The 57207-nt window shown below is 44.6% G+C and carries 54 protein-coding genes, 3 tRNA genes and 1 rRNA gene; 7 read left to right on the top strand and 51 right to left on the bottom strand.

Annotated elements, in window-relative coordinates; all coding sequences use genetic code 11:
* The 16 genes from ACY2VW_RS04935 to ACY2VW_RS05010 all read right to left on the bottom strand — a co-directional run.
* The coding region (locus tag ACY2VW_RS04935; RefSeq protein ID WP_461877269.1) for a hypothetical protein at window positions 1-561 on the bottom strand (561 nt) is incomplete at its 3' end.
* A gap of 5 nt (window positions 562-566) precedes the next feature.
* Complete coding sequence (locus ACY2VW_RS04940) at window positions 567-995, bottom strand: hypothetical protein (RefSeq protein ID WP_461877270.1); 429 nt, start codon at window positions 993-995, stop codon at window positions 567-569.
* Window positions 996-1194: 199 nt separating this feature from the next.
* Window positions 1195-1392, bottom strand: a complete 198-nt coding sequence (locus ACY2VW_RS04945) for a hypothetical protein (protein WP_461877271.1) — start codon at window positions 1390-1392, stop codon at window positions 1195-1197.
* Between the two features lie 22 nt (window positions 1393-1414).
* Window positions 1415-1858: a hypothetical protein gene (locus tag ACY2VW_RS04950; protein WP_461877272.1), complete on the bottom strand. Its 444-nt coding sequence runs from the start codon at window positions 1856-1858 to the stop codon at window positions 1415-1417.
* 579 nt (window positions 1859-2437) lie between these two features.
* Window positions 2438-2809 carry a hypothetical protein gene (locus ACY2VW_RS04955; protein WP_173829884.1) on the bottom strand — a complete coding sequence of 124 codons (372 nt, stop codon included), beginning with the start codon at window positions 2807-2809 and terminating at the stop codon, window positions 2438-2440.
* 21 nt (window positions 2810-2830) lie between these two features.
* Window positions 2831-3424 carry a hypothetical protein gene (locus tag ACY2VW_RS04960; RefSeq protein WP_461877273.1) on the bottom strand — a complete coding sequence of 198 codons (594 nt, stop codon included), beginning with the start codon at window positions 3422-3424 and terminating at the stop codon, window positions 2831-2833.
* Window positions 3425-3436: 12 nt separating this feature from the next.
* Window positions 3437-4516 carry a hypothetical protein gene (locus ACY2VW_RS04965; RefSeq protein ID WP_461877274.1) on the bottom strand — a complete coding sequence of 360 codons (1080 nt, stop codon included), beginning with the start codon at window positions 4514-4516 and terminating at the stop codon, window positions 3437-3439.
* A gap of 122 nt (window positions 4517-4638) precedes the next feature.
* A complete protein-coding gene (locus ACY2VW_RS04970; RefSeq protein WP_461877275.1) occupies window positions 4639-5730 on the bottom strand; it encodes a hypothetical protein in 1092 nt (363 codons plus the stop codon).
* Window positions 5731-5769: 39 nt separating this feature from the next.
* Window positions 5770-6918 (bottom strand): protein phosphatase 2C domain-containing protein, encoded by a 1149-nt coding sequence (locus ACY2VW_RS04975; RefSeq protein ID WP_461877276.1) that lies wholly within the window; start codon window positions 6916-6918, stop codon window positions 5770-5772.
* Window positions 6919-7027: 109 nt separating this feature from the next.
* A complete protein-coding gene (locus tag ACY2VW_RS04980; protein ID WP_461877277.1) occupies window positions 7028-7834 on the bottom strand; it encodes a vWA domain-containing protein in 807 nt (268 codons plus the stop codon).
* A 103-nt stretch (window positions 7835-7937) separates the two neighbouring features.
* Window positions 7938-8309: a hypothetical protein gene (locus ACY2VW_RS04985; RefSeq protein WP_461877278.1), complete on the bottom strand. Its 372-nt coding sequence runs from the start codon at window positions 8307-8309 to the stop codon at window positions 7938-7940.
* Window positions 8306-8716, bottom strand: a complete 411-nt coding sequence (locus tag ACY2VW_RS04990) for a hypothetical protein (RefSeq protein ID WP_461877279.1) — start codon at window positions 8714-8716, stop codon at window positions 8306-8308. The genes ACY2VW_RS04985 and ACY2VW_RS04990 overlap by 4 nt, the downstream gene beginning before the upstream one ends.
* Window positions 8717-8812: 96 nt before the next feature.
* The gene (locus ACY2VW_RS04995; protein ID WP_461877280.1) at window positions 8813-10138 is read right to left on the bottom strand and encodes a type IV secretory system conjugative DNA transfer family protein; all 1326 of its coding nucleotides are present in this window, start codon (window positions 10136-10138) and stop codon (window positions 8813-8815) included.
* Between the two features lie 33 nt (window positions 10139-10171).
* The gene (locus ACY2VW_RS05000; protein WP_173829892.1) at window positions 10172-10384 is read right to left on the bottom strand and encodes a hypothetical protein; all 213 of its coding nucleotides are present in this window, start codon (window positions 10382-10384) and stop codon (window positions 10172-10174) included.
* A gap of 32 nt (window positions 10385-10416) precedes the next feature.
* Window positions 10417-11703 (bottom strand): hypothetical protein, encoded by a 1287-nt coding sequence (locus ACY2VW_RS05005; protein ID WP_461877281.1) that lies wholly within the window; start codon window positions 11701-11703, stop codon window positions 10417-10419.
* Between the two features lie 6 nt (window positions 11704-11709).
* Window positions 11710-12726 (bottom strand): transglutaminase domain-containing protein, encoded by a 1017-nt coding sequence (locus ACY2VW_RS05010; RefSeq protein WP_461877282.1) that lies wholly within the window; start codon window positions 12724-12726, stop codon window positions 11710-11712.
* 193 nt (window positions 12727-12919) lie between these two features.
* Here ACY2VW_RS05010 and ACY2VW_RS05015 point away from each other — a divergent pair, with 193 nt between their 5' ends.
* Window positions 12920-13282, top strand: coding sequence for a helix-turn-helix domain-containing protein (locus ACY2VW_RS05015; protein WP_461877284.1), 363 nt, complete (start codon window positions 12920-12922; stop codon window positions 13280-13282).
* A gap of 154 nt (window positions 13283-13436) precedes the next feature.
* On the opposite strand, the gene ACY2VW_RS05020 is transcribed toward ACY2VW_RS05015, so the two are convergent.
* From ACY2VW_RS05020 to ACY2VW_RS05110, 19 genes are all read right to left on the bottom strand, one after another.
* On the bottom strand, window positions 13437-15236 hold the full coding sequence (locus tag ACY2VW_RS05020) for a tetratricopeptide repeat protein (protein WP_461877285.1): 1800 nt from the start codon (window positions 15234-15236) through the stop codon (window positions 13437-13439).
* A 29-nt stretch (window positions 15237-15265) separates the two neighbouring features.
* A complete protein-coding gene (locus ACY2VW_RS05025; protein WP_461877286.1) occupies window positions 15266-16831 on the bottom strand; it encodes an Hsp70 family protein in 1566 nt (521 codons plus the stop codon).
* 87 nt (window positions 16832-16918) lie between these two features.
* A complete protein-coding gene (locus tag ACY2VW_RS05030; RefSeq protein WP_461877287.1) occupies window positions 16919-18517 on the bottom strand; it encodes an Ig-like domain-containing protein in 1599 nt (532 codons plus the stop codon).
* A 16-nt stretch (window positions 18518-18533) separates the two neighbouring features.
* The gene (locus ACY2VW_RS05035) at window positions 18534-19046 is read right to left on the bottom strand and encodes a hypothetical protein (RefSeq protein WP_461877288.1); all 513 of its coding nucleotides are present in this window, start codon (window positions 19044-19046) and stop codon (window positions 18534-18536) included.
* 24 nt (window positions 19047-19070) lie between these two features.
* The gene (locus ACY2VW_RS05040; protein WP_461877289.1) at window positions 19071-22322 is read right to left on the bottom strand and encodes an ATP-binding protein; all 3252 of its coding nucleotides are present in this window, start codon (window positions 22320-22322) and stop codon (window positions 19071-19073) included.
* A gap of 434 nt (window positions 22323-22756) precedes the next feature.
* Window positions 22757-23473, bottom strand: a complete 717-nt coding sequence (locus ACY2VW_RS05045; RefSeq protein WP_461877290.1) for a LytR/AlgR family response regulator transcription factor — start codon at window positions 23471-23473, stop codon at window positions 22757-22759.
* A gap of 44 nt (window positions 23474-23517) precedes the next feature.
* A complete protein-coding gene (locus ACY2VW_RS05050; protein WP_461877291.1) occupies window positions 23518-24804 on the bottom strand; it encodes a hypothetical protein in 1287 nt (428 codons plus the stop codon).
* Window positions 24801-25562, bottom strand: coding sequence for a GHKL domain-containing protein (locus tag ACY2VW_RS05055; RefSeq protein ID WP_461877292.1), 762 nt, complete (start codon window positions 25560-25562; stop codon window positions 24801-24803). Before ACY2VW_RS05055 ends, ACY2VW_RS05050 begins: the two co-directional genes overlap by 4 nt.
* Window positions 25563-25666: 104 nt before the next feature.
* Window positions 25667-27076, bottom strand: a complete 1410-nt coding sequence (locus ACY2VW_RS05060; protein WP_461877293.1) for a Sapep family Mn(2+)-dependent dipeptidase — start codon at window positions 27074-27076, stop codon at window positions 25667-25669.
* A 107-nt stretch (window positions 27077-27183) separates the two neighbouring features.
* Window positions 27184-28746: an ABC transporter substrate-binding protein gene (locus ACY2VW_RS05065; RefSeq protein ID WP_461877294.1), complete on the bottom strand. Its 1563-nt coding sequence runs from the start codon at window positions 28744-28746 to the stop codon at window positions 27184-27186.
* A gap of 71 nt (window positions 28747-28817) precedes the next feature.
* Entirely contained in the window at window positions 28818-29585 is a 768-nt protein-coding gene (locus ACY2VW_RS05070) for an ABC transporter ATP-binding protein (protein ID WP_461877295.1), read from the bottom strand.
* Window positions 29578-30414: an ABC transporter ATP-binding protein gene (locus tag ACY2VW_RS05075; RefSeq protein WP_461877296.1), complete on the bottom strand. Its 837-nt coding sequence runs from the start codon at window positions 30412-30414 to the stop codon at window positions 29578-29580. Before ACY2VW_RS05075 ends, ACY2VW_RS05070 begins: the two co-directional genes overlap by 8 nt.
* 37 nt (window positions 30415-30451) lie before the next feature.
* Window positions 30452-31258: a nickel transporter permease gene (gene nikC / locus ACY2VW_RS05080; RefSeq protein ID WP_461877297.1), complete on the bottom strand. Its 807-nt coding sequence runs from the start codon at window positions 31256-31258 to the stop codon at window positions 30452-30454.
* The gene (locus tag ACY2VW_RS05085) at window positions 31255-32196 is read right to left on the bottom strand and encodes an ABC transporter permease (RefSeq protein WP_461877298.1); all 942 of its coding nucleotides are present in this window, start codon (window positions 32194-32196) and stop codon (window positions 31255-31257) included. Before ACY2VW_RS05085 ends, nikC begins: the two co-directional genes overlap by 4 nt.
* 10 nt (window positions 32197-32206) lie before the next feature.
* Window positions 32207-34675 carry a methyltransferase domain-containing protein gene (locus ACY2VW_RS05090; RefSeq protein WP_461877299.1) on the bottom strand — a complete coding sequence of 823 codons (2469 nt, stop codon included), beginning with the start codon at window positions 34673-34675 and terminating at the stop codon, window positions 32207-32209.
* Window positions 34676-34844: 169 nt separating this feature from the next.
* Window positions 34845-36119 (bottom strand): transglutaminase domain-containing protein, encoded by a 1275-nt coding sequence (locus tag ACY2VW_RS05095; protein WP_461877300.1) that lies wholly within the window; start codon window positions 36117-36119, stop codon window positions 34845-34847.
* On the bottom strand, window positions 36016-36807 hold the full coding sequence (locus ACY2VW_RS05100) for an N-acetylmuramoyl-L-alanine amidase (protein ID WP_330410121.1): 792 nt from the start codon (window positions 36805-36807) through the stop codon (window positions 36016-36018). The genes ACY2VW_RS05095 and ACY2VW_RS05100 overlap by 104 nt, the downstream gene beginning before the upstream one ends.
* Before the next feature lie 82 nt (window positions 36808-36889).
* Window positions 36890-37906 carry a hypothetical protein gene (locus tag ACY2VW_RS05105; RefSeq protein ID WP_461877301.1) on the bottom strand — a complete coding sequence of 339 codons (1017 nt, stop codon included), beginning with the start codon at window positions 37904-37906 and terminating at the stop codon, window positions 36890-36892.
* Between the two features lie 60 nt (window positions 37907-37966).
* A complete protein-coding gene (locus ACY2VW_RS05110) occupies window positions 37967-39667 on the bottom strand; it encodes a glycosyl hydrolase family 18 protein (protein ID WP_461877302.1) in 1701 nt (566 codons plus the stop codon).
* 576 nt (window positions 39668-40243) lie between these two features.
* Between ACY2VW_RS05110 and ACY2VW_RS05115 the strand changes: the two genes are divergently transcribed.
* A complete protein-coding gene (locus ACY2VW_RS05115; RefSeq protein ID WP_461877303.1) occupies window positions 40244-40993 on the top strand; it encodes an adaptor protein MecA in 750 nt (249 codons plus the stop codon).
* Window positions 40994-41062: 69 nt separating this feature from the next.
* Here the strand turns inward: ACY2VW_RS05115 and ACY2VW_RS05120 are convergent, their stop codons facing one another.
* Window positions 41063-41233 (bottom strand): DUF362 domain-containing protein, encoded by a 171-nt coding sequence (locus ACY2VW_RS05120; RefSeq protein WP_022461616.1) that lies wholly within the window; start codon window positions 41231-41233, stop codon window positions 41063-41065.
* A 206-nt stretch (window positions 41234-41439) separates the two neighbouring features.
* Between ACY2VW_RS05120 and ACY2VW_RS05125 the strand changes: the two genes are divergently transcribed.
* Window positions 41440-41643, top strand: coding sequence for a DUF1858 domain-containing protein (locus ACY2VW_RS05125; RefSeq protein ID WP_022461615.1), 204 nt, complete (start codon window positions 41440-41442; stop codon window positions 41641-41643).
* A gap of 64 nt (window positions 41644-41707) precedes the next feature.
* Here ACY2VW_RS05125 and ACY2VW_RS05130 read toward each other — a convergent pair whose 3' ends face one another.
* The 10 genes from ACY2VW_RS05130 to srtB form a co-directional block, all read right to left on the bottom strand.
* On the bottom strand, window positions 41708-42304 hold the full coding sequence (locus tag ACY2VW_RS05130; RefSeq protein WP_055266134.1) for a MerR family transcriptional regulator: 597 nt from the start codon (window positions 42302-42304) through the stop codon (window positions 41708-41710).
* A 157-nt stretch (window positions 42305-42461) separates the two neighbouring features.
* Entirely contained in the window at window positions 42462-43796 is a 1335-nt protein-coding gene (gene dnaB / locus ACY2VW_RS05135) for a replicative DNA helicase (RefSeq protein WP_022461614.1), read from the bottom strand.
* Window positions 43797-43800: 4 nt separating this feature from the next.
* Entirely contained in the window at window positions 43801-44247 is a 447-nt protein-coding gene (gene rplI, locus ACY2VW_RS05140; protein WP_022461613.1) for a 50S ribosomal protein L9, read from the bottom strand.
* Window position 44248: 1 nt separating this feature from the next.
* Window positions 44249-46294, bottom strand: a complete 2046-nt coding sequence (locus tag ACY2VW_RS05145; RefSeq protein WP_055228105.1) for a DHH family phosphoesterase — start codon at window positions 46292-46294, stop codon at window positions 44249-44251.
* A gap of 189 nt (window positions 46295-46483) precedes the next feature.
* Window positions 46484-46732, bottom strand: coding sequence for a 30S ribosomal protein S18 (gene rpsR / locus ACY2VW_RS05150; protein ID WP_022461611.1), 249 nt, complete (start codon window positions 46730-46732; stop codon window positions 46484-46486).
* Window positions 46733-46752: 20 nt separating this feature from the next.
* Window positions 46753-47214, bottom strand: coding sequence for a single-stranded DNA-binding protein (locus ACY2VW_RS05155; protein ID WP_055220137.1), 462 nt, complete (start codon window positions 47212-47214; stop codon window positions 46753-46755).
* A gap of 11 nt (window positions 47215-47225) precedes the next feature.
* Window positions 47226-47513 (bottom strand): 30S ribosomal protein S6, encoded by a 288-nt coding sequence (rpsF, locus tag ACY2VW_RS05160; protein ID WP_022461610.1) that lies wholly within the window; start codon window positions 47511-47513, stop codon window positions 47226-47228.
* Window positions 47514-47660: 147 nt separating this feature from the next.
* A complete protein-coding gene (locus ACY2VW_RS05165) occupies window positions 47661-47852 on the bottom strand; it encodes a DUF951 domain-containing protein (protein WP_173841273.1) in 192 nt (63 codons plus the stop codon).
* Window positions 47853-47884: 32 nt separating this feature from the next.
* On the bottom strand, window positions 47885-48619 hold the full coding sequence (locus ACY2VW_RS05170) for an NAD-dependent protein deacylase (protein WP_461877304.1): 735 nt from the start codon (window positions 48617-48619) through the stop codon (window positions 47885-47887).
* 26 nt (window positions 48620-48645) lie between these two features.
* Window positions 48646-49497: a class B sortase gene (gene srtB, locus ACY2VW_RS05175; RefSeq protein ID WP_347055632.1), complete on the bottom strand. Its 852-nt coding sequence runs from the start codon at window positions 49495-49497 to the stop codon at window positions 48646-48648.
* Between the two features lie 206 nt (window positions 49498-49703).
* Here srtB and ACY2VW_RS05180 point away from each other — a divergent pair, with 206 nt between their 5' ends.
* Window positions 49704-50768, top strand: coding sequence for a PTS transporter subunit IIC (locus tag ACY2VW_RS05180; RefSeq protein WP_117509767.1), 1065 nt, complete (start codon window positions 49704-49706; stop codon window positions 50766-50768).
* Between the two features lie 87 nt (window positions 50769-50855).
* Here ACY2VW_RS05180 and ACY2VW_RS05185 read toward each other — a convergent pair whose 3' ends face one another.
* On the bottom strand, window positions 50856-52739 hold the full coding sequence (locus tag ACY2VW_RS05185) for a serine hydrolase domain-containing protein (protein WP_158568372.1): 1884 nt from the start codon (window positions 52737-52739) through the stop codon (window positions 50856-50858).
* 212 nt (window positions 52740-52951) lie between these two features.
* Between ACY2VW_RS05185 and ACY2VW_RS05190 the strand changes: the two genes are divergently transcribed.
* Window positions 52952-53023, top strand: a tRNA-Glu gene (locus ACY2VW_RS05190).
* 3 nt (window positions 53024-53026) lie between these two features.
* Window positions 53027-53098: transfer RNA gene (locus tag ACY2VW_RS05195), tRNA-Cys, on the top strand.
* A 115-nt stretch (window positions 53099-53213) separates the two neighbouring features.
* Here ACY2VW_RS05195 and ACY2VW_RS05200 read toward each other — a convergent pair.
* Window positions 53214-55409 carry an alpha-galactosidase gene (locus tag ACY2VW_RS05200; RefSeq protein WP_461877306.1) on the bottom strand — a complete coding sequence of 732 codons (2196 nt, stop codon included), beginning with the start codon at window positions 55407-55409 and terminating at the stop codon, window positions 53214-53216.
* Between the two features lie 101 nt (window positions 55410-55510).
* Here ACY2VW_RS05200 and ACY2VW_RS05205 point away from each other — a divergent pair, with 101 nt between their 5' ends.
* A complete protein-coding gene (locus ACY2VW_RS05205; RefSeq protein WP_173829910.1) occupies window positions 55511-56368 on the top strand; it encodes an AraC family transcriptional regulator in 858 nt (285 codons plus the stop codon).
* Window positions 56369-56499: 131 nt separating this feature from the next.
* On the opposite strand, the gene ACY2VW_RS05210 is transcribed toward ACY2VW_RS05205, so the two are convergent.
* From ACY2VW_RS05210 to ACY2VW_RS05220, 3 genes are all read right to left on the bottom strand, one after another.
* Window positions 56500-56703: a hypothetical protein gene (locus ACY2VW_RS05210; RefSeq protein ID WP_444271244.1), complete on the bottom strand. Its 204-nt coding sequence runs from the start codon at window positions 56701-56703 to the stop codon at window positions 56500-56502.
* A gap of 164 nt (window positions 56704-56867) precedes the next feature.
* Window positions 56868-56939: transfer RNA gene (locus ACY2VW_RS05215), tRNA-Asn, on the bottom strand.
* Window positions 56940-57115: 176 nt separating this feature from the next.
* A 23S ribosomal RNA gene (locus ACY2VW_RS05220) occupies window positions 57116-57207 on the bottom strand; the annotation flags it as partial.

Raw genomic sequence — 57207 nt, forward strand, 5'->3', positions numbered from 1 at the left:
AAACATCGTTGATTCTGCATAATCCTGGAATATCGTTTCATAATATTTAGCAATTTCCTTACTTTTAATAACAGTTGATGTTCCATCAAATATCTTTCCCACTATATCATTGATAGAACCAATAACTCCTGTCTTTCCTACAAGCTCATTTGCAATCTCCATCGCATTCCATGTGATGTCTTCCGTATCTTTAAGATGATCAAATCTACTCTGTTCGGAAACCTGTTCAACAACATTTCCTGTCTGCATACTGATTAAGCAGCTGAGTATTTCCGCGTATCGTTTTTTATCCGGGTATTCCTCAATCATTTTCGAAGAAATATCCAACGCCCACGTAAATGCATGATCCGCATTAATTTTATGCATCATCTTCCAATAGGCAATTCCCTCATCCGAACATAAACATTTTTCAAATAACGATTCATTCTCTGTATAGTTTTGAGCAATGCTTTCTATTTGGCTTTCACTGTAATAAACTTCTTCATCCGACGCCTTAACATTCTGCAGCGTCATTCCTGCTGTCATACTGATGATCAACATTGCAGCCAGTATTCTCTTCATACCCTTTACTCCTCCGCCAGTGCGTTGATTGCGTCTGTAAATTCTTTTTCAAGTAACTGGTTAATGGCCTCTTCCTTATAAATTACCGTTTCTCCATTCTCAACAGTAACCCTGGCCGTAATCTCAGTTTTACAGGTTTTAAATTTCTTTTGCTGCAAAGCTTCCTGAACAAATTCTTCCGGATCCTCTGATTCATTCGCTTCCAGATATAAACTCTTGTAATCCGGGAATTCTACACTTAACTGCACCGTTCCCTCGGTTTCCGTATCCATTTCGGTTTCACCAGTTTCTACTGTGATGCATTCTTCATTGAGTTTCCGCAAATCCTTCGGTGCTGATTCACTCAATGTTTCTGTAGTGCTTTCACTTTTTCCGCATCCCCAAAGCATGCTTGCACACAACAGCATTATAAAAATACGTTTTATCTTTTTCATAACTCTCTCTCTTCCTTCTAAAACTACTTTCAGGCAATTATCTATTGCAAAAGAAATTTATCTTACTGCAAAGACATCCCTGGATTGGTAAAATCAAATCCAGGGATGTACACATAACATATCTTCTGCTAATTTGTAGGAAGCCCTGATTTATCAATTATTATGGGGCTTGACAACTCCCAAATGGAGCATCATTTTCTTATCTATAATGGAAACAACCGTTTCTATCGCTCGGATTATTATATCCGCCGTAAGCACCACGGCAATATACTCTACCATAGCGATCCGTATCATTCCAGTCTGCATAGACACAATCAGAACAGTTGCCTTCAAAAGTTCCTTCCGGAATCTCAATAGTAATAGTCTGGGTGCTCGTGCTCTTCATTTCTTCTTTCATCTTATTATCTCCTTTGCAAAAACTATTTTTCAAAATCCGCCACACACATGACCGGATCTTCAGCAACAATCAAATTGCTTCCTTCTAAATAGCAACGATATGATATGATTTTTTTATCCGGCAGCACAACAATCGGAAAGAACAACTCTTTCTTTGATTGTGGCATTGCCTCTAATATCTTTTTAATATATACTTTATCTCCTTTAGACAGCGATGATACCCCGTAAAAATGAGTATGAAACAGACCATAAAACTCAATCCCGCTTTTACTCCATTCCACGAGACAATCATTAAGCATTACAACATTCGGTGTATAATGGCATCTTCTAAAATCGTCCTCTTTTCCGTCATCAAACACAATCTTTGTGACAATTCCATTCTGTCCGCCTAACATACCACCAGTCTCAGGCATGTGATCAGGAACATTCTCGAGTATTTTTGTATAAACTGACTTGACCATTTTCATTTCTATATCCTCCCCACAGAACCACTCTTACAACTAATAGGTCAACGAAAAGTGTACAGTTAATGCAGAAATCAAACGTCGGGCAGAAACCTCCTCCGAATAATCACTCTCATTACCAAGGTATCCCGGCTATTGAAAAACTATCGGATATTTTTCTATATGATACCGGAGAATTAAGTGCTTATTATCTATATCTCCGTGAATAAACTTTTCCCAATAAAAATTTTGATTTTTTCTATGCTGTGCCTGTCCATTTCTATAAAATCCGCTAAATTCCCGCTAAAATGCGGGGATTTTTGATATGCAGTACTCATGTCTGAGGACTTAGTAAATAATTAGTTTAGATTTTTCTCGTTTATAAACGAACAAACTATCACCAGCGCAACTCCCGTTACAACACTTTTTACTTCTCCTTGAATCATAATCTACCTCTGTTCTAAATAAGTTGCTGTTGCAAAAAATGCTGTCGCCTTACTATAATTTAATGACAATTCTGCATATTGTTTTGATTCAATCCACATTGAAATCATCTGAGTATATTCTGTATAAGCAATATCCACTGTACTGGATTTTTCTCATTTAATGAATTAAATAAGCAATCACAAAATACAATAATGCAGACACCAACGCTTTTCCAGAAAGATCTTCACCTTTTTTCCAAAGTTTTGAAAACAACGTGGCCACAAAAACAATGATCCATCCACTGGAAAATATTTGCATCCAATAAGCTACTTGTGCGTAAGTGTCCCGACCCGCAGTTACAAATTCCCCATTTCCAACAAACCAAGCTAATGCGACGTAAATCAAGCCAATATTTCTACATTTGGATGATATCGTCTTCATCTGCCCATTCCATCTGCTTTCATCATTTATAAAACAAATTAACATGTTTGATATGATTGCAATAAAATTAAGTGCTATTCCTGTTCTTAGTGCTATATTATAAAACATACTTTTTCCCTTTTAAGCTTCTTATTTTTTTCTTATTAACTTAGTAACTATTTCTTGAACTTTATCCAAAACGTACCAAAGGTTGTTTGATATTATGGAAATAAACTTCCGAATTCCTGCTACTATCACCTGGATATTAACAGCAACGCAATTCCATATTTGTTTTATTCCTTCTTTTACATGAATATTAGTGCTTATTCTGCCTGGTAACTCCTGTAGTCCCACACTAAAATATACAAAATTTGGTACTATACATGAAAAGAATGTAGAAGCTGCTACTTTTTGTATCACTAAAAGATTTTTTTTCGCATGTACTGCTATTATTATGCCGTTTTCTTTATAAAGTCTTTGCAAATTTTGGAAAATTCTCTTCTGGTTTATCTGACCAAATTCTTTTATCTGCAGAACTCGAAGCAGAAAAAGGACTGCCGCAGCTATCAGCAAAAAAGAAACTATATTTATACCTTTATTAATAGCAACTCTTCTTTCATTCTCAAGAAACCTTTTTCTTCTTATTGCTATCGTCTGGTTTATTACCTTTCTCTGGTCATATACAATCTGGTTATCTGGTATTTCTATCTTTTTTTCATTATTGCTTTTTTCATGTTTCATCATAATATAATTTGTTTAACCTTCTGCACGATTTATTCTGCACCACTCACATTCTCCCTTGTAATTCGAAGGCATATAGTGCCCACATTCACATTTTTTTAAAGATTGGAAATATTCTGTAAGCGCATTATAAAATTCCATGGCATCTGGTCGAACGGTTGGATCCTTGGCTCCTCCAATAAAAGCGCGTTCAAATAACTTCCGCAATTCTTGAGAAAGCATTTTGTATTTTGGTGCATACTCTGGTGCTTTTTTGAAAAGGAAATGACGTGCAAACACGAATTCTCCTTTTTCTGCCGCATGAAATTGATCAATATCGATTGACGATACATTTTTCGATGGATGCTGTGAAATCGCTTCCATGTTAGCCATAGATGCAAACGGTGAACTTCCATTCATCAAAAGTGCAAAAATGTGATAAGCCATTGCATAAAAATCCGTATATTTATTAAAAATAGGATTATCCGCATCTTGATCAACATTTTCTAAATCCGTTTTTTCTTTTTTCAATCTTCCGGCAATTTCAGGTGCTATAAGTTCTCGTACTCCCACTGTACAAGGACAAAGAACTCTTTTATTTCTATAAATAGTCACAAGCTGACAAGTGTCAACATCTATTAATTTTACCGTACCATTAGCCGGAAATACGATAATATTACTGTAATCCCCAATGATCACCTCTCTTTTTAACTCATGTATTCTGTTTGTCAGAACGCATAAATTTCTTGCTATCCAAACTTTTTCCGGATAGCTAAGGTCTTTTGCTGTATAAATCTCTTTTATATTCTTAAAATTCGCCTGTTCATCCATCAAACACCCTGCAAATCCCGAAGATTTCTGATTGTTTTTCTGAAGATACAAACATTTTTTAGGAACAACCACCTGATCGCAAAAACTTTTATTTAACTCATTTCTTTCAATCATGTTCTCCCATTCAAGAATTTTTGCTTCTCGCCCTCTTGTACGATATTCTTCTTTAAAAATTTTTGCACATAATTCCGGATGCTTCTCAACAGTATATAACTTACTTTCGCCACCTTTTAAATCAGTTTCTTCAATCAAATACTCTTTTCCATCTGCATCGTAAACAATCATTTCCATTTCTCCTCAAAAATTAAGCTGCTGCTTTTCTATTCATTGATTTTATAACAGTTCCAGAAAACACCTAAAAACAGTGCTGCGAAAACTCTCGCATTTTCTGGAACTGTTATCGTTAATTATTTTAAATTCTCAATGCGGCACCACTCACATTCCCCTGTATACGTTGAAGGCATATAGTGTCCATAATGGCCACAATGGCATTCCTCTAAAGATTCAAGGTACTCCGTCAATGCATCATAAAATTCTTTTGCTTCTGGACGCACTTTCGGATTTTTCGCTCCCTCAATAAAAGCGCGTTCAAATAACTTCCGCAATTCTTGAGAAAGCATTTTGTATTTTGGTGCATACTCCGGTGCTTTTTTAAAAAGTAAATGACGTGCAAACACGAATTCTCCTTTTTCTGCTGCATGAAATTGATCTATATCGATTGACGATACATTTTTCGATGGATGCTGTGAAATCTCTTCCATGTTAGCCATAGATGCAAATGGGGAACTTCCATTCATCAAAAGTGCAAAAATGTGATAAGCCATTGCATACAAATCCGTATATTTATTAAAAACCGGATTATCCGCATCTTGATCAACATTTTCCAAATCTGCTTTTTCCTTTTTCAATCTTCTGGCAATTTCAGGTGCCATAAATTCGGGCACACCTACTGTACAAGGACAAAGAATTCTTTTATTACTGCGGTGGATCGTCAGCTGAAAACTATCCACATCAATAAATTTAGCCGTACTGGTTTGAGGAAATATAACAATATTATCTGCATTGTAATCTCCGATTGTTATTCCCCGCTGCGCCGAGTGTACTCTGTTTGTCAAAATACACAAATTCCGTGCAGCCCATACTTTTTGCGCATAACTAAGATCGTTTTCCACATAAACATCTTTTAATACTTTAAAGGACGTTTGTTTTTCCATTAAATATCCCAAAAATGTTTGAATGTTCTGACCACTTTTCTGTGAATATAAACACTTTCGAGGAATAACAACCTGATCACTAAAATTCTTATCGAGTTCATTTGCTTCAAACATATATTCCCATTCAAGAATTTTGGCTTCTCTTCCTATTGTACGCTTTTCTTCTTTAAAAATTTTGGCATACAACTCTGGATGATTAGCAACAGAATATAATTTACCTTCTCCCCCGCCCAAATTGCTTTCGTTAAGGGAATAGCTTCTGCCATTTATATCATAAGCAATCATTTCATTGTCCTTTCCTTATAAATATCAGCTTCTGTATCTTTACAATTTTTTTTTCAAAAAATCGTACAATCCACTTTCTGTTTTATTTTTATGTGCTTTATTGCTATGTGTTTTCTCCTGTCCTTGCTTTTTCTCCCCCTCCGTTGATTGGGTATGGCTCTGCGTTTTTTGCTCCTCAGAAGAATCCGATTTCGTTCTTTTCTCTTCTTTAGGAATCTCTTCTTGCTTCGGAGTACCAGTATACTTTTTGAAAAGTTCCGTTATCTGTTTTTCTGTCCAATCCGGATTTTTTTCACGAATGTATTTATAAAATACGCTATTTCGGATTTCTTCAGATGGATAAATAGAAATTTCTTTCCACTTAAGAGCATAAAAGTCAATTTCCGGCTCTTCCCATTTAATTTCTTCCCTGGTTAAACCAGAACTCGTATTAACCAGTACCGCGACACTTAAATCATCTGTCATGTCTTTGCATTCATCAGACTGCAAATATTGAATCGCTTCCTTTTTACACTTTTCTGTTGTTTCTTGCTCCTTAGATTTTCCCAACCCTAATGCATATGTAATAAACAGATTAGCAAACGGCACATTTACCTGAAATTTATAATCATGCAGTAAAAAAGGAACTACATTGTTATATACTCCATCTGTCATACATAATGCTGCAACCGGAGTGAATTTTGCTTTTCCCACTTCAAAAATGCGATTTGATGGCATTGCATAAACACGTCCCTCATCATCATTTTGTTGCTCTGTTACTAAATGATATTCTCCCTGATCATCCAATGCAATAATTCCAGAATCACCTGCGTTTCCATAGTACAACAATTTGCTACTCATAACTGCAACCGAAAGAGTTGTCTGATATTCTCGCTCATTTCCTTCATCATTTTTTTCTACGTATCTTTCAATCGCATTTGCAGCGCCATGCATTGCCGCACGAATAACGCTGAAATATGTCTGATCATCTGAAACAAATGGTGGAAATTGCTCTTTTATTAACTTTGCAACGGTCTCCACTGCGATTTTGGAGGCTGTTTCCGCATGCTTACAGCTTCCAACGCCATCAGCCACTACTGCAATTTTCCATGATGAAGAAATAGCTGCAATCAAACTGGAATCATGGCAAGGCATATGCTTTTTAATATGATCCTTTCCCACAAGTGAAAAGCAATAACTTGATAACATAACTTTCCTCCCATATATAATTTCACCATCGGGGAGCAAATGACTGCTTTGCTCCCCGACACTTTTTTTAAATAATTATACTTTTATTTTGTTATCAAACAATAAATTCTTAGTTCCACGTATCTTTTTCTACATCCTGTGTGACGTAACGTTTTCCGGTGGATGTTTTCTTTACATCCTGTGTTGTTTTCAGCTGATCCGGCACTTGAATCTGTGCAGTCGTTCCTGGAGCCGAACTGGAAAATGCCACGATAGATGCATTAATAAAGTCTTTGACTGCCGGTAATCCATACGCACAATCATCTACTTTATAAAGCTTTGCATTTGAACTCAGCTGTTTGGCATCTGAAGTTGTTCCACCTGGCAGCAGAATAACATGAAGGGCTACTTTGTTCGTATCCACATATTTTTCACATAATTCTTTTGCTTCAGCAACTACACTGCTGTTGTACTTCGGGTCTGTCGAATATCCATCCGTAATAATAAAGATCTGCGGACGTTTGCACCGAATTCCCTTCGTCTTATAGGAGCTTTTTATTGCACGTACCGCATTCAATGACTGTTTCACTACATTATGAAAAGCCGTCACACCCACTTTATTCAGCGTAATTCCACCATGATACTCTGATAATGGCGCCCAATCTTTTTCTGTAGTAACATCATCCGAAAATGTCATGACACAGAAGTCTGTCGTCTTCTTGTATTCCCCTTTCAAACCCGGATCCTGTCCAATCTGATTAAGCATATCCTCAGCTAACTTCAGATTTGTTTTCTGTTGTCCCTCTTCCTTGAAGTCCATGGAAGTGCTGACATCAACAGCAACAATCATTGGCTGATGAATCAACTGTGGTGTTTCAAGTTTGTAAACTTTCTGAGTTACTGGCATTTCTGCATAAGCATTTTTTTCTGAAGACATTTTTTCTTCCTCCTTGTTTATCCTTAAAGTAATTTGTGGGTTCCTATTATATATATCTGAATATCCAGCTTTTCCCCGAAAGAATTTTTATTTTTTTTCTAAATCATGCCCAGACATCTGCATCGTCCGCAACACATTGATTTTCGTTGGATATTTTTCCTACAGGCTGGCTTATCCAAGGATTCCAAAAATCCTGCGACTGCACCCCAATTGGGCAAGGCCCACTTCTATGTTTCATTGATGCATTAATAAACTCTTTGACCACTGATAATTCATATGTGCAATCGTCTACTTTATAAATCTTTACCTTTGAACTCAACTGTTTGACACCCGAAGCAGTTCCACCTGGCAATAGAATAACATCAAGAGCTACTTTGTTGGTATCTACATATCTTTCACACAATTCTTTTACTTCTGCGACTTCACTGCTATTGTACTTCGGATCCGTGTCTCTATCGGTAATAATAAAAATCAACGGACATTTGCATAGAATTCCTTGCATCGTATAGATTTTTTTATGGTACGTACCGCATTCAATGACTTTTTCACCACATCATGAAACTCTGTCTTATTCCGTGTAGTTCCACCATGATACTCTGATAAGGGCAGCCAACCTTCCATGCCATCATCATCTGAAAATGCCATAACACAGAGGTCAATCGTCTTCTTGTCTTCCTCTTTCAATTCTGAATCCTGTCCAATCTGATTGATCACATCCTGTATTAACTTCAAGTTTGTTTTCTGCTGCCCCGCCTCCATGGTGTTCATAGAATTATTGACATCAACAGCAATGACAACTGGCTGGTGCATCAACTGCGGAATCTTAAGCTTGTAACCTTTCTGAATCAGCATTTCTTCTTCAGTATTTTTTTCCGAAGACATTTTTCCTCTCTCCTTTCTTTTGTCTTAAAGTAATTCCGGGCTTCTATTTTATATATCATAATAAATACGCTTTTCCCGAAAAAACTTTATATTCTTTTAATACTGCCCACTATACTTTTCAAAATAAAACCGAAATGGTTGTTCAAACGGTAAACCTACGATTGCTTCTCCCACCTTCAGGCTGTTCAAGTCCCAGTCTTCTACTGTGTTTCCCATTCTTCTTTCTTCTTCCCATTCTCCATTCATTTTCTGATATTGCTCCAATACCATATTTTTTCCGTACAAATTAGATATGTAATTTCTTGTTGTTACATCATTGGCTCGAAATGCAATAATGCTTGAAAAACCAGCTGCCAGATTTTTTCCTCTGCTTATTCCGTAAGTCTCATATAACTGCTCTATACTCTGCAGTCCTGCAAAAATCTTCACGCCTAAACTACGCCCAAAATTCACCCCATCTTCTATGTGTTGTAAATTAGGTATTAGTTTGAATTCATCGCAGAACATATAAACATTTTCTCTGTTTTTCGTCTGCCCCAGAGCTTCCTTTAATGCAAGATCAAACATTATCTTGTATACCGGTGTCAAAACATTTCCAATAGAAAGATCATATTCAATAAATAAAGTTCTTCCACCTTTCTGACGTACAAAGTTTCGAAGTGAAAATCCACCTTTTTCATTAAAAACACCTATAAAAATGTCTCGAACAACGGAATACATTTCCGCTAAAACTCCTTGGGATTGCTGGTTGTTTCCCTTGATATAGCTTAAAACAGATCTCATATCGGGATACCCCTCTAAAAGCTCACATAATTTTTCTCCTGATGACGAATCCAGGTATTCTTTAAAGCGATCATTATAAAAAATTTTTCTCACAAATTCTTTACTGTCTGCTCCCAAACGTACAATGGTAACTAATATTGCTGCCAGAAGATCTCGTGCTGCATTTGGGAAAAATATATTGTTACTCTTTTTCACTCGTTCTTCAAAAAAAGCTTTACATATTTCCTGTACATTGAGAATTACCTGCTTGTCTTCCCATCCATCTGCAACGATCTCCTTAAATATATTCCATCGTTCCGATTCTTCATAATATTGACTGGAATTTCCAATAACGTAATCTCTGGATGAATCAAAAAATCTGGAATAAAAATCTCCTTTTGTATCAAAAATAATCATAACATCGTCATCTGTCATTTTATCTTTTAACTGTCGGATCATATGATAAAAAAGTGTACTTTTTCCACATCCAGTTCCTCCAACCAGGAGCATTTGTTTGCTAAGCAAGTCTTCATCAAGACCTATCATGGCAGATTTTCCATTCATTTCTCCTTTTAATACCACGGTGGAATTAACTGGCATCCGCGGCGCCGCATTTCTTGAAACAACCGATCCTTCTAAAATGCTTTTTCCTACACTCATATCAAGATCCTTTCCTGCAATACCATTTTGGTATTATCGTTCCTCGCCAACTTCCTCATCTAATGAACGCTCAAGTTCCGGTGCTTCTCCTTTATTTTCACCATTACTTTCATTATTATCTTCATTATCACTTGCATTGTTGCCGGTCACTTGTTCTCTCTTTTCATCTGCTTGCTCCTGGCTCACAGAATCAGTTCTAAGACTCTCAATGAACGCGGCTCTTTTTTCAGCATTACTTTTTGCCATTTTTTATAAATATCCTTTCATTCAAATTTTTATCACTCATCATTTAAGATCAGATGCGCCAGTTCCCCTCTCGCAGCTGTCAATACATAGGCTTCACCATATCCCATTCTCATGATTTTTTCTGGCTTAACCACGTATTCACGTCGCTCGTTTATGTTAACTGTGTTATTCTGATATGGGCTGGCAAACAAGGAAAATGGTGTTCTCTTACTAGAACCTTTCGCTCTGGAATAAGAGGTTTCATATTTATCATATTGCCCAAAGATTTCAGCCCACTTCGTCGCACTGTTTCCAGAAGCATGAGACATCACAACCGCAATCTGGCAACGCCCCATAAGTGCATTAAAAGCTTTTTCGTCACCGCCTACCATAGAATAAAAATCATCTGCAGCAATTAATGTACATATTCTGTCTGTTGGTGCCTTTAAGTAATTGGCAAATGCTTCATTTGCATTTAAGGATATAGAATCTACAATTAATGTATATCGGATTCCCTTTGAAAGAGCCAGTTTTAACTGAAATACCAGCGTATTGAGCAGTAATTTATTCATTGCCGACACTATATCAATACAAATGATTTCCGCATTATTCAGTGCACTGATGATATTGATTGGTTGCTGACCATTTCCCGGAATATATCGTAAATCACCCATTTCCATTTTTAAACTCGCCATATAAGTATCTAATTTTTCAATTTCGCTTTGACCTTTCATTAATTTTGACTTGATTTGTTGTTCTTCTATATCGTTAATGCCACCCTGCATGCGTAAATTTTCCACTTTTTCAAACATCTGTGCATGAGGACACGTTGAAAACATATTGAATGACAGGTTTTTGCCGCTCTTTTTCAAGTACTCCCCAATTCCTTCAATATAATAACGGGCTTTCCATCCCATATCGTATGACTCGGAAGCGGTTTCCATAATTTGATTTGCAATTTCCAACTCATTTAAAGAAAACAACGGCTCAAAGCATGATGTATCATTATTTACTTCTACAAATTTATCATTTCCGCCAAAAACATTTCTTATTTGATCCTCTAATTCATAATTTCCTTCATGTAATATTACAACAGGAAAATTATTTTTCACCGCACAGATCGCTTGAGCTGCCATGGCCTTTACACGCATTTTATTTTCACCGCCGGAAATTACTGCATTGTATACACCACGATCAGGTGTAAAAAAAGCATCAATAAAACATGGCTGATATTCTATTATTCCTCGATTCCATGCATTTATCCGATCTGTACTTGTCATCATTAAAGATCGCAGGAAACCGGAAATGCCTTTATCCGCCCGCTGTAATTCATCGCTCAACGCTCTTCACCACCTGTCACTAATTTTATAGAAATATATATTCTGCAGTTGATTTGAAACTGTTTGAATCATATAGTCTGATGTGGCATACTTTCGCACCGCTTCCTGCACTATATTATCTACCTTACTATCTATATCGTCAGGAAGACCATTTTCCCCATTAATTCTAAAATATAAAACAGATATCTTATTCTGCAGTTTTTCATCTAAAAATTTTTTTAATGAATTAGGTCCGGGAATCAAACAGCTCTGTCTATAAAAGTAGGATTGTTCTACTGCGTCGCATCTGATACTGTTATCATAATCATGATCCTTTTGCATCCATTCATCTGGAACCATAAAATAATCGTACCTGTTATATCTGCTCGTCCTGCTAGGTTCAAGATCCCAGGTAACATCTATGTGACTATATTGCCCATTAAACTTTACCATGTTCCACGTATGAGGATATATCATCTTTAACCTTTTACTTAAAGCCGTTCCATTTACAACATACACATTTTTTGCCCCCACATAATCGCATAACACTTTAAATGCCTTCGCTATTCCTTCGCAAACTGCCTTTTTATTTTCAAAAATCCCACCTATTGTAAATGCTTCCGGATGCATCTCTGGATTTTGCAGCGCTTCATAATCATACAAAATATTTCGAATAAGATAATTATGAACCTTTCTGTAAATATCTGATTCCGAATCGCCTGATTGAATTTTCATCCACTCCAGGCTATCCGCAATCCAATTTTCCATAATATTTTTCTTTTTGTTTCGCACTTCTATCGGCATTGTATAACGGATATAGTAAATAAGTTCTTCTGGGGTTATGACATATTCCATTCTTTGAAAATCCACATAAAATATTTCAGCATGCTCATATTTGAGTACCATAATGATCTTGTCCAGAACTTTCGCATCAAATAATCCCGGGAGCCGAATTGAATCATTTCCTTTTAATATTCCGTAATATATCTTGTTATAATACTCTTTTTCATCAAAAGATAAATTATCGTAGTGATCTATTATCATTTTCCCCCACACCACCAAAGTTTTTATTGTTTATTTTTTCTTATTTCCATTTCGTATTTCTTTTCAATTCATCTATTTTTCACAAAAATTTTATCATATTACATCAATAAATGCAATATATATTATTAGTTGGTTGTTCTATGTTTTTTATCCATTTATAATATAAAAATTATATTTACTACGGAGGTTCCTCATGCAGCCGGAAATTAACTATACAATGGTCGGACAACGCATTCGCACTGCTCGCCTTCAAAAAAAACTCAGTCAGGCAGATCTCGGAAGTCTGGTCGGCTGTTCGAATAACCATATTAGTCACATTGAAACCGCACAGACAAAAGTTTCTCTTTCCATGCTTACCAAGCTGGCGCTTGCTTTGGATCAGGATCTTGATTATTTTCTTCTTGATACCCAATATGCCAAGCGTGATCGCCTGATTGATGAAGAAATTGCTGAAAAACTCAGCCGCTGTAATACATCTACCTTGTTAACCGTAAATCAAATGCTGGATCTGCTTTTAAAACAGCAGGAGCTGAATGATCTCGAAAGAAAATTATAGTTGCTAAAATCAACCACACTTCCAATAATAAATTAGGCGGATTAAAATAATCCGCCTAATTTATTATTTGTACTCACTCTTTTTCTTATACCAGACACTATCTCAATTCGCTCTTGCTTATTTCAATATTATCCATTCACCCATTAGACCTTTTTTAAAAATCTAACCATTTTACAAGTACAAAAAACAATTTAAAAAGAATGCCCAGAAGTTTAATAAATGCTTGGAATCCCCAAATGGCAGCTTGTGCAGTTGCATCTCCTACACGATTAATGATCTTTTCTGCGGTTCCCATTTCACCGGTAACATATGTTTTATTAATTTGCCAATATGGTCTAAAACTAAAATAAATTAAAACCCCCATAACTGCATATAATACAATGCCAAACGCCAAAAACATATCTGCCGCAAATCCCATCACAGTAAAAATAGTTCCATATAAAGCTAATAACTTAATAGATGGCATATTCCAGTCATTCCATTCTTTTCGTCCATAATATTTAGCTCTTTCCAACTGATTCTGCGTATGCTCATCTTCAAAAATCTCTACAGCTTTTGACCGCAATGCTAGACATTTTTCATAAGACGTTTTATCCGCAATAAAGGAAGAATTTTGTGCTGCGTCATAATAATAACACGTGTTCGAATACGCATCCAAGTCATATGCAACTCCTTGTTTAAACTCTTCATCCTCTGGATGTGCAGTTATATAAGAGTCTATCTCCTGAAAAGCAAGATCCTCATCCCCTTTTCTCAAATGTAAATAAATTTGTTCTGAATGCCCAATAGATTTATCTGGCGCCAGTTCAAGCAACGCATTAACCCTTTGCTGTGCCTCTTCAAAATTTTTTGTTCCAATAGTCGCAATTCTTGCTCCCAGCCAATGTAAATTAAGATCACTTGCAAAAACTGCAAGTCCTTTATCTACTATATCTAATGCTTTATCATAAATACCATTTTCAAAATAACAATGCACCAGAAGGTCATATGCAGAAACATCGTTGACTTTTCCCTCTATAGCTTCTTCTGCAAATTTTGTTGCTAATTGCAAATTTCCCTTACGATAATATGCTTTTGCCCGTTCAAGCAACGAAAGTAATTTTTCTTCTGCCACATCTCTAATCTTTCCGGCCTTATAGGCAAGTTCCAGCGCCTGATCATATTGTTGTCTCTTAATTGCTTTTGTTAAAAATCTATAAGCATCCTCTATCAGCTTTAAAACTTTATCAATTAAAAGCAATTGTTCCTTATCATTTGTTGCCCCCTGACGCTGTGTCCAAATCTTTTGAATTCCTTTCAGATATGTTCGAATTGTTTTTTCGTCCCATGCTCTATCTATTTCTAATTCTTTATAGAGATCTTCCGAAATATCCATTTTTTTCGCAGATCCAAAAACAGGCATTTTATTTTCAAATGATCCCGTGGATTTTTTTGCAGTATTTTGTGTAGTCTGCGTTTTTTCTTTCGTTCCGTTAGGATCTGATGCTCGTTCACTTGTTTTCGTACTACTTGCTTCTGCCGTATTCTTATTTTCTTCAAAATCCAACTCCACTCTCGCAGTACTTTCCATATTAGAATTGTTGGAAGCATTCTGCACCGGTACTACATCAGGATTTTCAGCCGGCATTTTCTGATTTTTACTTTCTGAATTCCTATATAACAATAAATAGGTAATACCAGGCATTCCTATTAGACGTATTAATGCCATTAATATACTGGTATGATTTATCATACTATAAATAAAATCAACAACAGCTATTACACAGATAAGATAGAATCCTTCTTTTTTTTGTTTAAATAATAAAAGAGCCGCTCCTGCTATTTGACAACTGCCTATTATCACTGTTAAAATTCCAGTTCCTGCTGAATACTTCATAGCAGCAAGACCTGCAATTGCCGAAAATCCCCCGGCAATCATTAAAATCCACAACCAAATTTTACTGCCCTTTGTCATAATATCTTGTCCTCTCATCGTAATTTATTTTACTCACCACTAATATCAAGTTTGCTTATCCTTTGCTTATTTTTGCTAATTTCCTCTTCTGTAAGATTTGAAACTCTGTCAATATGCATTTCACCTAAATCTCTCTGTAAATCCATATCATACACTCGAACATGGATAATTGAATTCTCATCACATGAAATTGTAACTTCAATTCCAACAATCTTTTCACGTGGCATTATTTCTATCTCTGCTGTTCCAATAACCGTTACATATCGAAGGTCTTCCTCCTCTCCCTGTGTTACCTGAATATACAACTTTTCTTGAAATGGAACCGTCGTGCAATACTCATTTGTAAACTCCGCTGGCACTTGTGTATTCTTAGGCAGTATAACAGAATTAAACTCCAGATCATTATTTCCCGTACAAACAATTCCAATCCCATGTGACGTAACATCTGTAAAAGTATACTTTTTGGATGTTTCCGGTATTGCTGCGTTCAAAACTTGCTTATTATCACTTTCTCCTTTCTCTACCTTTTTCTTCTCTGTTTTTAATGCATCTAATACATAATACGCCGCTCCAATTGCAACCGCTTCATCTGGATGTACTTCTGATGATGGGACAATTCCAGTTTCTTCTTCAATTGATTCTCTTACTATCGGCATTCTTGTTGATCCGCCAACCAATAAGATCTTATCCAAATCCGAATATTCTATTTCTGCCTCATCACATGCCGTTTCCATACTTCCTACCGTTTTAAATAATAATGGTTCAACAAGATCCACAAATTCTTCTCTCGTTAAAGAATACTTAAATGGACATCCCCCTATATTCAAAACAATATTTGCTTTTTCTCTTACGGAAAGTGTCTTTTTAGCTTCTTCCGCCTTTAATTGCAATTCTTGACGTGCGACCAAATCATTTTTTATGTCCAGTCCCTGTTCTGCTGCTTCTTCAATTACCGCATTTATAATTCTTTCGTCAAAATCATATCCTCCCAGTTTACGATCTCCAGCAGTTCCAAGAACTGTAATATTTTCAGCATCGAATTTTAAGACCGTAACGTCAAAAGTACCACCGCCTAAATCATAAACCATAATAGTTTGTTCTTTTTCGGTTCCTTTGGCTATTCCAAACGCCAATGCTGCTGCCGTTGGTTCATTAATAATCGCCAGCACATTTAATCCCGCAATTTTGCCAGCATCCATTGTTGATTTTCTCTGTGCCTCATTAAAATATGCCGGTACTGTAATAACAGCCCCCTCTATTGGTTCTCCGAGATGCTGCTCTGCATCTGCCTTCATTTTTGCAAGAATAATTGCCGATATAGCTTCTGGCGAATATTTTTCCCCATCTTCGGTCGAAAACAAATAGTCCCTTTCTCCCATATGACGTTTTACAAACTGTTCAAAATTTTGTGGATCTATAATGCTTTGGTTTTTTGCTTCTTCTCCTACAATCGTTGAAGTTCCATCAAATAAAACCGTGGACGGTGTCGTATTTTTTCCCTCGCCATTCGGAATAACCACTGGCTGTCCTTCTTCATTAATATACGCCATACATGAAAATGTCGTTCCTAAATCAATTCCTATATATTTTCCCATCTCACATACTCCTTTCAAAACAGTAGTTTTCTTGTCCCTTTCTAAGGACGTCTTGGCCTATTAGTATTTCCCCTCCTTTTTACATTCTTAACTGCTATGTTTTCCTAAAAATCTTTCAATGAATTTCTTCTTTTTTTTGTAAACTTTCACTGTAAACGATACACTTTTTCGTTTCGATACATTGGTTACGCTAACATTTGCTATTCCCGTATTTTTTGCCAGTATCTTATTTCCTACTATATTAACAACATTATAATCTGAACTTGTCACAAACCACTCACCATCAATACTATTTTCTGGATACGTCTTTACTTGTAACTCATATTCCTGCATCTGCTCTAATTGCAATTCCTTGTTTTCTCCATTCGGCAATGCAACACTAAGATTTTCCAGATACGGATATACTTCACACGTACACACTGCCGAAACATTTTCCGCCGTACAAAAAATTTTACATTTTCCACTTGCTTTGCAAATTAATAATCCCTCCGAATCTATCTCGGCTATTTTTTTATTCGAACTCATCCATGTTACATTGCTGACATTATCTGCGTCTATCGGGAAATATTCAAAATTCAATTTTTTTCTATCCCCAATTCCAATAATCAACTCATCTTCATCTAAAATGATTTTTTTAATTCTGTTACGCTGAATAATGTTCAGTTTAATTACCTGAAACGGAATTTTACTTCCATAACGATACGCTTCTATCTCTGTTATCCCAGTTTTTATACCAAATATCGCAAGATTGTTCGTAGACGCTATCGTTTTATCCAAAATGTTAAATACTATTTTGGGTGGTTCCTTTACCGGAGGATCACAAGTAATCTGTATAGCATTACTTTTTCCTACTTCAACCGTACTATCAAGCACAATATTTATTTTGGGTTCCATAGTTGTAATATCAATTACTTTTTCTTGCATCCAGGCATAATCATTAAGACTTTGAATACATATTCTCAATGCATTCCTAAGTGGGAATCCCAAAAAGCATTCAAATACTCCCGAAATAATATTTTGAAAATCCCATTCATAGATCAAACAAGAATCACTAATTTCTACCAGCTTATTTGCATTTCCTTGACACATTATAAAAATCGGATTTTGTAATGTGTATTTTTGTAATGTGTATTTATCTGCTATTGCTTTCCCCTCAGAAATGCTTTCAGAAAGAATAAATAGATATGTTAATTCGGGGTTTTCTATACATATTTTTTCTTTACTTGATGCCTCTACTTTTACCTCACAAAACAAATTTCTAATATCGATGCTCAAAATATCTTCTAAGCAATCTTGATATTTATTCGGAATAATAAATTTTGCCTCTATAATTGTTTTTTTACACAAAATATTTTTCTGATTTTTTATCAGCTGATTTAATTCTCCAAGTCTTTTTTGAATAGAGCGATTAATCACCGGAAGTCTTGGGGTATATTTTAAGCAATGATTACTCTTTTTACATGTGAAACACATGATTTCGGCGTCCAGCTCTGTTCCAATGAAAGTAAGAGAAAAATCATCCTGCAATTCATTATAAAGAGCATTCAATATTTCCGAATGCCATTGCCAAATACTTTCGTCTGCAAATTGTATCAAATGGCTATACGTTGAAATTTGTTTTCCGTCAATAAGAATATTCAACTGTTGTTGAAACGGATTAAATTGAATTTGTATATCTGCTGCCATCTCACTTTATAATCTCCTATAAAGAATTATTTGTCGTATCTTCAGTATCTTCTTTTTCCACATTATATGCATCCCGACGCGGATCTTCATTTTCAAGCGTCTTTTCTCGATCAATGCCTCCCTTAGGTCGTTCTGTTACTTTATCCTCATATCCATGTGCAGCATTATATGCTTTAACCTCTTCTGGACTCATATCCACTTTTTGCGAATCAACAAATGAGCGGTGTTTATCCGGCTTTTCGCTCTTTTCTGGCTCATCTTCTTTTTCAATGTTATTTTCCTTTTCTTTTGAAAAAAAACCTTTGATTTTTTCAAACCATCCGTTTTTTTCTCCCCCCTCTGGTGTATCCTTTTTTTCAGTATCCGTCTGTTGCTCTTTATTTTCACTGGTTTCTATTTTTTTATCAAAATCATCTTTATATTCGTCTGGAATTTCCAAAATCTGATTACGTTTTTTTTCTGTATTTTCAGTCTTGGCTTCATTGTTTTCCATTGATTCACTAGTTTCTTTAAATCCACCAAATGTCATATATTCTTTTCCTCCAGTTCTCTCTCATAACAGAATTCCTAATTGTCTGTATAACATTCTACATAGCATCGCAAGTCTGTCATCTCGATAATATTTTATCTTTCCTTCATGCCCAACTACATATAGCATACTTAAAATTCCATCCGCTTTTGCTTTTTCATTATCACTAGCAATATAAAAAGAAAATGCATCAAAAAATTTCTTAAACCAAGATTCTGTTCCTTTTTTATAAGCATATAGCATCTCAGAAAATTCTCGTGTATTTTCATCCACTTCATCAAATTCTTTATAAGTTGGTATCCCACTCAATGGAATTACCTTAAATAACTGTTCACATCCCATTAATTCGATAAGTAGATTTCCATAATAATACCGATCAAATGGATGGTTTACTGGAAATCGTTCATTATACGACCTTAAAACTTCATCCAATTCTCTTTTTTTATCAATTGGGACTACTGAAGAACGTGTAATTGTTCTTAAACGCATGGGTGAAAATTTTTCTTCATTTTTCTGCTCATACAGTGCATTTAAAAGTTCTCCTCTTGTAACTCTCAAATCAACTGTATTCGTCATCTCCACTTGTGTATTATATCGGTTATCCCACTTATCTACTTTCATTAGTACTGGTGAAAGCCATCCCTTTTGAAATACCGCCGCAACCCCTACATTCAAACGTGAAAGTTCTTTAGTCTGTTCATTGCTAAGCGAAAGTGCGCTTCCTAATTCCTCGCAAGCTTCTTTAGCTGGAGTATTCATAATAATTTTGGTTGAAGTATTTTCAATCGCCGAAGAATCAACTGCCATTGGTGACTGATCAATAATAATAAATCCCTCACCATACGTTCTCATCTCTTTAATAGAATTACTGATCATTTCCACAGATTTTCCAACCATATTGGCGCCTTCCTGGTTTTGATCCTTAGAGGTCCTCTTCAACAGATTATGTGCCTCTTCTAATACAGTCACGTGATTCAGTTGTGAATTTAATATCATCCGGGAATTTTCTTTTCTCTGTGCTTTACGATATTCATTTAATTTCATAATTAAAACGCCCATAATCAAGGCAATCGCTTCATCCGAACCTAATTCACTTAAATCCACAATGACATTACTATCAAACAACAACGAATCTTCAATTCCAAGGCTGTTCTTAAAAATCAATCCGTTAATTCCAACTGTCATCGACTGAACTCTTGTTAATAATGCCCCTTTATAATCTCCTTTTGAATCAGATGAATAATCCGATGTGTTAATAATTTCTGGAAGAATCTCTAAAACATCCGCAAATACCGGATATTTATGATCGCAAATACCCGGAATCCAAATAGAATTCTGTACATCCCAGCCACAACGTGTATAACTATCTACAACCGCTTGTTTTAATATTGCCGGCATCGCCGCATATAGCGGCCACGAAGCATTAAAAATCTGTAGCAATTGTTCTATATGTGAAAGTAAGTGAATATTGTCAGGAAACTGAAATGGATTAATTTTCAAAAGCCTATATGAATTGGGATCCGTTGTAAAAATTTTAATTCCCTTTAATCCCCCAAATATTTGCTTATATTCACCTTTAGCAGGTTCAATAACCATGATTTTTACATCATTTTGCAAAAGTTGTTCTAACAATTCATAGGTCGCATAGGATTTTCCAGATCCAGAGGATCCTGTAATAAAGCAATGTGACGCCAATAAGTCCAAGTCCATAAGTACTCTGGATTTTTCTACTACCCCCATGTGATATATATTACCAAACTCTATCGGTCTTACTGGTACATTATTTTCATAAACAACAGAACGTCCAAATTCTGCCATTTCAATAACGGCGAGACCAGCAACAGACTTTTTAGGCAATCCCATTACAAGTGGCAACTCGTTTCCACTCACAAGATTCGTCGGCGTTACTATTTGTTTACTGTATCCTTCTTCAAAAGCTTGTATTTCTGCTCTAGGATGCACAAAATGTAAAACATTTTCCTCAATTTTTTGAATCTTTTCTTTTTGATTTAGCGACCATATATTAAAATGTGCACTTTCAACATCCGATTTTTCTCCTGTCATTAATGCCTTATATACATTTCCCGCAAGCGCAGAAGTATGAATATCATTTGACATAAAATAGCTGCAAAATTCCCACATTCCAAAGGATTCACACATTTTAAAACGTTCTAACTGTGCTTTAGCTCTTTCAATTAAATTATTTACACCCGCATTTTCGAAGTTCAATGTAACCGTTTTTGAAGAACCAACCGTCTCTGTTTCTCCTTTTGACATTCCTTCTGTTGTACTTGAGCCTTCACTATCTGATATAGCTTTGGTAAAAGAATTTCCCGATGTATACGAGTCAAAAGATCCATTAGAATATCCACTATTTCCACCCCAACCGAAACTACTGCCGTCTCCTGAAAAGCTTCCATTATAGCTGCTCCCGCTACTGGCGCTTGCATTTGTCCCACTTGAATTCGATGAACTAACTGTATTTGAATTGCTAACACTTCTATTTACAGATTTTGAAAAGCTTGCTGATATACTTTTATTCAAAGCCAAACTTTCATTTTCTCCAAAAGCCACTGACATTTTCGCATGTGGTGTCAATGCAGAACAAAGTTCTTCATATCCATGTTTTCTTTTCTCCATTGTTTGATAGTCTAATGGCGTAGCCAAACATAACATGGTATATTTTTTCCCATTCATCGCGTCAATAAATTTTTCAATTCCCTGTACAAATGTATCCATCTTTTGTTCTTCACCCCGAATCGAGGGCACTATAGAAACAGACGAAAGACTCTTTGATTTTTGCATTTGTATATCAGTAATTAAATTTTGAATGTCATTCATACTTTTTGTTTCATAAACAATTCCTGGAAAATTTCCTTTTAATGTAGACTCTAAAATATCTCCTGCAATCGCAGGATTTTTTTCAGAACGAGTTCCAATATAAAACTGGATTTTTTCTCCATCACTATCTATGAGCATTGCAATTGAACTTTCCATGCTATGAAGTGCTGAATAAACACTCATCAATTTATCTGTAAATTTTTCCTCTGCATCAAAAACTAACTTCGATATTTCGAACAGACGAAGTTTTGATATATCCATTTCAGAACGATTCAGTGAAATAATTGGCGCAGCAGAAAATACATCCAAATATGCTCTGTTCAAATAAATATCCGCAGTTTGAAAGCCTCTGGCTAATTGAAGTTCCGTAATTCTATTCTGTTCAGATCTATTCCATGCCTGTTCACTTTGTGAATATCTTGTAACTTGTCCCATTTCTTTCCCCCATAATATCTCTTGTTTTCAAATTACAAACGTATATTTTATATACCAGATAAAATTCTGTCGTTCCTTTTAAAGCAGGTATTATTTTCTGTCTTCTCTTACTATTATAAAATAATTTTAGCACTCTATATCTATCAATGCAATATATACTTTTAGTTCAATCTCATAATTTTGTTACTATAAAAGAAAAATCATTTACGTGCTATATACATACTGTATGTCTTAAAGTTTTTATGATTTTCTTTCAAAATAATACCATATATCATCTCTGCCCTCACATATGCTGCACAATCTGCACTTTTTTTGTAATAATCAGCATTTTTTCTACATCTTTTCTCCATATTCTCTCCCATTTTTTTTGCACAAAAAAAATACTACACCTTTCCCGTGCAGTATTTTTCCCCTGTTCTATCCCTATTCTGTTTCTACCTCACCCACCTCTTCACCCATTCCACATACGCCTCTTCTGTCTTTTTCCAGTAACTCCTGCTGATATCCACAATTTTCCCGTTTTCCAGCAGCATTTTCTTCTTCGTACATTCCTTCACATAAGAAAAATTAACCAGAAAACTCGTATGGCATCGTACAAAATCCTCACTGGCGATTCTTTCTTCTATTTCTTGTATTTTATCATCCACCGTATATTCTTTTTCCGTTGTAGCCACATACGTGACTCGCTTGTCCCGCTCAAAATACAGAATATCATCCAGTTTCAGATTTGCTTTTACGCCTCCGTGGCATTGAAGAACAATTCTCCTGTTCTGTTTCCGCAGCTGTTCTATCGCCTTTTCCAGCACGGCTGGCAGTTTTTCCTCGAATTTTTCTTTTACGATATAGTAAACATGATGCGTCTCATAGACGTCCATAGCGTACGACCAGTAATTGGTCAGATAGATAATCTGGCATTCCGGCCATTTCCGGTTCACTTCCATGGCCAGATCTATTCCGCTCTCTCCCGGCATTTCTATATCCATAAACAGAATATGCATTTTGGGATGTTCTTCTTTCAGAAGTTCACTGCCATTTTGAAAGAAATACATCTCCACTTTTTTCTGCATCTGTTCGGCACAGCGCTTTACGGTATCTCCCGCTTTTTCCAGCCACTCCGGCTTGTCGTCGCAAATTCCTATTCTTAAATCCATTCTCGTTTTCTCCAGTCCTGCTGCATATGCTGTTGGTTATTTCTTTAAAGAATGACCTGTCTGGACAAAATAACCGTCAGTCCGATTTCACCTGTCTTTTCTTTTTTCTCCTGCATTTTTCCATTGTACTTTTTCAAAAGTCCGCGGAACAGTTTCCGGCTCATCGGATTCTGGCGTCTGGAAGAGGTAAGACATTCCAGAATCAACTGATTTTTTACGCCTGTTATCTTCAGCTGGATCTCGCCCTGTTCTTCTTTCTTTACAAGCGTTTCGCCCCAGTTCAGAATTCCAATCAGGATTTTTGCCAGATCTTTTTCTGCAATCTCTCCTCTGTCATATCCCGCTATCTGGTAATGAAGTTCAATTTTCTTCTTCTCCAGATTGGATTTCCACGCGCACAAAACCGCATCTATCATTCGGTCCTTGCAATAAATGCCCTGCCGCACCTGACTGCTGATTGTTTTCAGGTTCTCTGCATACTGTTTCAGCGTTTCTCCCGATATCTCACCGGCTCCGGCCATGATTCTTTCCATCTGTTCCGAAATGGTCTGCTGATATTGCTCCATCTGCGGAATCTGTTCTGTCAGAATCTGGTAATGGTATTCTGCCATTTTCTGCTGTTCTGAAAGAAATTCATAATCCGCCAGCACCTGATGCTGACGCCGCAGTACGCTTAAGATGCTGAATATCATGATCAGAATAATCATAATATCATCCAGAAACATAACCTGTGTGTCCGTCAATCCACTTGGCACATAATACATGACAGGAAGGAAATATACAAGTACCCAGATGATTTTCAGATATCTTGCTTCGAAATCCCGATATCCTTTCAGAACCTTGATGATTGTTTTTTTCTCCAGCCGGTAAAACAGATATTCCAGAACGGGAATCAGCAAATCCCATGGCTCTGCTGGACATTTCAGAATATAAAGCTGGCGTCCTGCCAGAAGATCCACAATGCAGATTGATGGATAATGAATCATCGCCGTCACAATATCTGCCAGCATTCCGCCCAATACAACCTTTGGAAGGCTGCCCTCAAAGCTATAGTAAAAGAGAACCGTATTTGCGATCATAATCAGGACAGAAAGAAACATCATCAGGATTTCCCACCAGCTCTCATTTCCATAGTATCCCCGCAAAATGATATCGCTGATGCCGCCGATCAGAATCACACGCAGAAGCTGCCAGATCATCAACGGCTTCATGCTGTGTTTTTTCCGCATAAACATAGAAAACAGGTGAATGCCCAGAAACGCCTGCGGAACCAGATACAGCCAGCAGCGGATACAGATCCGGATCAGTTCGCTTAAGTTAGGATCTTTCATTCTGTTTTCCTCTTTTCTGTCAGATGTTCGATCGGAAAAACAAATTTCTGATCCAGACTGTGATTTTCTTTATCCCACAAGGTTTTGCTGGTTCCATGATATTTTTCCACAATTGCATGAATAATCGTTGTTCCCACGCCGTGCTCCGCTCCGTCTGTTTTCCAGGTCTTAAAATTGAAAACCTCATTGCTAGCAAGCGCATTCTTCAATTCTACCGTGCAGAAACGGGAATCCTCTTCTATATAAAAAGAAATCTCTTTTCTTTCATTTTCCGGAATTCTTCCGTTTGCCTCGATGGCGTTATCCAGCAGATTGTGTAAAAATCCGATTCGTTCCACAGGCATCATCCATTCCATGCAGATTTTTGATACCTGAATCTGAAAGGGAATCTCTTTTTCTGTACAGACCTGTTTTTCCATCATCAGAAACGCATCTGTGATCTCATCCCGGCAGAAGGCTCCTCTCTGTATTTTCCGGTATTCTTCCGTCAGCTGATCCGCATATTTTCTGAGTTCCTGATCTGGATCTTTCTGCTTCTCGATCAGATACTCCAGCGTCTGTACATGGCTCAGCAGATCATGACGGAATTTTCTCGTCACATCCATTCTCTGCTGGATAATCTCATAAATCTCCTGAGAGGAATCCATATAGCTTTCCAGAATCTCTTTTTCCTGCTCTTTCTGACGGATTCCCGAGATCAGATATCCCAGTGCCGCCGCCAGAAAAAATCCCAGCAAAATTCCCAGTGTTTCTCTCATGTTCCCGCCCTCATCAATTCTTTCTCCGTTGCGTAAGAGAGTCCCATGCCGTTTAAAATAGTTTACAGCACTGGGACTCTTCTTTCCTCTTTACTGACAGATTTTTATTCCCCGCAGATCCGCACAATCGCCTCCGCGAAGATTACAACGCATTCTTTCAGGCATTCGATTTCCACGAACTCGTCTGCTCCGTGCATACGGTTATCAACTTCAAGATCCGCGCATCCAAACGCAACGCCGTTTTTCAGATGATGCACATACGTTCCGCCGCCGATCGCAAAGGCTTTGCCTGGTTTTCCAGTAACGTCCGTATAGCACTGCAGCAAGGTCTGGACAAACGGGCTGTCGGCCGGGACGTGATGCGGTGGGAACATTCCGCTGCCCTCCATGGAGAAGCCGCCTTTTTTCATGTTCTGCCCGGCGGTATCGTACAGGTTTTCTTTTGTCGCGCAGATCGGGGCGCGGCAGTCGTAGGAACCGGTCAGGGTTTTGCCGTCGTAGTTCATGAGGTCGAGGCTTAAGGTAAGCTCGCCGGACTCTTCGTCTGACATGGCGACACCGAGGCCTGCGCCTTTGCCGTCGCCGTGCGGGTAAACCTGACTGAGGAAGATGATGTCGTTTTTCAGTTCACTCTCTTCCATTCCAACGGATGCGAGAAGCTGCAGCAGTGCAGTCAGTGCATTGTTTCCCATTTCCGGGGTGGATGCGTGGGCGAAGGCACCGCAGACGGTGATTTTTACATTGCCGCTTTCGGTATCTTCTAGGATAAAGGAAACGCCGGTCTTCTGCTCCACTTCGTCAGCGCAGGTTTTCAGGTCTTCTTTTGCCATTCCGGCAAGCTCTGCATACGCTTTTCCCGGTACGACATTCAGTTTTGTGCCGGCCTGTAAGGACACGAGGCGCACACCTGTCGTTCCGGCATCGGAGGTTTTCTCGAAATGGCCGCGCATGCCGCCTTTCTCAATGTTGATGACCGGAAATTCGGCATCCGGGGAGAAGGTGCATGGTGCTTCCACTTCTTTCTTATAATAATATTCGAGGTCAGAGCTTCCGCACTCCTCGTCGGAACCGAGGACAAGACGGACGTTTTTCTTTAATGGGTAACCGAGTTCTTTGACAGCGCGCATTGCGTAGATAGCTGCGATCGCCGGTCCTTTGTCGTCTGCGGTTCCGCGGCCGAACATTTTTCCTTCTTTGATGAGCGGGGTGAATGGATCGGTCTCCTGCCAGCCTTCGCCTGCCGGTACGACATCGAGGTGGGCGAGAATATCAAGGCCTTTTTCTTCCTGATTAAAGTCAGCTGCAATCGCGTAGTTGTCGTAGTTGGTTACGGCAAAGCCGTATTTTTCCAGAATTTCGATTCCCTGCGCCAGTGCTTCTGCCGCCTGTGTGCCGAATGGTTTGCCTGGCTCTGCCGCCTGTTTTTCGCTTGGAATCCGGATCAGGCTTTTCAGATCCTCGATCATTTCGGATTCGTGGTTTTCAATATATGTTCTTAATTCTTCTTTCCGCATCGTAACTTCTCCTTTTCTCTTCTCTGGCACCGTCGCAGTGCCGTTCTTTTCCTATCATAACGCAGAAAGAGCAGAAAATCCACATTTTCTGCTCTTTTGCCAAATAATCATTTGTTTTTGTCCAAATTGACTGTAATTTCATAATAATCGCACGGATGCGCCGTAAGCCCCGTCACGCCCTCGCCGGATACCATCGACATTTTGAGGTGTGATGCGAAGAAAAACATGTGGTCATCCAGCAGCGTCTGCGTCATCTCGATGGCCAGTTCGGTTCGTTTTTCGGTATCAAACTCGCCGCTTAACTGCTGCTCCAGCATCTCGAGTGTCTCACTGTAATAACCTCCGCGGTTCTTGGAGGAATCCTGCAGGCAGTGCGTTGTGAAGAAATACTCGGGATCGCCCGTCGGTGCGCTGACAAATGCGCTGACATAAACATCCCAGTTTCCTTTTTTCAGCAGTTCCAGATGATTTGCCGTGCACTGGATCTGTACTTCGATTCCGATTTTCTTCAGCGATGCCTGTGCACTCTCCGCGAGAAGCGGCAGTTCCTGGCGGCTCGGATACGTGAGCCAGCAGATGGTCAGGCGTTTTCCGTCTTTTTCCACGTAGCCGTCGCCGTCCTCATCGGTCCAGCCTGCTTCAGCCAGCAGTTCTCTGGAATACTCAAGATCATAGGACTCCTCCTGCACTTTGCTGTCGCCGAATGCAAAGTAAGAGGGGAACGGGCCTTCCGCCACGCTTCCGTTTCCTTCCATCAGCGTATTCACAAAGCCCTCCCGGTCGATCGCTCCGATGACTGCCTCGCGCACGCGGTCATCCTGCAGCACCCCGGATGATCCGTTGAACTGTCCGAAGAAGGTACGCGACGTATCCGCCGAAGAAATCGTGTATGGTTCATCGCGGAACAGGATCAGATTGGAATACGGCAGGCCGTACGCCGCGTCGAGCTCGCCTGACTGTAACGCCATCGTCATCGTATCGCCGTCGCGGATCGTTTTTACTTCGATCCGGTCGAGCTTTGGCGTTCCGTTCCAGTAATTGTCATTTTTCATGAGCGTCAGTCCCTGATCCGTCTCCACCTGTACTGCGCGGTACGGGCCGGTTCCGGCGACATTGCCGTCATCCGTCACACCTGCCTGCATATCAATGATGCATCCATATGGGTCAGACAGATAATTCAGAAGCGCCGGGACAGGCTGTTCGGTGTGAATCGTTACGATCAGGCCGTCTGCCTCGATGCTCTCAATTTTCAGATCCCCGCGTGCACGGTCATGTACTGCGATCAGATCCTCGAGACATTCTTTGACCGCCTCCGCGTCGAGAGTGCGCCCACTCGTAAAGGAGATGCCTTCATGCAGTGTAATCCGCCATGTTGTATCGTCCACAAGCTCATAGCTTTCTGCCAGCCATGGCTCGATCTCCATAGAATCGGAATAATGAAACAGCGTCTCACCGATCCCATAGCGGATACACGCCCAGCCGGAATAGCCGTTGTGCGGATTGACATCGGACTCGTCGTTTTCGGCGTTGAATGTCGTGTCGCCGTATACGAAAACTTTTTCATCTGTACCATCTGCCGCTGTGCTCTGACAACCGGAAAACAGTACCACCGCCAGAATGCCGCACAAAACATATGCAATTTTTTTCCTTCTGCCGTTCTTTCTCTGCATTCTGTACTTCTCCTGTTTTCGCAAATGGCACCACCATTTCTGCTGTCTGATTTTCTGTTTCAACAGTTTTCTCACAGACTATACTCCATCAACAGTTTCGTATATTCCTCTTTCGGGTACTCCAATACCTCCCGCGTCTCCCCCTGCTCCACGATTTTTCCCTGCCGCATGACAATCACACGGCTGCAGAGTTCCCGCACCAGCGCAAGGTCGTGGCCGATCCACAGCATCGCAAGTCCTTCTTCCCGCTGCAGTTTTTTCAGCAGTTGAACGATCTGCGCCTGTACCGCCGCATCGAGCGCACTCGTTGCCTCGTCGCAGATCAGAAGAGACGGCTGCACAGCAAGAGCCCGCGCAATTGCGGCTCTCTGGCACTCTCCGCCGCTCGTCTCGCGGGGATAGCGCATCGCCGTTTCCGAACTAAGTTCCACTTTTTTCAGCAGCTCCGGCAGATGAAGACACGCCTCTTTCCGGCTCATTCCCTGATTCCGAAAAGCTTCCAGAATCCCGGTTTCGAGCGTCTGCATTGGATCGAAGGAATCCTGCGGGGTCTGGAATACCATCTGTATTTTCCGGTAAACTTCGCGCTGCCGCCTGCCTTTTCTTCCGAGGATTTCCTCGCCTTCCAACAGAACGCTGCCTGCATCCGCCTGGACCAATCCGGTGACCAGACGGGCCGTCGTGCTTTTTCCGCATCCGCTCTCCCCGATCAGGCCAAGACATTCCCCCGCATCCAGTGTGAAGCTGATGCCGTCCACGGCGGCAGATTCCGTTTCCCGGCCGGTTCCAGCAAAGTTTTTGCTTAAGTTGTTTACTTCCAGCAAGCTATGATTATACATCGTTCTTCCCTCTTCCCGGCACGGCCGCAAGGAGACTTTTCGTATATTCGTCCATTGGGTGATCAAAAACCGTTCTTGTCTCCCCCTGCTCCACGATGTTTCCATCCTTCAAAACAACAACCCGGTCTGCCATCTGCTCGAGAACCGCAAGATTGTGCGTCACCAGCACCATCCCCGTCTGCTCTTTCTGCTGCAACGCCTGAAGCCCCCGCAGCACCTGCGCCTGCGAAACCACATCGAGTGCGCTCGTCGGCTCGTCCGCCAGAAGAAGCGACGGATGCAGCAGCATCGCGAGCGCAATCCCGACGCGCTGGTTCATGCCGCCGGAGAGCGACGATGGATAGCTGTTCCAGATCGTCCCGCCATCCGAAAGCCCCATATCCGCAAATCGCTGGAGCGTCATATCTTTGATTTTTCTGCGGCTTTTTCTGCCAGATGGTCCCTCAGGAATCGGGCTGGTGAATCCGCGGCGTTTCTCATGGGCGCGCACACTCTCGCAGATCTGTGCGCCGATCTTCCGCGTCGGGCAAAGCGAAGCTCCTGTGTTCTGGAAAATCATGCCAATCTCTGAACCGCACAGACTGCGCAGCCTCTTTTCGGACATGCCTGTCAGCTCCTCTCCGCGAAATACGATCTGCCCACCGGTGATGGAACCATTCTTCCCCATCAGCCGCAGGATCGCACGCAGCAAGGTACTTTTTCCGCTGCCGGACTCCCCGGCGATGCCGACAGTTTCTCCTTTTTCGACGGAAAAACAGATGTCATTTAAAATTTGCTCCCCCTCATAACAGACAGAAAGGCCGCTGATTTCCAGCAGTTTTTCACTCATGTTTTTTGCTCCCTTTGTTTCCATTTTCGTTTGCCCCTTATCCCTGGTCCACCGTTTTCCGTACCGCCTCACCAAGCAGATTGCAGACAAGAACAGTCAGAAAAATCGCCAGTCCCGGCGCCAGAATGACCCAGGGCGCGGTCTGCAGCATACTTCTTCCGTTGCTCATCATCGCTCCCCACTCCGCCGACGGCGCTTCCGCACCAAGGCCGAGGAAGGACAGACCCGCGATTTCCAGCATCATCGTTCCGATATCAAGCACCGCTGTGACAATCGTCTGCCCCGCAAGATTCGGCAGAATATGGCGTCCGATCATCTTCCATGTTCCATTTCCTGCCAGCCGCGCCGCCGCGATGAACGGCATATGTTTTAATGCCAGCACACGGTTCCGCGCAAGCCGCGCATATTTCGGCCAGGAAACGAGGATCAGCGATACAACGGCTCCCGTCATGCCGCTCTGCAAAACACCGGAAAATGCGATTGCGAATACCATCCCCGGAAAAGCCAGAAAGACATCGGAGATCTGCATCAGAACCGTATCCGTTTTACCTTCCAGCCAGCCGCTGAAAATCCCGGCGAGTGTTCCGATCAGAGCGCTTGCCGCCACGACAAGAAGTGCTGAAACAATGCTGACCCGCGCGCCGGAGAGAATCCTTGAAAAAAGGTCCCGTCCATAGCAGTCCGTCCCCATCCAGTGCGCCGCGGACGGCGGAAGAAGGGACAGTTCCAGATTCTGCTCATACGGATCGTACGGTGCCAGATGGGCCGCACATGCGGCAAACAGCAGCAGTGCACCGGCGAGAATGCCATAAAAAAGGAGCTTTCTTTTCTGTTCTTTTTTCATCGCATTCCCTCCAGCTTCGCCCGCGGATCCAGCACGCCCATCAGCAGATCAGCAATGAGATGCAGCAGCAGATAGATCGCCGCCATCCACACCAGATATGCCTGAATCACGGGAATATCGTGCATGGAAACGGCATCCACGGCCATTTTTCCGACGCCGTTCCACATGAAAATCGTCTCAACGATGGCGGTTCCGCCAAGCAGCGACCCGGCGGATAGGAATAACAGCGTGACCATGCGAAGCAGCACGGATTTTAATACGCTTCCGAACAGAATCCGGTTTTCACTTAACCCACGTGCCCGTGCGCCCGCCACGTACTCCTGATCCAGCTCTGCAAGCACGGCAGAACGCACCTGACGGGTGTATTTTGCCGTCATCGAAACCGCAAGCGTTGCCGCCGGAAGCACACAGCTTTTCCATCCCTTTCCCATACTGAGCACCGGAAAAAGATTCCATTTCAGCGAAAAGAAATATAAGAGAAGAAGTGCAGTGAAAAACCCCGGAAACGAATTGCCCGCAAAGCAGAACAGACTGATACTGCGATCCGCCCACATATTCTGATATTTTGCACTTAAGATACCGAGCGGAAACGAAAGACAGACCGTCATGGCAAGTGCCAGCGCCGCAAGTGCAATCGTTGCGGGCAGTTTTTCGCGGAAGCTTACAAGCACTGGCTTTCCGGAGACATACGACTCCCCGAAATCACCGCGCAATGCGTTCTTCAGCCATTGCAGGTACTGGACAGCTTTCGGCTCATTCAGTCCCAGCTCATCCCGCATCGCTTCTTTTTCCGCCTCCGACATCACGCCGCCGCTGCTGCTCTCTTTTAAATCCACCGCATCGACCAAGGAAAGTCCCGTCAGCAGAAAAGCGAGAATCGTCACGCCGAGGAATACCGGAATCAGGCGAAGCAGTCGTTTTAACAGATATTTTTTCACAGATACTCCTTTACTGCTTCACAGCACAGATCGAAAACATCGGTGCCGGGTTATAGAACTCGTCTTTTTCCAGATAAATGCGTTTTCCAAGGCTCGTATCGATGCGGATTTCTCCCGCTGTGTTTTCGCACAGCACTGCCACATCGTACGCCGGCCGGTTTTTGCGGCTGATCGGGAGCTGTGATTTGATCCGTTCGCACTCTTCGAGCATCTCGTTTCCAACCTTGAAATGGGCATGCTCCTCCGGAAGTCCCTTCGTATCTGCAACGTCTTCTTTTCCGTAATTAGCATCGAAGTTCAGCAGAACGCCGCCTGTTTTCAGCACGCGCATCCACTCACCATAGGCATGCTCCGCATTCGGCAGTGTCCAGGTCAGATTTCGGGAAATCACAACGTCAAATGTTTCGTCCGCAAACATCGGATTTTCCGCGTCCATGACCTGGAAGCGGCAGTCTGCGTTCTCTTCTTCGGCGAGCTGGATTGCATTCTCAATCATCTCCGGTGTCAGGTCGATGCCGAAGACTTCGTGGCCCTCTTTTGCCAGCAGGATCGAGAAAAATCCGGCTCCGCAGCCCACATCAAGGATCTTTAACCGTCTTCCCGCCGGGATCTGTTTTTCAATCTCTTTCATCCAGCGCTTCGCAATCGGGTTTGCAAGTTCGGAGCGTCTCTGCTCTAAAAAGCTCTCGCTCCGTTTCTCCCAGTAATGGACAATCTGCTCTTTGCGGTCGTCGTACTCCGGCTCGCGCACAATTCTTCCGTAAGCAACGACAGGGCCCCCTTCTGTTACCTGCAGACTGCCCGTCTGGTACAGCACCACACCGGTGTACTCGGCACGGCATGTCTCACGGAGCTTTCCATTGTAATCACGGATCGTTCCGAGCAGTGCGCTCTCTGCAACCATGTCACCTGGCTTCACCGCCGGATACCAGAGACCGTCCTCGGATGCCGCCTGGTAGCGGACATCGGTCACTTCCATCGGCACGTAGTTCCGCACATCGCGGCGGATCTGATACATGCCGAGGCTGCTTAAGATATTGCGCACATCACGCTTGTCGGAATTGACCTCCTCGGAAGTCCAGGCTCCCATGCCGCCGCGCTCTAAGAGGATGCTCGCGATGCCCTTGGACGCCGCGTAGTTGTACGCTCCGCCTGATGACACCATGGAACGCACCATGTACGGAACATCCACCTGCTCCGCCATTTTCCGCGAAACTTCTGTCACCTCCTGCGCCGCTTTTCCGGCGTAATAGACATACGGCGTCAATGCTTCGAAATCATCGCCGCTGTGGAGATCAATATAATAATCCACCTTCGGATAAACTTCTTTTGTAATGGCCCACGCCAGACACTCCATCTCGGTTCCGTTCGGATTTCCCGGGAAGACGCGGTTCAGGTTTTTGCCATCGGAAAGTCCAAGACTGCCCGCACGGTTTTCAAAGGCTGGACGGTTTAAGACTTTTAAAATCACGATTGTTCCAACCGTTTTCTCCGGCAGAAGCTCCGCTCCCAGTTCCACACACGCCTGGATGCCGACGTATTCGCCGGAATGAACGCCGCCGGTGATCAGCATTGTTTTTCCGGGAAGTTTTCCACAGATGATCGTTCCCGGGAGCACGATATCCCCATTCGCAAAGGAGATATCCCCCTGATATTTTTCGCCGCGGCGGACGGTCACATCACCAAGCTGGAAGGACTGCTCTTCGCTTTTTTCCGCGCGCACCAGAAACATCGGTGTCGATGCATAGTTCAGTCTCTCCTCCTCACTCCAGACACGCTTCCAGATTTCGGAATCGGTCCGGATCGAACAGACACCGAGAGATTCGAGCACCTTCGTATCCCACGCCGGCCGTTCCATCGCAGAGAGCGGGACCTGACGCGCAATATTTTCCATACGGTCGATGTCCGTGCACAGATAATGGTCATCGAGCTGCTGCTCCTCCACTTTCTTGCGGTCTGCCTCGTATGCCTCTTTTTTCTCCTCATCATAGAGATAGCCGTACCAGTTCGCATCAAAATTGAGCAGTACGCCGCCCGGTTTCAGGACACGCATCCACTCCTGGTATGCCTGCTCCGGCTTTTCCAGATTCCAGGTCAGATTTCTGGAAATGACAACATCAAAGGTCTCATCCGCAAACTCCAGATTCTGTGCATCCATGCGCTGCAGTGTCACGCGCTCCAGACCGTATTTCGTATATTTTCCCAGATTCTCTTTCGCCTTTTCCAGCATCTCCTCCGTGTAGTCAACAGCCGTCACCGTATAACCTGCCTCCGACAAAATCATCGGGAAGAATCCCGGACCGGTTCCGATATCGAGAATCTTCATCTCTTCTTTCTTTTTCTCTGGAAACTGCTCCTCTAATACATGCAGCCACGCTTCTCTCTGGCTTCCCGCCAGCTCTTTTTCATTGACCTCAGAATACCCCTCCGCACGGGTTCCCCAGTAGGAGGCAATTTCCTGTAATAATTCCTGTTCCATATCTTCCGCTTCTTTCCTCTTTTTCTTAACTTTCCCGGCGCGGCCGTTTTCCAACCGCCCAAATATTCCTTTACTCTACCAAAAATCGGCCTTTTTCACAAGCCCCCACGGGGGATATCCTTAAGTCCGGCGCACAAATCTGTTTCCGGATATTTTTAAAGGAGAACCGTCATTCACTCGGTTCTCCTTTATATTGCCAGAATACCATCAGCTTTCTTGTCGCCGTATCCTCGCTGTATGTATATTTTACGGACCCGAGTCCGTAATAGCTGCAAAGATAGCCGGAAGCCTTATCGAGGAGCTCCGGTCGTGCTTCCATGGCCTGTGCCATCAGATCATCGGTGGCAAATTTAAACTCGGAATACTCTTTCGTCTCTTCAATATCCGTCTCCATTTCCCACAGAATCTGCGTCGCATCAAATGTATCCATGTACCGGCCGATCTGGCGGTAATACTCGAGGTCATCTGCGTTGCACGCCGGGAGCGGCAGATTCGCATCCGCCTGATGCGTGTCCGAAAATTCCGCATCGGAAACGCAGAGAAAATCGTAGTAGATCAGGTCGTCCGGCAGATTGTACTCGCCGCTCTCGCCCTCTGCGAATACCGGATCGCCCCAGGTTACATCGACGTTGTAATAATTGTCTCCGCACTTTACGATATTCCAGCCGTGCGCCTCGCCGGTGTCTGTCGTTCCCGTCACATAAATGACCGGGATATCCAGGCGGTTCATCAGATACTGGAACGTTCTGGCATAGCCTGCGCAGACCGTCTGTCCGTTCACAAGTCCGCTGTAGAGTGTCTGATTCTCCGGCGCATCTTTCACATAATCAATCTGCCGGATACATTTTTCAAAGACAGCCTTGATCTTCCCATAGTCATCCATCGAACGGTCGATATCACTTAAGAAATCATTTCCCGCCCCTTTGATCTGGGTCTGGCGTCCTGTGATCTCCTCCGCAGAAATCGTGTATTCCGGAACTACCTCGCAGTAGTTCTTCGGCTCGCCGTATCCCGTGACATGTGATGCTCCGTTGATCCAGCAGTACTCCGGGTAATCCATATAGACCCATCCGTAAACCTCCGCCGTCACATCGGGATCGCCGCCTTTTGTGATGATGGTTTCCTGGTGTTCCGCGATTCCCTGCACCAGTTCGCGGTAAATCATCTGTCTGTTTTCATCGAGCTGGCTGTAATAATACCGCTTCGCCAGCTCCTCCTCATCTGTATTTTCCGCCTGAAACTGTGTTGCGCCATTCTCTGACAGACCATTGTTTTCGTCTGCCGTCTGTGAAGCAGTGCTGCTGTCCGCTCCGCTTCCGTTCTGCGCGGGATCGCTCTCATCAAATTCTCCGAATACCAGATAAGCCGCCAGCAGGGCAAGCATAAGCGGAAGCAGCGCCCGCAGCGGTCTCTTCCGTCTTCGTCTGTGTCTTCTCTTTGCCATTCTTCTTTTCTCCCAGATACGTTAAAACGCCGTCACACAGTGCATCCGCCACCTTTTTCTGGTACTCCTTTGTGTTCAGGAGCGCTTCCTCCTCCGGATTTGAGAGGAATCCGCACTCGCAGATCACCAGCACTGCGTCTGTCTTCTTCAGCATGTAATACGTTTTGTTTCCCTTGGCTTTCCTGTGATTCGCCGGATCGAGCCCCGCGACCAGTGCAGCCTGCATGCAGAGCGCCAGTTTTTCGCCTTCTTTTGAATCCGTATAATAAAACACCTGCGCCCCTTTGACCGCCGCATCCGGGTAGCTGTTCTGGTGAATGCTGATCACACAGTCCGGCTTTTTTTTATGAATCAGCTGCACGCGCCGCTGCAGATCCTGCACTTTCGCATTCACGGCTCCCGGATCGGAGAGATCATCCTCCCCTTCCCGCGTCATCACCACAAGGATTCCCTGCTTTTCCAGCTTCTTTTTCAGCAGACGGGCAATTGCAAGGTTGATGTCCTTTTCTTTGACACCGTTTGCCCCGATTTTGCCGGGATCGTCGCCGCCGTGGCCGCTGTCCAGCACCACTACTTTTGTGGCTGCCTTCTGTGCTGCCACCAGCCGTGCGCCCTCGCGGGACAGAACATACGCCGCCGAAAGCAGAATCACCGCCATCAGCCATTCCAGTTTTTTCCCTTTTTCCAAATGAAAAGCCCCCTGCTGCAAATTTCCTTTCTTGGTCATTTTATGCAGCAGCGGGGCAGGTTACAACTCTTATTGCTTCCGGTTACTCTTCCTCATCTTCTTCATCATGCGCGCGATTCGGGATTTCATCCTCTTCTTCGTCGTTGTCATCATCGAGATAATCCGGCTCATTTTCGAGATCGATGACTGCAGAATTTTCGACGATTTCGTCTTCTTCCTCTGCTTCTTCTGCGGTATCTTCACGGTCTGGCTCTGCGGCTGTTTCTTTTGCCTCTCCGGGAAAGATACTTTTTACCGGATCTTTCATGAAGGTTTCCACTTCCGATGCAGAACGTTTCATCTCCTCACGCATTTTTTCGATGCCGGCAAAGGTCTCCTCAAAAATTCTGCGATTCTTCTCGAGTACACTCGTCATGGTTTCCATCTCGGCGTAAATCTTCTGGTATCTGGTGTTGGCTTTCTGCAGCTCCGCGTCCATATGGCTCTGGATTTCTTCTGCTTCGGCCTGCAGTTTTTCTTCATAAACAGCAGCCAGTTCCTCGCCCTTCTGACGTGCGCTCTCTACCATGTATTCGCACTGTTCCTTCGTCTCGCGGCGCTGCTTTGCACAGGATTCCTTTGTCTCTTCCCGCTGTTTCCGGCAGGACTCGTTTGTCTCCTCTCTCTTTTTGCAGCACGCCTCATCCGTTTCCTCCGTTTTCTCGCGGCAGGACTCGTCCGTTTCTTCGGTTTTCCGGCGGCAGGCTTCCTCGGTCTCTTCTTTTAGCTTTCTGCAGCTCTCCTCTGTTTCCTGTGTCAGTTTTTTTGCTTTCACCTGTGCCTCAAACACAAGGCCGCTGATGCTGTCATAATTGTCGATATAGCTCTGGTATTTCTCATGAATATTTTTTTCGAGCTCCTCGATTTTATCCTCACGCTCGCGGATCTTGCGGTTCAGCTTCTCGATTTCCTGCTCGTTTTCCTCGATCTTCGCTTCCAGTTTCTTCTGAGCGGCATACGCCTGATCTTTCAGGTTCTGCACTTTCGTCATGACATCGTCCTTATCGAAACCGCCCATCAGCGTTGTTTTAAATAATTCTTCGTGATTGTTTTCTGACATGTATACTCCTCCTTCGTGCCCGGGCTTTTATCATTCCCCTTATCCTTCCCGGACTCCTCGTCAACTGTTTGTTTCAATATATTTTGAAATCAGACTCCAGACGTCTGCGCACTCGAATCCGAGCTTCCACTCTGCCACTCCGGCGAGATCAGCGCTTTGGATCACTTTCAGTTTTTCCTCCATGGACTGCTCATCCTCCATCCAGATCGTGTATCTGGCATCGGAAGTTTCTACCGTTGCCACATTCTGGCCAAGGGATGCATCCCAGGTTTCTGTCATCTGATTCTCTTTGGCATAGTTTTTGGCGCCATCCATGCCCAGCACCTCGCTGGTAATGGCGCTCTGTCCGAACTTTTCCGTCCAGACACGGGTATAAAACGGGATTCCGCAGATCACCTGATCGGCAGGCATCACCCGCGTCATCTCCTCCACGGCCTGCTGTACGAACGGGAGGGATGAAACAGAGCCTGCCTCCTCGCTTCCCGCGAAATGCTCGTCATAGGCCATGACAATCATATAGTCCACAAATCTTGCCTGCTCGCCGCGCTGATAATACATCGTGTAAGCCTGCGGTACCGGCGTATCGACCGACACCACAAGATTCTGTGCATGCGCCGCGCTCGTCAGTTCCCGCAGAAACTGCAGGTAATGCGGGATTCCGGCCTCTTTCAGATTCTCGAAATCCACGTTGATGCCGTCCATGCCGCACGATGCTGCCTCGGCGAGCAGCTGCTCAATGATTCTGCTGCGCACGGATGCGTAGGCAAGATCGGTTGTTTCGTCAAATGCTTCATTAAAGTTATCAATCAATCCCCAGACTTCCCGTCCCGCTTCATGCGCCAGTTTCACGTAATCGGCGCTCGCAAGGCTGGAAATCGTACCGGTTTCGTCTGTCACGGAAAACCAGGTCGGTGAAATCACGTTCACGCCGGTCATTTCTGCTGTCATCTCTGCCATCGCGTCGTTCGACTCGGTCGATGTGCTCTGATGCCAGACCAGATTGATTTTGTGATCCCGTGTAATTCTTTCATAGGAATCTTTCTTTGCCGTCCGCGCTTCGATGGCCTCCGGCTCGGAGATATCCTCTGTCTGGATGTAGCCGGTATAGCCGTCCGCCGTCATGACTTTGCACCAGTTGTCCAGATTTTCCAGATACAGCAGGGTGTCTCCCTTCTGTACATCCGCAAGAATCAGACTCTTGATGCCGCCTTTCTGGCGCACCTGCGCGGTGTCTGACTGTACCGTCGCCTGTTCCACGCCGTCCCATTCATTCCGGATTACAACACGGTTGGGATCGCTGTAATATGCATAGTCGAGATCTGTGTATTCTTTTACGACATCCAGCGAAATGTAAACCGTTCCGTCGCTCTCCTGCTGTACGGCAGGCTGTCCGCCCTGTGTTTTGGCAACGGCCGCATCGCCCGGAAGCAGTGTCTGCACGCCGCCGCTCGTTGTAAGCAGGATTCCTTTTGTTTCTTCATCCCAGTAGAAGCAGCTGTTCAGCTGGGATTCTACATATGTGTACGCCGCATACGGCTCTCCTCCGATAAGGACGGCCTGCTCTTCCAGAAGTTCTCCGTTCTGGATCAGCGCAACGCTGTTTTCGTCTGTCAGGTTAAAATATTCGTTCCCGGCCATGTATTCGGTTCCGGGTTTATATCGGTTTATCAAAAATGAAACAATGCCTGCTGCACCGACTAGCACGATCAGAATCAATACGACCAGTACCGGCGCTGCTTTTTTCTTCTGTTGCTCCTTCATGTGTTCTTTTCCCCTTTTCTTCGCTCTGAAGATCTCCCCACTTGCGCCCATTATAACAAAAAAAATACCCAATAGCAACCGTTATGCGCAAGGGAACCGCATGCGAGTCAGAAAGTATCGTTACAGTTCACTGGTTCCCAGCGAACTGTAACATTCGCTTTTTGCTATTGGGTATTTTTCAGAAAATCTGTTTAAAAAGTTTTGTCGATTGTTTGTTTCATGGCTTATTTGCAGTTGTGACGTACAAAAAAGAAAGCCCCTTCGATCCGTATGAAATACTTTTGTTTTTAGTTTCAATGATCATGTTTCGCGGGGACGCCTTCTTATCCGATCCGTTTTTTCTGTGCCTGCTTCCGGCCGGAGTATGCACCCTCCGGACAGAAGCAAAGGTTTCCCCAATTCCCATTATACTTCAAACCGGGGGAATTACAAATAAAGTTTGTCCCTTCATTTCTGAAAAAATTATGCGAAATGTAAAAAAAATCTTAAGTTCTTTACTTCTTTCCGTGATGTGTTATACTATATCGTAAGTAGCCCTATTTATATAAGTAAAGAGTAATTAAGGACGTGAGAGTTATGAAAATAGAAAAAATCAATGACAACAAGATCCGCTGCACACTGACCAGCGCCGATCTTGCCGAAAGAAATTTAAAGCTCAGCGAACTGGCTTACGGCACGGAAAAGGCCCGCAGCCTGTTTCAGGATATGATGCTTGAAGCCAACCAGCAGTTCGGCTTCAATGTGGATAATGCCCCGCTCATGGTCGAGGCCGTTCCGGTGGCTCCGGACAGCATTGTCCTCATTATCACCAGAGTCGAGGATCCGCAGGAGCTCGACACCCGCTTCGCCAAATTTGCTCCATCCGGCGACGATACGGACGGACCGGAACCGGTACAGTATTCCGGCGCGGACGACATCATCGACCTGTTCCACAAGCTCTGCGATGTGAAGAACAAGGCACAGGAAATCGCAAAGAAAGCGTCACAGAAGGAAAACGAAAAAGAGCCTGCAGCATCCGAGGAAAAGAATGTGGATCTGGTACGCACCTTCCATTTCTCAACCCTCGACGATGTCATCAGCTCCGCAAAAGCGCTGAACCAGTATTTTACCGGCAGCAATTCCCTCTATAAGAACAGGGCAGATGCCAACTATCAGCTCGTTCTGCACCAGTCCGGCTGCAAACCGGAGGAATTCAACAAGGTCTGCAACATTCTTTCCGAGTACGGCAGACAGGAATCCTTCTCCCTGGCCGCTGAAGCATTTCTGCTGGAACATGGAAATGCAATGGTAAAAGAGAATGCTCTGCAGGAGCTGGCTTCTCTGTAAGTTTTGAAACGTATGTAATAAAAAAAGGAAGTCTGTGAAAGACTTCCTTTTTTGTACGTTCCGTACAAATTACTCTTCTGTGATAGCCTCGGTTGGACATACGCTTGCGCATGTTCCGCACTCAACGCATACATCCGGGTTGATTTCGTAATGGGAATCTCCCTCAGCGATAGCCTCTACTGGACATTCTCCAGCGCAGGTTCCGCAGCTTACACATTCGTCTGTGATTACATATGCCATGATCTTATCCTCCTTGTAGATTTTTTGGCCCTTTCGGTACTATCCACATTGTAAACGATTGCCCCCTGAAATACAAGTACAAAATTATAAACATTCTATAATCTTATGAATTTGTTCTTGCATTCCCCCCGGGGGTACGCTATAATCAAAATAACCGTCAAAATCGGAACGACGGGTATATACACATTTAAAGGAGGAACTTTAAGATGGCAAAGATCTCGAAAGACATGACAATCGGCGAGTTAATCGCAATGGATACAAATATCATCGGAATCCTGATGGGAGCCGGCATGCACTGCATCGGCTGCCCTTCTGCACAGGGTGAGTCCCTGGAAGAAGCAGCTATGGTTCACGGCCTGGACGCTCAGGTTCTGGAAGACCAGATCAACGATTATCTGGCTGCAAAATAAGTCGGATTTCCGCTTGGATCCAAAAAGAACGCCTCTCGCAGGCGTTCTTTTTTTTCTGTCCAATTTACCCTTTGGTTCGATGGCCCCGTTTTGCTTTCGTCCGTTTTCCTTTCTGCTCCAGCGTCGCCGCTGCTTCTCTCCGGCTCTGCTGGTGGCGGCGGATCGCCTCGTCCACGCGGCGGCTCCGCTCTTCCTGGCGCCGCTTCTGTATCATCTGATCGAGCAGACGGCCGAGCACGCGGTAAAACTCCGTCTGACGCTCCTCCTCTTCCTGCCGCATCACAGTGTCCGCCAGCTGTTCTGCTTCCCGCTCGGGCAGAAGATCGACAACCACCTCCGGCACTTCGTCCGCTTTTCCCGGTATTGCCGGATCCGGCTTCTCCTTTGCCGTCTCTGCCGCTTCCGCCGGAAACGCTTTGATCTCCGCCGTTGCCTGCACCAGCTTCGGCATCAGCTCGCGGATCGCTTTCAGGTGAAGCCCCTTTTTCTTCAGTTCCCGGATTCCCAGAAAAATCTGAATGTCCTGCGCAGTATAGCAGCGGTGTCCCAGCGAATTGCGGTGGATTTCCATGCCGAGCTCGTCCTCCCAGTACCGGAGCACATGCGCTTTCTCCCCGGTCAGCTTCTCCGCCTCCGTGACCAGATACGTTCTATTTTCCATACGGCAGCCACTCCCTTCTTCCCTTTATTATAGGATCTGTTATCCCCTGCCGCAAGAAAATCTCATCGTAATATTCCGACAAATTCATACAATTATACACAAAAAACGTGCCGCAGGACTATCCCACGACACGTTCTGACACATAAAATATTTTCTTTTATCTCTCTGCATTCGCAAATTTCGTATAATCCGGCAGCCAGACCAGATTGACGGTTCCGATCGGGCCGTTTCGCTGTTTGGCGATGATGATTTCCGCGATTCCCTTATTCTCGGAATCCTTATTATAGTAATCATCTCGATAGATAAACATAACAACGTCGGCATCCTGCTCGATCGCTCCCGACTCACGCAGGTCGGAAAGCATCGGACGGTGGTCGGTACGCTGCTCAACAGCCCGGGAAAGCTGGGACAGTGCAACAACCGGCACATTCAGCTCTCTCGCGAGTGCTTTTAAGGAACGGCTGATATCCGAAATCTCCTGCTGGCGCGATTCCGAGGAGCTCTTTCCGCTTCCCGACATCAGCTGCAGGTAGTCAATGATGATGATATCAAGACCGTGCTCCAGCTTGTATTTGCGGCATTTCGACCGCATCTCTCCGATCGAGATACCAGGTGTATCGTCGATCATCAGTCGGGATTCACCGATCATGCCGGCGCTCTCGATCAGCTTGCTCCATTCGTCGTCTTTCAGGTTTCCGGTTCTCAGATGCTGGGAATCTACTTTCGACTCCATCGAGAGCAGACGGTTCATCAGCTGCTCCCGCGACATCTCGAGACTGAAAATCGCAACGGCTTTGTCTTTCTTAAACGCCATATACTGCGCAATATTGAGGACAAACGCCGTTTTACCCATAGACGGACGTGCCGCAATCAGGATAAAGTCAGAGTTCTGCAGACCCGATGTCTTGTAGTCCAGATCCGTGAATCCGGTCGGAATACCCGTGACATTTCCCTTCGTCTTCGATGCACGCTCGATGTTCTCCAGCGTATTGATGACAACCTGGCGGATCGGCATGAAGTCTCCGGAATTCCGCTGGCCCAATAACTGGAACATCTTCTTTTCCGTCTCCTCCATGATGACTTCCACCGGCTCTTTGTTCAGATAGCAGTCATTCTCTATCTCTTCTGTCAGCTTAATGAGACGGCGCAGCACCGCTTTCTCGCTGACGATGTTCGCATAATGGCGCACATTCGCCGAAGTCGGCACCGCATTTAAAAGATCGCGGACAAACTCCATCGAACTGATCTCCGGCGGAACATCCTTTTCACGCAGGCGGTTCTGCAGGGTGACCAGATCGACCGGTTTTCCCTCATTGAACAGCTCCACCATGGCATCAAAAATGACGCCGTACTGGTGCTGGTAAAAATCGTCGCTCGTCAGGATTTCCGATGCCGCCATGATGGCTTCGCGCCCCATCAGCATGGAACCGATGACCGACTGCTCCGCCTCGATGCTGTGCGGAAGGATTCGTTTAATCAGTGCTTCTTCCATAGAATTATGCTTCTTTTACGATAACTTTCAGCTTTGCAGTTACTTTGGTATGCAGGCGGATCGGCACTTCTGTCGTTCCAAGAACCTTGATCGGGTTCGGAAGCTGCATTTTCTTTTTGTCAATGTCGTATCCGAGCTGCTCTTTTGCTGCCTCAGCGATCTCTTTTGCCGATACACTTCCGAATACTTTTCCGCCCTCGCCGACTTTGATTGCTACGGTAACCTGTTTGTCCTCAATCTCTTTTGCGAAAGCCTGTGCCTCGGCAAGCTGCTCTGCTGCCACTTTGTCCTCGTGTGCTTTCTGCAGTTTCAGTTCATTCAGGTTCTTTGCGGTTGCCTCGATGCCAAGCTTTTTCGGCAGAAGCATGTTTCTTGCATATCCATCACTTACGTTTACAGTCTGTCCTTTTTTACCAAGTGCTTTTACGTCTTCCAGTAAGATAACTTTCATATCAGATTTCTCCTCCATCCTGCATTTCTGTTAAGGTTGATTTTAGGAGGCTGCGCGCCCCCTCCAGATCGACGGTCTCAAGCTGGCATCCTGCCATATTCAGATGACCGCCGCCGCCCATCCGCTCCATGATGATCTGTACATTGACCTCATCGATCGCGCGGGCGCTGATATAGATCACGCCTTTATACTCGGTCAGTACAAAGGACGCCTTGACACCGACAATGTTCAGCAGCTCGTTCGCCGCTTGTGCTCCGACCACCGTCGGGCTGTCCACATAGTCGCTCGGGCATTCGGAAATCGCGAACTGGCCGCGGAACAGCTCCGCATTGCGGATCGTCTCTCCTCTTGCCTTGTAATCGTTCATATCCTCACGGAACAGCTTGCGCACACGCGTCACATCCGCACCGCAGCGGCGCAGGAACGCTGCCGCCTCGAACGTGCGGACACCTGTTTTCTGCATAAAGTTGTCGGTATCGATCATGATGCCGGCATAGATGCTGTCCGCCTCCACGTTCCGGATGCGGATTCCCTCGGTAAAATACTGGAGAATCTCGGCAACCATCTCGCTCGCGGATGATGCATACGGCTCAATATAGGAAAGCACCGAGTTGCGGATCGTATCGCTTCCCTGCCGGTGATGATCCAGCACGACGATCATTTTCGCCATGTACAGCAGATCCTCACACTGTGTGATGCTCGGCTTGTTCGTATCGACCACAACGAGCAGCGTGTTGTCGTCCATGATCTCTTTCGCCTCATGGTTGTTGACAAACATGTCCGCCTCATAATCCTGGTTGTCGCTGAACGTATTCATCAGCGGAATGATCGAGCTGGTCGGGTTGTCGATGACGATGTACGCTTTTTTATTCAGCGTTTTCGCCGCACGGTAGATACCGATGGCCGCACCGAACGAATCGGCATCCGGCAGGCGGTGTCCCATGACAACGACCTTCTCTTTCGTGTTCATAAACTCTTTCAGCGCGTGCGCCTTGACGCGGGCTTTGACTCTCGTATTCTTTTCCACAGCCTGCGTTTTTCCGCCGAAATACTGAATCTTCGAACCGTCCTTTAAAACGACCTGATCGCCGCCCCGGCCAAGAGCCAGGTCGATCGCGATTTTCGCATACTCGGAGTTTTTCGCAAACGATCCAGCATCTGCTCCGATACCCATACTGATTGTGACCGCCATCTCGTTTCCGATGTTGATGGTCTTGACGTCCTCGAGGATATCGAACTTTTTCTCTTTCAGTTCATTTAACGAACTCCGGCGCATGACCACGATGTATTTGTCGTTCTCATACCGCTTCACCAGTCCATCGAGATCGTTGAAATATTTGTTGATCTTTCGCTCGACCAATGCGGTCAGAAGGGAACGGCGGACCTCCTCGACGCTCTCCAGCGCCTCGTCGTAGTTGTCCAGATACAGAAGACCGGTGACCATCGTTTCGTCCTCGAATTTCCGCATATACTCGCGGAGCTCCGTCTCATCGAACAGATACAGTGCCTGAATAAAATAGCCTTTGATATCTGTGTTGATCATCTCCGAATTCTGGATCAGCTCGTCGATGCAGACGCTTTTTACATGGGCACGGAAATTCTTTTCGCCGTAAGCCACGTTGATGTCGGTCTCCTCCTCATTTTTCGGCAGCCGCTCGACCGTCAGCTCCGGAAAAATGGTGGCGATACATTTATGATACTGTGTATCCTTCCCTGTGATTTTTGTAAACTCTTTGTTGACCCAGAGAAGTTTTCCCTGCGAATCCATAACGGCATAGGGCAGCGCCAGTTCCTGGATCAGATGCTTCTGAACCTGGCCGTATTCGGTCGCAAAGGTAATCAGCTCGTTGATCACCTGCGGACGCTGTCTGTAATAGAGAACTGCGGCTGCGATCACATAGACTGCAAAAAACAGCGTGAACCACATTCCTGCCATCACATCCACAAAATACATGCCGATATTCATCACAAGCATCAGGATGGACAAAATCAGCGGCCATCGAAGATAGCTCCGCAATTGGCCGCTCAACTTCATTTTGCTTTTCATTTCCTAACACCTTTCCAACGTTGCGTGTTGTATTTCGCTCCTGTCTTTCCGATTATACCACTTTGACCTGTACTTTGGCAACAAGATACTTCTGGATACAAAAAAGGTACCCGCCCTTTTCGGGCAGATACCTCCATTTATTTACCGATTCAAAATGAACGTTCGGACAGTGCTTAGCGCAAGTCAGAATCAATCATCTACGTACGGCATAATAGCCATATGTCTTGCTCTCTTAACGGCTACTGTTACTGCTCTCTGATGTTTTGCGCAGGTTCCAGTTACACGTCTCGGCAGGATTTTACCACGCTCGGATACATATTTTTTCAGTTTAGCTGCATCCTTGTAGCTGATCTCTTCTCCACCACAGAAAACACAAACTTTTCTTCTTCTGCGGGCCGGTCTTCTGGAAGCTGGTCTTTCACTATTATTATAAGCCATGATCAATCTCTCCTTTTCTATCAATTAAATGGCAATTCTTCGTCAATGCCATCGGGAATATTCATAAAACCATCGGCGCTGCCCAGGTCAGATGTATTCGCGGACGGAGCCGGATTGTTATGCTGCGGTGCGGAGTATCCTCCGTTGTTTCCGCCTGCATTTTTGCTTTCTGCAAACTCCTGCTCTTCTACAACTACGTCTGTCGTGTAGACCTTCTGGCCTTCACGGTTGGTGTAGCTTCCGGTCTGAATGCGGCCGGTGATGGCGATCTTCGTTCCCTGACGCAGGTATTTCTCTGCAAATTCTGCCTGGCGGCCGAAAGCAACGCATCCGATAAAGTCTGCGGTTGCGGAATCGCCGTCCCTGCGGAATCTGCGGTCAACAGCCAGTGTATAACGGGCTACCGCTGTGGAATTCTCTCCGGCAGAGTATCTGACGTCGGGATCTCGGGTCAATCTTCCCATCAATATAACTTTATTCATTCGCTTACCTCTTAAGCTTCCTTTTTAACGACTAAGTATCTCAGTACGTTATCCATAATACGCATATGGCTCTCGATCTCTGCCGGAGCTGTTGCGTCTGCTTCAAACTGAATAAAGTAGTAATATGCTTCACGCATATGCTGAATTTCGTATGCAAGGCGTTTTTTGCCCCACTCTTCTACTTCGCCAACTGTTCCGCCGTAACGGGTTACATAACCTTTGGCTTTCTCAACTACAGCTGCGCGTTCCTCTTCTTCAAGTTTTGCATTCACAACCAGTGCTAATTCATACTTGTTCATGCTTTACCTCCTTTTGGACTTTTTGGCACCCCATTTTCATTATGGGGAGCAAGGAATTATTTTTATACGTCACAATTTGTTATTCTAACATAAAAAAGGGCTTATAGCAAGCCCTTTTTCGCGTGTTTTCTTGTTTTTTTCACGATATTACGCATCTTTTTTTCGTAATCCGCGGGTGTTTTTCTCGACCAGCCTGCGTGCTACCATGATCTGGTGGCCGCAGCCGGTGCATTTGAGACGGAAATCTGCGCCGACACGCAGGATTTCCCACTCGCTGCTACCGCACGGATGCGGCTTTTTCAGTTTTACAATATCGCCTACTTCGTAATGTTCTGCCATGTTTTTTCCGCCTTATATTTTCTAATTAAAATCTATCTTACTTTGATGCTGCCGAGCACCTGCCCGATCGGCTGCTGGATCAGAAGATCCGCGTTTTTATCCATCGGCGTTGCGCCCTTGTTGATGAGAACCAACGCATCGCCCTCAAAATACTGGAGAAGGCCTGCCGCCGGATAAACCGCAAGTGACGTTCCGCCGACAATCAGAAGATCTGCCGCCGCAATCGAGCGGATCGCTCCGTCGAGCACTTTCTCGTTCAGGCTCTCCTCGTAGAGAACGACATCCGGCTTGATCATGCCGCCGCATTTTTCACATCTTGGAACGCCGCTGCTCTTTCTCACCAGCTCTGTATCGCAGGCTGCCCCGCATTTCATGCAGTAATTGCGGTGTATGCTTCCGTGCAGTTCATACACTACTTTACTTCCCGCCGCCTGATGCAGTCCGTCAATGTTCTGCGTCACAACCGCTTTTAATTTTCCCGCCGCTTCCAGCTCTGCAAGTTTCTTATGCGCCGCGTTCGGTTTCGCGCCGACCGGAAGCATTTTGTCGCGGTAAAAAGCATAAAACTTTTCCGGGTACCGCAGGAAATAGCTGTGGCTTAAAATTGTCTCCGGCGGAACGTCATACTTCTGATGATAAAGGCCATCCACGCTCCGGAAATCCGGAATCCCGCTCTCCGTGGACACGCCCGCGCCGCCGAAGAATACGATATTTTCATGCGTATCAATCAATCTCTGCAGTTCTTCGATTTTTCTTTCCTCTTCCATCTGTCATTCCTCCTCCTGACCAATCATTACCGGTTCCGCCGCACGCCCAGAACGACGAACCGTCCAGTCGTATCGCTCGCCGCACAGGTGGACAGCACAATAATATGGCTGTTTTCATCCATCTCCGGCTGCTCCACCGGGATCTCTGACCGCGCCGCCATGGTATTCAGATACTGTACAAACGCTTCACCCCCGCCGGAATACAGCGTGTAGACATCACTGTCTGCCTCCGTATAAAAGGCAGAAAAAATCTGGTACACATCGTTTGATTCCGGCGTCAGCATCCAGAAATAGACGCTGTCCCTATATTTTTCCTGCTCCTTCATCTGTTTCAATTTTCCGAACATGGAGAGATTCTTCATATTATGACCGTAAACGATTGTGTTTCCATCACTGAAATCACCCTGATTCTGGTAATCGAGGAAAATGGAACCCGCAAAGTTGCTCGTTCCCTCATACGTCGTATGAAGATACGCATCGTTGTCCGGCCCCTGTACGACCGGGTAACTGATGTCGAGAGCTTCGATATAAAGCCATCCCTTCACATCCGGGTTAATCGCTTTTAAGGATTCAAAATCAACGGCAAGCGGCGGTTCTGTCGGATACGACAGTGGTTCCGGCTCCGGTTCGGAAGGCTCCGCCGGTTCGGATTCCGCCTGCGGCTCCTCTGTTTTCGTCGTTGCCGGTGTCTCCGGTGTTTTTGTAATTTCCGTCGTATACTGCTGCAGATCCCGGTATTCATCCGTGCCGGTCTTGTAATCCAGGTAAATGCCGATCAGCTTGTACCCGGAAAAGCAGAAAACAGCAAGTGCCGCTAAAAATACCAGAGTCCAAAGCGGATTGCCGCGTTTTTTCTGTTTCTTTTTCTGTTTTCCCATGCGTCTCCTTTATCACTTTTTTACTGTCTGCGCTGTTTTCCGGAAGCGCTCTGAATTTGTCTCAATTATAAGCGTGCCCCTTTCTTTTGTCAACTTATGCCCCCGGAAAAGGATTGCACCCGCCCCCATCTTATGATAGACTAAAAGTCGACTGACAAGTCACTTGTGAATACAGTAACACACCACATACATGAGGAGGAATCCATATGCGAACAATCAAAAAAGTCGCCTCGCACATCTTCATTGATGGCTTCGGCGGCATGACGCAGGGTCTTTTTGCAACCCTGATTATCGGTACAATGATTCAGCAGATCGGTCTTCTGATCGGCGGTTCGACCGGAAATGTGATCTATCTGCTTGGAAAAGCTGCCGCAGCCCTGACAAGTGCCGGTATCGGTGTCGGCGTGGCAGTGAAATATGGGGAAAGCCCGCTTGTCACGGTTTCTGCAGCCGTCGCCGCCATGGTCGGCGGTTATGCCGGCAAGATCACCGGCGGCACATTCTTTGTGGACGGAAATGCCGTTCTGGCAGGACCTGGCGAACCGCTCGGCGCTTTCATCGCAGCTTTCGCAGGCATCACCTGCGGCCATCTGGTTTCCGGCAAGACCAAGGTTGATATCATCGTGACACCGGTCATCACCATCGGAGCCGGTTCCGTTGTCGGACTGCTCGTCGGACCGCCGATCTCCCAGATGATGACAGGCCTTGGAAGCATCATCAACTGGGCAACGGAACAGCGGCCGTTCATCATGGGCATCGTTGTTTCGGTCGTCATGGGTATGGTTCTGACACTGCCGATCAGCTCCGCTGCACTCGGCATCATTCTGAATCTTTCCGGTCTTGCCGCCGGTGCCGCAACGATCGGCTGCTGCTGCAACATGGTCGGATTCGCGGTTGCAAGTTATCGGGAAAACAAATTCGGCGGCCTTGTCGCACAGGGTCTTGGAACCTCGATGCTCCAGGTGCCGAACATCATGCGTCATCCACTGATCTGGCTGCCCGTCATCTTCTCGAGTGCGATTTTAGGACCCGTCTCCACAATCCTCGCCAATATGCAGAATAATGCAACGGGAAGCGGCATGGGTTCCGCAGGTCTTGTCGGACAGATCACAACGTATCAGACGATGATCGCTTACGATGATCCGAAGCTCGTCATCATCAAAATCATTCTGCTCCACTTCGTGCTTCCGGCTGTGATCACCTTGTTCTTCTCAGAGGTATTCCGCAAGGCAAACCTGATCAAATCCGGCGATATGGCTTTGAATCTGTAATCTGTATTTTTAAAAGGGAATGGAACTGCGCATCCGGCAGCTCCATTCCCTTTTTTATCCACATTTCTCTTCTGATTTTTTCTGTTTTTACACCGTTTCTTCTGCGTTTTCCGCATTTTCCACTGCCGCGGCCGATTCAGCTTCCGCTGCCGCTTCTTCTGTCTCCGTTTCTTCCCCCGGCCGCACGCGGTGTGCCTCTACCATTGGCTCAATGGTCTGTGCCATCAGCAGATGGATCATGTCAAGGCTCCGCTCGCGGAACCGCGACGGCAGAAGCGGTGCGATCGCCACATCCGTCACGAGGGATTCAAGGCCCTCGATAATCAGATCCTTGCCCGGCGTCTCATTCCACTCCAGTCTGATCCGCTCGAAATCACGCTGGAAAATGATTTTGACCCTCCGTCTTGCGGCCTCTTCCAGAAATGCAAACTCAAGCTTCAGCACCAGTTCGCCGTCTTCATTCTCCGCAAACTGTCCCGTCGTTCCGAGCAGATACGATTCCTCGTTTTCCACCCATTCTACAACTTTGGACCCCGTAAGACCGATCTCAATGCGCTGTGTTTTTTCTCCCTCGGTCAGCGCTACAAAGAAACGGCCTTTTTCATAGAAGAAACCGATGCGGCGGATGCCGTCGGAAAAGTTGTTGTGGAAGACCTGCAGCGTCAGCGGAAACATGCCGACATGCGTGTCTTCCATTTTATATTCTTTTCCGTGCAGAAGCTGCGCCATGTCGATCTGACGCGGTGTTCCGCTGTTCCGCGGCCCCGGTGTTCTCCGCTTCCAGCCGCCGCGCAGGATTCTTCCCGGTGTCTCTTTCGCGCCCTCCAGATCACGGCAGGTCTGCACCAGCTTCTGATATGCCATCGGGCTTTCCGCCTCGCCGGATTTTAACTCTGCACCAAATTCCGCGCCGAAATACTTCCGCACAATGTCGAGCATCTCACACGTCTGGAACAGCTCGTTGCTGCCCGCATTCGTCACAATCACCACGCCGGTATCCGGGTAACCGAGCACGTTCTGCCCCAGCATGCCATTGAACGCAAAGCTGCCCGGCCGCTCCTCCATCCAGACCTGGTAACCATAGCCATATTTTCCCATCTTTTCCGGCGGTGTCGCATGAACGGAGGTGGACGCTGCGACCCATTCCGCCGGGACGATCTGTTTTCCTTCGAATTTTCCGCCGTTCACGTACATCACCCCGAGCTTGGCCGCGTCCTCCGGGCACAGGAAGAGGCCCCAGCCGCCTTTCGTAATCCCTGCCGGGCAGCTCTCCCAGAAAACTTTCCGGATGCCGAGAGGCTCAAACAGACGCGGCCGCAGGTAATCTACCATTTTCATGCCGGTGCGCTCCTGTATGATTGCAGACAGCAGATACGTGTTCATACTGTTGTACTCAAACGCTTCGCCCGGCGTTCCCTTGACCGGCGCATTTAAGAAGCTGTCCACCCAGTCGTTGCCGGAAACAACGCCCATCTCGTTGAACTGTACGCCGCTCTTCATCGTCAGAAGATGCTTCACGGTCAGATTCGGGCGCAGGATCTTCTGCAGCAGACCGTTTCGTTTTTCAAAAATATCATAGACGTTCTCGTCCAGGGAAAGTTTTCCTTCACTGATCAGAAAACCAGCCGCCATGCCAGTGATGCTCTTACACATAGAATACGTCGCATGCCAGATGCCGCTGCGGTATGGGGCGAAATTGCATTCGCAGATGACATGTCCGTTCCGCAGGACCAGCAGATGATGCATGTCCGTATGGCGCGCAGCGGCGAGCTCACGAAGCATCTGCGTCAGCTTTTCCGATGAGATGCTCTCGCTCTCCGGCACCACGCGCGGAAAATACGTTTCCGGAGATGCAAAATCCCCGAACGCTTCCTTCTGCGGCGCAAAGTCCGTCTTTCCCATATGTCCTGTCGTCCCACTCATAAACCCCCAGATCATTTCCATTGCGGTTAACTGTTCTTTCGCTGCCATGTACGATGCCTCCTGTCTCATACGGTTGGATTTCCCTGTTTTTCCAGTTTCCATCATTATATCTATATTCCTTCTGCTTCGCAACGCCTCCCCTCATAAAATTATTTTAAAATTTTTAAAACTTTTTTCAAAAAACACTTGCCAAACTCGTTTTCTTATGATAATATACTACTTGTCGCTGAGCAAAAATCACGGCAGACAACAAAAACTTCGGCTCCGTGGTCAAGCGGTTAAGACATCGCCCTTTCACGGCGGTAACACGGGTTCGATTCCCGTCGGAGTCATATGGCGTCGTAGCCAAGTGGTAAGGCAATGGTCTGCAACACCAGTATCCACCGGTTCAAATCCGGTCGACGCCTCTATTTTCCCGGAAACAGATGGTTTCCGGGATTTTTCTTTTTTCAAATTTTTTGGCAATATCGCGGCACAGTAAAAGGGGACCAGAACAGCTGATCCCCTTTTTGTATTTCTTCTTTATTCTGCTTCTGTAAACTCCACGCGGATACTCTCATACTCTTTCAGCACCTGATGCAGGGTCAGACCCGCACGGTTCCAGGTACGGCCCGAGCGGATTTCACCGTCCAGACTGCAGCGATACAGCTTGTTCTCTGCAAGTCCGCACACTTTTGTGTGAACCGGAAGCGGATTTCCTTCTGCATCCGTCTTTACCAGTGTAAGCAGTGCACGGCTCTGATCCTTTGCCACAAACTCCCATGCCATGAAATCCTGTTTTTTCAGCTCGGTCAGACGGTAATACAGGCCTTCGTGTGTCAGATCGTAATATTCATGCATCGCAGCAACCTGCTCTTTTACCATCTCTTTCTCTTCATCCGAAATCTTGTTCAGGTCCATCTCATAGCCGAAGCTTCCTGCAAGAGCTACATCACCTCTTGTCTTGAATGGAGTTACGCGGCCGGTCTGATGGTTCGGGCATACCGAAACGTGGGATCCAACCGTGCTGATCGGATAAAAGAAGGAACTTCCATACTGGATCGACAGACGATTGACAGCATCCGTGTTGTCACTGCACCAGATCTGCGGGGAATAATACATCATACCGGCATCAAATCTTCCGCCGCCTCCGCTGCAGCCCTCGAGCAGCAGATCCGGGCACGCGGCAAGGAAACGCTCGAGCAGATCATAAACACCGAGCACATAGCGGTGATACAGCTCTCCGTTTCTGTTCTGGGCTGCCACATGGCTGTAAATGTCGCAGATACTGCGGTTCATATCCCATTTCACATAATCAATTTCTGCATCGTGGACGATGGTCGTCAAACGCTCCAGCAGATACTCCCGCACATCGTCACGCGTCATATCCAGTACAAGCTGATTTCTTCCATGGTTTGGCACACGTCCCGGAACTGCAAATGCCCAGTCCGGATGTGCACGGTAGAGATCACTGTCCTCGGAAATCATCTCCGGCTCGAACCAGAGACCGAATTTCATGCCCATCTTGTGGATTTTTTCTGCAAGCTGTGCCATGGACCCGTTCATCTTCTTCTCGTTGACAAACCAGTCGCCAAGACCGCTGTTGTCATCATCTCGTTTTCCAAACCAGCCATCATCAAGCACCAGCATTTCGATGCCGAGTTTCTGCGCCTGCTCTGCGATTTTCAGAATTTTCTCTTCATTAAAATCAAAATACGTTGCCTCCCAGTTGTTGATCAGGATCGGGCGTTCGGCATGTTTATACGCACCGCGGCAGATATGCTCGCGGATGATCTCATGATACTGCTGTGACAGTTTGGCAAGTCCGCTTCCGGAGTAGCTCAGGATCGCCTGCGGGGTATCGAACACTTCTCCTTTTTCCAGGTGGAAACAGAAGTTTGCCGGGTGAATACCCATCTGGAAACGGGTCTGATTTTTCTGGTCCTTCTGTGCCGCTACAACAAAGTTTCCGCTGTAAACAAGGCATGCGCCGATGCAGGAACCGTGTGTCTCGTCAGCCCCCTCCTCGCAGAGGATCACGGCCGGATTGTAATGATGGCTCGACGTGCCGCGGATGCTGCCGATCTCGACTTTTGCGTGCTGCACCGGAATCCGCTCTGCTGTGCGCTCCATCGCATGACGGCCGGAGAAATAGATCATCTCATAATTTTCATACATCAGATCCATGCTGAAAGACAGCATTTTTTCCAGCTCGATTGCCGTCTCTCCGTGGTTTTCCAGTCTTGCTGCTCTCGTAATCACGTTTTCGTTTTCAAATACTCCGTAGAACAATTTCAGTACAACACCGGAAGCTTTCTCTTTCATCGTGATGACAAGCGTTTCTCCTTTTTCTTCCTCTGTATCGTACAGTGCCGGCATACCCGGAACCGCATAGGAATGATCGAGGATTTCATAAGAATCGAAACGGAAATCTGCCGCACAGCTTCCATCCACCTGACGAATCCGAACCATATCATCACGGTAATCGCCGACTCCGCTCGAAGGTACTTCCTGCGGCAGTGTGTCCAGTGAATACGTACGGTCGCTTCCTGCCTCCTCCGGGTTTCCTGCAAATCCCATATCCGTGTTGAAAATCAGACTGGAAAGATTTTCTTCGCCGATTTTTTCTCCGTAGTAGAGGTGCAGAAGCACATTTTTGTCATCTGCAAACATCTGGTAACTGCTGTCTTTTGTCTGGAGGGTAAATAACCGTCCATTTTCACTTACTTTGATTGCCATGGCTTTTCTTCTCCTTTATCTTCCCGCATTTCGCCATACTTGCGATGCACAGAAAAACACGGTATAATATTTATCATGATTCTTTTTTGTGAGGTATTCTTATGGAAACTTCCTGGACGCTTCCTGTCCCAAAACATAAATTTTCGGATCTTTATCTCTGTTTCTGCGGCTATGAAGCCTGCCAGCCGCTGCACAGCTACGGCCCTGCCGTCCGCCCCAATTATGTAATCCACTACATTATTTCAGGGAAAGGCACCTTTACCATCGGAAACCGTACTTACCGCTTAACCGCCGGTCAGGGATTTTTCCTGATGCCGAATGTCCGCACCTACTATGAGGCCGACGCGGAGGATCCCTGGACGTATCTCTGGATCGGATTTGACGGAGAAAAGGCCGCTTCTTATGTGCAGGAACTCGGTCTTTCTGAAGAGCACCCGGTCTATCAGTGCAGCTTTTCCGGTGAACTGCAGTCGCTTTTGTTCCAGATGCAGAAGCATAATACGTATGACACCTCCGACCAGTATCTTCTCGAAGGCTGCCTGTACCAGTTTTTCTCGATCCTCTCCCGCGAAATCACGCTTGCCGATCCCTCTGCACTGGAAAGCGGCAATCTTTACGTGGAAAAAGCGGTCGAGTTTATCCGGAACAATTATTCCAATGAAATTCTTGTCTCGGACATTGCCAGATATGTCTGCATCAATCGGAGTTATCTCTATACCCTGTTTCAGAAATATCTCCATACCTCACCGCAGGATTATCTTTCTTCCTGCCGGATCACGCGTGCGCTCGAGCTTCTGTCGTATACGGATCTCTCCATCGAAACAGTCGCTTTTTCCTGCGGTTACCGGAATACCGAAGTTTTCACCAAAGCCTTCCGCCAGAAGCAGGGCATGACACCAAGCGCCTATCGGAAAAAATTCCGCCGGGATACGACTCCTGACCCTGCGCATACTCCGTGATCTGTCTGATTCTATTATAACGAAACCTTTCTGCAATGAACAGGAAGAAATGTTATGGAAAACCGTCAAAATGTTAGATTTGAAAAGCCGCCGTACCTAAGGCTGTACGGCGGCTTTCGCTTCTATGTTTGTTAGTCATTTGTCATATTGAATTCATCCGGACTGATGTATTTGTTCTCGGATACGGCGTAGCCATTGTCGTACTTGACGGTCAGATACAAAGTTTTATCTTTTCCCTCAATTTTAGTGTAGCATACGCCATCAACAAATTTGTCTGTGATATCCAGTTTCTGATCCTGGTAACATTCCATCAGCTCCTGTACTGGTTTTCTCATGAGCGCTCCTGCATTTGTTTTTCTTTAAGGTCCCTTCACCAATAATACAAACCAGCTTCGGAAAAGGTTACAATTTTGAAAATTATTTTTCTGTTTTTGTTTTCAGGCAGCAAAAAAGCGATACAGTCATGATTTCTCACTTCTGTATCGCTTTTTTCTTTTAGCTCCCCGAGTTGGGCTCGAACCAACAACCCTTCGGTTAACAGCCGAATGCTCTACCATTGAGCTATCGAGGAATACCGCAGGAACTTTTTCCTGACAATCGTTACTATAGCACAATCTTTTTCGAAAAACAATACTTTTTCAAAAAATAACATAAAAAACCACCAGATTTCTCTGATGGCTTTCCGATATACCTTCAAAACCGCATACACTTTACATCTATCATTCCATCTCTGTGAACACAACCAATTAGGTCAAGCCCTCGACCGATTAGTAACAGTCAGCTCCATGCCTTACGGCACTTCCACCCCTGCCCTATCTACCTCGTCGTCTTCAAGGGGT

The sequence above is a fragment of the Fusicatenibacter sp. genome, from assembly GCF_977045365.1.

Coding starts and splice junctions, on each gene's coding strand:
- ACY2VW_RS04940 (WP_461877270.1), bottom strand. CDS start 995: ATGAAAAAGATAAAACGTATTTTTATAATGCTGTTGTGTGCAAGCATG.
- ACY2VW_RS04945 (WP_461877271.1), bottom strand. CDS start 1,392: ATGAAAGAAGAAATGAAGAGCACGAGCACCCAGACTATTACTATTGAG.
- ACY2VW_RS04950 (WP_461877272.1), bottom strand. CDS start 1,858: ATGAAAATGGTCAAGTCAGTTTATACAAAAATACTCGAGAATGTTCCT.
- ACY2VW_RS04955 (WP_173829884.1), bottom strand. CDS start 2,809: ATGTTTTATAATATAGCACTAAGAACAGGAATAGCACTTAATTTTATT.
- ACY2VW_RS04960 (WP_461877273.1), bottom strand. CDS start 3,424: ATGATGAAACATGAAAAAAGCAATAATGAAAAAAAGATAGAAATACCA.
- ACY2VW_RS04965 (WP_461877274.1), bottom strand. CDS start 4,516: ATGATTGTTTACGATGCAGATGGAAAAGAGTATTTGATTGAAGAAACT.
- ACY2VW_RS04970 (WP_461877275.1), bottom strand. CDS start 5,730: ATGATTGCTTATGATATAAATGGCAGAAGCTATTCCCTTAACGAAAGC.
- ACY2VW_RS04975 (WP_461877276.1), bottom strand. CDS start 6,918: ATGTTATCAAGTTATTGCTTTTCACTTGTGGGAAAGGATCATATTAAA.
- ACY2VW_RS04980 (WP_461877277.1), bottom strand. CDS start 7,834: ATGTCTTCAGAAAAAAATGCTTATGCAGAAATGCCAGTAACTCAGAAA.
- ACY2VW_RS04990 (WP_461877279.1), bottom strand. CDS start 8,716: ATGTCTTCGGAAAAAAATACTGAAGAAGAAATGCTGATTCAGAAAGGT.
- ACY2VW_RS04995 (WP_461877280.1), bottom strand. CDS start 10,138: ATGAGTGTAGGAAAAAGCATTTTAGAAGGATCGGTTGTTTCAAGAAAT.
- ACY2VW_RS05000 (WP_173829892.1), bottom strand. CDS start 10,384: ATGGCAAAAAGTAATGCTGAAAAAAGAGCCGCGTTCATTGAGAGTCTT.
- ACY2VW_RS05010 (WP_461877282.1), bottom strand. CDS start 12,726: ATGATAATAGATCACTACGATAATTTATCTTTTGATGAAAAAGAGTAT.
- ACY2VW_RS05015 (WP_461877284.1), top strand. CDS start 12,920: ATGCAGCCGGAAATTAACTATACAATGGTCGGACAACGCATTCGCACT.
- ACY2VW_RS05020 (WP_461877285.1), bottom strand. CDS start 15,236: ATGACAAAGGGCAGTAAAATTTGGTTGTGGATTTTAATGATTGCCGGG.
- ACY2VW_RS05025 (WP_461877286.1), bottom strand. CDS start 16,831: ATGGGAAAATATATAGGAATTGATTTAGGAACGACATTTTCATGTATG.
- ACY2VW_RS05030 (WP_461877287.1), bottom strand. CDS start 18,517: ATGGCAGCAGATATACAAATTCAATTTAATCCGTTTCAACAACAGTTG.
- ACY2VW_RS05035 (WP_461877288.1), bottom strand. CDS start 19,046: ATGACATTTGGTGGATTTAAAGAAACTAGTGAATCAATGGAAAACAAT.
- ACY2VW_RS05040 (WP_461877289.1), bottom strand. CDS start 22,322: ATGGGACAAGTTACAAGATATTCACAAAGTGAACAGGCATGGAATAGA.
- ACY2VW_RS05045 (WP_461877290.1), bottom strand. CDS start 23,473: ATGGATTTAAGAATAGGAATTTGCGACGACAAGCCGGAGTGGCTGGAA.
- ACY2VW_RS05050 (WP_461877291.1), bottom strand. CDS start 24,804: ATGAAAGATCCTAACTTAAGCGAACTGATCCGGATCTGTATCCGCTGC.
- ACY2VW_RS05055 (WP_461877292.1), bottom strand. CDS start 25,562: ATGAGAGAAACACTGGGAATTTTGCTGGGATTTTTTCTGGCGGCGGCA.
- ACY2VW_RS05060 (WP_461877293.1), bottom strand. CDS start 27,076: ATGCGGAAAGAAGAATTAAGAACATATATTGAAAACCACGAATCCGAA.
- ACY2VW_RS05065 (WP_461877294.1), bottom strand. CDS start 28,746: ATGCAGAGAAAGAACGGCAGAAGGAAAAAAATTGCATATGTTTTGTGC.
- ACY2VW_RS05070 (WP_461877295.1), bottom strand. CDS start 29,585: ATGTATAATCATAGCTTGCTGGAAGTAAACAACTTAAGCAAAAACTTT.
- ACY2VW_RS05075 (WP_461877296.1), bottom strand. CDS start 30,414: ATGAGTGAAAAACTGCTGGAAATCAGCGGCCTTTCTGTCTGTTATGAG.
- nikC (WP_461877297.1), bottom strand. CDS start 31,258: ATGAAAAAAGAACAGAAAAGAAAGCTCCTTTTTTATGGCATTCTCGCC.
- ACY2VW_RS05090 (WP_461877299.1), bottom strand. CDS start 34,675: ATGGAACAGGAATTATTACAGGAAATTGCCTCCTACTGGGGAACCCGT.
- ACY2VW_RS05095 (WP_461877300.1), bottom strand. CDS start 36,119: ATGGCAAAGAGAAGACACAGACGAAGACGGAAGAGACCGCTGCGGGCG.
- ACY2VW_RS05105 (WP_461877301.1), bottom strand. CDS start 37,906: ATGTCAGAAAACAATCACGAAGAATTATTTAAAACAACGCTGATGGGC.
- ACY2VW_RS05110 (WP_461877302.1), bottom strand. CDS start 39,667: ATGAAGGAGCAACAGAAGAAAAAAGCAGCGCCGGTACTGGTCGTATTG.
- ACY2VW_RS05115 (WP_461877303.1), top strand. CDS start 40,244: ATGAAAATAGAAAAAATCAATGACAACAAGATCCGCTGCACACTGACC.
- ACY2VW_RS05120 (WP_022461616.1), bottom strand. CDS start 41,233: ATGGCATATGTAATCACAGACGAATGTGTAAGCTGCGGAACCTGCGCT.
- ACY2VW_RS05125 (WP_022461615.1), top strand. CDS start 41,440: ATGGCAAAGATCTCGAAAGACATGACAATCGGCGAGTTAATCGCAATG.
- ACY2VW_RS05130 (WP_055266134.1), bottom strand. CDS start 42,304: ATGGAAAATAGAACGTATCTGGTCACGGAGGCGGAGAAGCTGACCGGG.
- dnaB (WP_022461614.1), bottom strand. CDS start 43,796: ATGGAAGAAGCACTGATTAAACGAATCCTTCCGCACAGCATCGAGGCG.
- rplI (WP_022461613.1), bottom strand. CDS start 44,247: ATGAAAGTTATCTTACTGGAAGACGTAAAAGCACTTGGTAAAAAAGGA.
- ACY2VW_RS05145 (WP_055228105.1), bottom strand. CDS start 46,294: ATGAAAAGCAAAATGAAGTTGAGCGGCCAATTGCGGAGCTATCTTCGA.
- rpsR (WP_022461611.1), bottom strand. CDS start 46,732: ATGGCTTATAATAATAGTGAAAGACCAGCTTCCAGAAGACCGGCCCGC.
- ACY2VW_RS05155 (WP_055220137.1), bottom strand. CDS start 47,214: ATGAATAAAGTTATATTGATGGGAAGATTGACCCGAGATCCCGACGTC.
- rpsF (WP_022461610.1), bottom strand. CDS start 47,513: ATGAACAAGTATGAATTAGCACTGGTTGTGAATGCAAAACTTGAAGAA.
- ACY2VW_RS05165 (WP_173841273.1), bottom strand. CDS start 47,852: ATGGCAGAACATTACGAAGTAGGCGATATTGTAAAACTGAAAAAGCCG.
- ACY2VW_RS05170 (WP_461877304.1), bottom strand. CDS start 48,619: ATGGAAGAGGAAAGAAAAATCGAAGAACTGCAGAGATTGATTGATACG.
- srtB (WP_347055632.1), bottom strand. CDS start 49,497: ATGGGAAAACAGAAAAAGAAACAGAAAAAACGCGGCAATCCGCTTTGG.
- ACY2VW_RS05180 (WP_117509767.1), top strand. CDS start 49,704: ATGCGAACAATCAAAAAAGTCGCCTCGCACATCTTCATTGATGGCTTC.
- ACY2VW_RS05185 (WP_158568372.1), bottom strand. CDS start 52,739: ATGGCAGCGAAAGAACAGTTAACCGCAATGGAAATGATCTGGGGGTTT.
- ACY2VW_RS05200 (WP_461877306.1), bottom strand. CDS start 55,409: ATGGCAATCAAAGTAAGTGAAAATGGACGGTTATTTACCCTCCAGACA.
- ACY2VW_RS05205 (WP_173829910.1), top strand. CDS start 55,511: ATGGAAACTTCCTGGACGCTTCCTGTCCCAAAACATAAATTTTCGGAT.
- ACY2VW_RS05210 (WP_444271244.1), bottom strand. CDS start 56,703: ATGAGAAAACCAGTACAGGAGCTGATGGAATGTTACCAGGATCAGAAA.